This is a genomic window from Variovorax sp. IB41 (genome assembly GCF_016405905.1).
In the GTDB taxonomy this organism is placed as follows: Bacteria; Pseudomonadota; Gammaproteobacteria; order Burkholderiales; family Burkholderiaceae_C; genus Variovorax.
On the sequence record NZ_JAEFCB010000001.1, the window covers coordinates 339,053 to 392,134 of the forward strand.

60 protein-coding genes (2 of these 60 only partly in view) are annotated in these 53,082 nt (G+C 67.8%); 23 read left to right on the forward strand and 37 right to left on the reverse strand.

Annotated features, from left to right (window positions below):
- Positions 1 to 526, reverse strand: the 5' portion of a protein-coding gene (locus tag JC881_RS01500) for an acyl-CoA dehydrogenase (RefSeq protein WP_198783946.1). It extends 485 nt beyond the left edge of the window; the window shows 526 of its 1,011 coding nt (coding positions 1–526); it begins with the start codon at positions 524 to 526; its stop codon lies off the left edge, out of view.
- Between the two features lie 261 nt (positions 527 to 787).
- Between JC881_RS01500 and JC881_RS01505 the strand changes: the two genes are divergently transcribed.
- Genes JC881_RS01505 through JC881_RS01515 form a run of 3 tightly spaced genes read left to right on the forward strand, consistent with a single transcriptional unit; the run spans position 788 to position 2,006 of the window.
- Positions 788 to 1,015 carry a hypothetical protein gene (locus JC881_RS01505; protein WP_198783947.1) on the forward strand — a complete coding sequence of 76 codons (228 nt, stop codon included), beginning with the start codon at positions 788 to 790 and terminating at the stop codon, positions 1,013 to 1,015.
- Complete coding sequence (locus JC881_RS01510) at positions 1,012 to 1,341, forward strand: four-helix bundle copper-binding protein (RefSeq protein WP_198783948.1); 330 nt, start codon at positions 1,012 to 1,014, stop codon at positions 1,339 to 1,341. Before JC881_RS01505 ends, JC881_RS01510 begins: the two co-directional genes overlap by 4 nt.
- Positions 1,341 to 2,006: a UdgX family uracil-DNA binding protein gene (locus JC881_RS01515; RefSeq protein ID WP_198783949.1), complete on the forward strand. Its 666-nt coding sequence runs from the start codon at positions 1,341 to 1,343 to the stop codon at positions 2,004 to 2,006. The genes JC881_RS01510 and JC881_RS01515 overlap by 1 nt, the downstream gene beginning before the upstream one ends.
- Before the next feature lie 3 nt (positions 2,007 to 2,009).
- Here JC881_RS01515 and JC881_RS01520 read toward each other — a convergent pair whose 3' ends face one another.
- The gene (locus tag JC881_RS01520) at positions 2,010 to 2,630 is read right to left on the reverse strand and encodes an alpha-ketoglutarate-dependent dioxygenase AlkB (RefSeq protein ID WP_198783950.1); all 621 of its coding nucleotides are present in this window, start codon (positions 2,628 to 2,630) and stop codon (positions 2,010 to 2,012) included.
- Positions 2,617 to 4,917 (reverse strand): ATP-dependent DNA helicase, encoded by a 2,301-nt coding sequence (locus JC881_RS01525; protein WP_233101479.1) that lies wholly within the window; start codon positions 4,915 to 4,917, stop codon positions 2,617 to 2,619. Before JC881_RS01525 ends, JC881_RS01520 begins: the two co-directional genes overlap by 14 nt.
- A 180-nt stretch (positions 4,918 to 5,097) precedes the next feature.
- Here JC881_RS01525 and JC881_RS01530 point away from each other — a divergent pair, with 180 nt between their 5' ends.
- The 13 genes from JC881_RS01530 (at position 5,098) to JC881_RS01590 (ending at position 18,904) form a co-directional block, all read left to right on the forward strand.
- Positions 5,098 to 8,595 carry a response regulator gene (locus JC881_RS01530; RefSeq protein WP_198783952.1) on the forward strand — a complete coding sequence of 1,166 codons (3,498 nt, stop codon included), beginning with the start codon at positions 5,098 to 5,100 and terminating at the stop codon, positions 8,593 to 8,595.
- Between the two features lie 71 nt (positions 8,596 to 8,666).
- The gene (locus JC881_RS01535) at positions 8,667 to 9,449 is read left to right on the forward strand and encodes a CheR family methyltransferase (RefSeq protein ID WP_198784866.1); all 783 of its coding nucleotides are present in this window, start codon (positions 8,667 to 8,669) and stop codon (positions 9,447 to 9,449) included.
- Positions 9,446 to 10,051: a chemotaxis protein CheB gene (locus tag JC881_RS01540; RefSeq protein WP_198783953.1), complete on the forward strand. Its 606-nt coding sequence runs from the start codon at positions 9,446 to 9,448 to the stop codon at positions 10,049 to 10,051. The genes JC881_RS01535 and JC881_RS01540 overlap by 4 nt, the downstream gene beginning before the upstream one ends.
- Positions 10,041 to 11,276 (forward strand): hybrid sensor histidine kinase/response regulator, encoded by a 1,236-nt coding sequence (locus tag JC881_RS01545; protein ID WP_198783954.1) that lies wholly within the window; start codon positions 10,041 to 10,043, stop codon positions 11,274 to 11,276. The genes JC881_RS01540 and JC881_RS01545 overlap by 11 nt, the downstream gene beginning before the upstream one ends.
- Positions 11,277 to 11,349: 73 nt before the next feature.
- Positions 11,350 to 11,712 carry a response regulator gene (locus JC881_RS01550; protein ID WP_198783955.1) on the forward strand — a complete coding sequence of 121 codons (363 nt, stop codon included), beginning with the start codon at positions 11,350 to 11,352 and terminating at the stop codon, positions 11,710 to 11,712.
- Positions 11,713 to 11,771: 59 nt separating this feature from the next.
- On the forward strand, positions 11,772 to 12,257 hold the full coding sequence (locus JC881_RS01555; protein ID WP_198783956.1) for a hypothetical protein: 486 nt from the start codon (positions 11,772 to 11,774) through the stop codon (positions 12,255 to 12,257).
- Positions 12,258 to 12,364: 107 nt separating this feature from the next.
- Positions 12,365 to 13,096 (forward strand): FadR/GntR family transcriptional regulator, encoded by a 732-nt coding sequence (locus tag JC881_RS01560; RefSeq protein ID WP_198783957.1) that lies wholly within the window; start codon positions 12,365 to 12,367, stop codon positions 13,094 to 13,096.
- 88 nt (positions 13,097 to 13,184) lie between these two features.
- A complete protein-coding gene (locus JC881_RS01565) occupies positions 13,185 to 14,015 on the forward strand; it encodes a substrate-binding periplasmic protein (RefSeq protein WP_198783958.1) in 831 nt (276 codons plus the stop codon).
- 26 nt (positions 14,016 to 14,041) lie between these two features.
- A complete protein-coding gene (locus tag JC881_RS01570) occupies positions 14,042 to 14,707 on the forward strand; it encodes an amino acid ABC transporter permease (RefSeq protein WP_198783959.1) in 666 nt (221 codons plus the stop codon).
- Entirely contained in the window at positions 14,707 to 15,366 is a 660-nt protein-coding gene (locus JC881_RS01575; protein WP_198783960.1) for an amino acid ABC transporter permease, read from the forward strand. The genes JC881_RS01570 and JC881_RS01575 overlap by 1 nt, the downstream gene beginning before the upstream one ends.
- Positions 15,366 to 16,130, forward strand: a complete 765-nt coding sequence (locus JC881_RS01580; protein WP_198783961.1) for an amino acid ABC transporter ATP-binding protein — start codon at positions 15,366 to 15,368, stop codon at positions 16,128 to 16,130. Before JC881_RS01575 ends, JC881_RS01580 begins: the two co-directional genes overlap by 1 nt.
- 54 nt (positions 16,131 to 16,184) lie before the next feature.
- Positions 16,185 to 17,396, forward strand: a complete 1,212-nt coding sequence (gene manD / locus JC881_RS01585) for a D-mannonate dehydratase ManD (RefSeq protein WP_198783962.1) — start codon at positions 16,185 to 16,187, stop codon at positions 17,394 to 17,396.
- 2 nt (positions 17,397 to 17,398) lie between these two features.
- Entirely contained in the window at positions 17,399 to 18,904 is a 1,506-nt protein-coding gene (locus JC881_RS01590) for a mannitol dehydrogenase family protein (protein ID WP_198783963.1), read from the forward strand.
- Between the two features lie 28 nt (positions 18,905 to 18,932).
- Here JC881_RS01590 and JC881_RS01595 read toward each other — a convergent pair whose 3' ends face one another.
- The 6 genes from JC881_RS01595 to JC881_RS01620 form a co-directional block, all read right to left on the reverse strand.
- Positions 18,933 to 19,568 carry a CAP domain-containing protein gene (locus JC881_RS01595; RefSeq protein ID WP_198783964.1) on the reverse strand — a complete coding sequence of 212 codons (636 nt, stop codon included), beginning with the start codon at positions 19,566 to 19,568 and terminating at the stop codon, positions 18,933 to 18,935.
- 47 nt (positions 19,569 to 19,615) lie between these two features.
- On the reverse strand, positions 19,616 to 19,978 hold the full coding sequence (locus JC881_RS01600; protein WP_198783965.1) for a hypothetical protein: 363 nt from the start codon (positions 19,976 to 19,978) through the stop codon (positions 19,616 to 19,618).
- Positions 19,975 to 21,450 carry a DUF1501 domain-containing protein gene (locus tag JC881_RS01605; RefSeq protein ID WP_198783966.1) on the reverse strand — a complete coding sequence of 492 codons (1,476 nt, stop codon included), beginning with the start codon at positions 21,448 to 21,450 and terminating at the stop codon, positions 19,975 to 19,977. Before JC881_RS01605 ends, JC881_RS01600 begins: the two co-directional genes overlap by 4 nt.
- A 16-nt stretch (positions 21,451 to 21,466) precedes the next feature.
- Positions 21,467 to 23,293, reverse strand: coding sequence for a DUF1800 domain-containing protein (locus JC881_RS01610; protein ID WP_198783967.1), 1,827 nt, complete (start codon positions 23,291 to 23,293; stop codon positions 21,467 to 21,469).
- Between the two features lie 211 nt (positions 23,294 to 23,504).
- Entirely contained in the window at positions 23,505 to 23,858 is a 354-nt protein-coding gene (locus JC881_RS01615; RefSeq protein WP_198783968.1) for a hypothetical protein, read from the reverse strand.
- 81 nt (positions 23,859 to 23,939) lie between these two features.
- Positions 23,940 to 24,887 carry an adenylate/guanylate cyclase domain-containing protein gene (locus tag JC881_RS01620; RefSeq protein WP_093432461.1) on the reverse strand — a complete coding sequence of 316 codons (948 nt, stop codon included), beginning with the start codon at positions 24,885 to 24,887 and terminating at the stop codon, positions 23,940 to 23,942.
- A 358-nt stretch (positions 24,888 to 25,245) separates the two neighbouring features.
- Here JC881_RS01620 and JC881_RS01625 point away from each other — a divergent pair, with 358 nt between their 5' ends.
- Positions 25,246 to 25,488 (forward strand): hypothetical protein, encoded by a 243-nt coding sequence (locus JC881_RS01625; RefSeq protein ID WP_233101480.1) that lies wholly within the window; start codon positions 25,246 to 25,248, stop codon positions 25,486 to 25,488.
- 68 nt (positions 25,489 to 25,556) lie between these two features.
- Here the strand turns inward: JC881_RS01625 and JC881_RS01630 are convergent, their stop codons facing one another.
- The 8 genes from JC881_RS01630 to JC881_RS01665 form a co-directional block, all read right to left on the reverse strand.
- Positions 25,557 to 26,522 (reverse strand): LD-carboxypeptidase, encoded by a 966-nt coding sequence (locus JC881_RS01630; RefSeq protein ID WP_198783970.1) that lies wholly within the window; start codon positions 26,520 to 26,522, stop codon positions 25,557 to 25,559.
- Positions 26,519 to 27,640 (reverse strand): tRNA adenosine(34) deaminase TadA, encoded by a 1,122-nt coding sequence (tadA, locus tag JC881_RS01635; protein WP_198783971.1) that lies wholly within the window; start codon positions 27,638 to 27,640, stop codon positions 26,519 to 26,521. Before tadA ends, JC881_RS01630 begins: the two co-directional genes overlap by 4 nt.
- A complete protein-coding gene (locus tag JC881_RS01640; RefSeq protein ID WP_198783972.1) occupies positions 27,630 to 27,863 on the reverse strand; it encodes a hypothetical protein in 234 nt (77 codons plus the stop codon). Before JC881_RS01640 ends, tadA begins: the two co-directional genes overlap by 11 nt.
- A gap of 1 nt (position 27,864) precedes the next feature.
- The gene (locus JC881_RS01645; protein WP_198783973.1) at positions 27,865 to 28,509 is read right to left on the reverse strand and encodes an FMN-binding negative transcriptional regulator; all 645 of its coding nucleotides are present in this window, start codon (positions 28,507 to 28,509) and stop codon (positions 27,865 to 27,867) included.
- 44 nt (positions 28,510 to 28,553) lie between these two features.
- Positions 28,554 to 29,249: an ankyrin repeat domain-containing protein gene (locus JC881_RS01650; RefSeq protein ID WP_198783974.1), complete on the reverse strand. Its 696-nt coding sequence runs from the start codon at positions 29,247 to 29,249 to the stop codon at positions 28,554 to 28,556.
- A 4-nt stretch (positions 29,250 to 29,253) separates the two neighbouring features.
- On the reverse strand, positions 29,254 to 29,748 hold the full coding sequence (locus JC881_RS01655; RefSeq protein WP_198783975.1) for a GlcG/HbpS family heme-binding protein: 495 nt from the start codon (positions 29,746 to 29,748) through the stop codon (positions 29,254 to 29,256).
- A 262-nt stretch (positions 29,749 to 30,010) separates the two neighbouring features.
- Complete coding sequence (locus tag JC881_RS01660; protein WP_198783976.1) at positions 30,011 to 30,649, reverse strand: response regulator transcription factor; 639 nt, start codon at positions 30,647 to 30,649, stop codon at positions 30,011 to 30,013.
- Positions 30,646 to 32,124: a sensor histidine kinase gene (locus tag JC881_RS01665; RefSeq protein WP_198783977.1), complete on the reverse strand. Its 1,479-nt coding sequence runs from the start codon at positions 32,122 to 32,124 to the stop codon at positions 30,646 to 30,648. The genes JC881_RS01660 and JC881_RS01665 overlap by 4 nt, the downstream gene beginning before the upstream one ends.
- Positions 32,125 to 32,185: 61 nt before the next feature.
- On the opposite strand from JC881_RS01665, the gene JC881_RS01670 reads away from it, so the two are divergent.
- Positions 32,186 to 33,265, forward strand: a complete 1,080-nt coding sequence (locus tag JC881_RS01670) for a DUF72 domain-containing protein (protein ID WP_198783978.1) — start codon at positions 32,186 to 32,188, stop codon at positions 33,263 to 33,265.
- A 54-nt stretch (positions 33,266 to 33,319) separates the two neighbouring features.
- A complete protein-coding gene (locus JC881_RS01675; protein ID WP_198783979.1) occupies positions 33,320 to 33,844 on the forward strand; it encodes a DinB family protein in 525 nt (174 codons plus the stop codon).
- Between the two features lie 3 nt (positions 33,845 to 33,847).
- Here JC881_RS01675 and JC881_RS01680 read toward each other — a convergent pair whose 3' ends face one another.
- The 4 genes from JC881_RS01680 to JC881_RS01695 form a co-directional block, all read right to left on the reverse strand.
- Positions 33,848 to 34,342, reverse strand: a complete 495-nt coding sequence (locus JC881_RS01680) for a RidA family protein (protein WP_198783980.1) — start codon at positions 34,340 to 34,342, stop codon at positions 33,848 to 33,850.
- A gap of 104 nt (positions 34,343 to 34,446) precedes the next feature.
- Positions 34,447 to 35,145, reverse strand: a complete 699-nt coding sequence (locus JC881_RS01685; protein ID WP_198783981.1) for an RraA family protein — start codon at positions 35,143 to 35,145, stop codon at positions 34,447 to 34,449.
- Between the two features lie 14 nt (positions 35,146 to 35,159).
- Entirely contained in the window at positions 35,160 to 36,146 is a 987-nt protein-coding gene (locus JC881_RS01690) for a Bug family tripartite tricarboxylate transporter substrate binding protein (RefSeq protein WP_198783982.1), read from the reverse strand.
- Positions 36,143 to 37,372: a pyridoxal phosphate-dependent aminotransferase gene (locus JC881_RS01695; RefSeq protein WP_198783983.1), complete on the reverse strand. Its 1,230-nt coding sequence runs from the start codon at positions 37,370 to 37,372 to the stop codon at positions 36,143 to 36,145. The genes JC881_RS01690 and JC881_RS01695 overlap by 4 nt, the downstream gene beginning before the upstream one ends.
- 101 nt (positions 37,373 to 37,473) lie before the next feature.
- Between JC881_RS01695 and JC881_RS01700 the strand changes: the two genes are divergently transcribed.
- Positions 37,474 to 38,460: a LysR family transcriptional regulator gene (locus JC881_RS01700; protein ID WP_198783984.1), complete on the forward strand. Its 987-nt coding sequence runs from the start codon at positions 37,474 to 37,476 to the stop codon at positions 38,458 to 38,460.
- Between the two features lie 18 nt (positions 38,461 to 38,478).
- Here the strand turns inward: JC881_RS01700 and JC881_RS01705 are convergent, their stop codons facing one another.
- The 6 genes from JC881_RS01705 to JC881_RS01730 are packed head-to-tail and all read right to left on the reverse strand — an operon-like array spanning position 38,479 to position 42,917.
- Entirely contained in the window at positions 38,479 to 38,799 is a 321-nt protein-coding gene (locus JC881_RS01705) for a non-heme iron oxygenase ferredoxin subunit (protein WP_198783985.1), read from the reverse strand.
- A 20-nt stretch (positions 38,800 to 38,819) separates the two neighbouring features.
- Positions 38,820 to 39,779, reverse strand: coding sequence for a Bug family tripartite tricarboxylate transporter substrate binding protein (locus tag JC881_RS01710; protein ID WP_198783986.1), 960 nt, complete (start codon positions 39,777 to 39,779; stop codon positions 38,820 to 38,822).
- Positions 39,776 to 40,144 carry a chorismate mutase gene (locus JC881_RS01715; RefSeq protein WP_198783987.1) on the reverse strand — a complete coding sequence of 123 codons (369 nt, stop codon included), beginning with the start codon at positions 40,142 to 40,144 and terminating at the stop codon, positions 39,776 to 39,778. Before JC881_RS01715 ends, JC881_RS01710 begins: the two co-directional genes overlap by 4 nt.
- A gap of 3 nt (positions 40,145 to 40,147) precedes the next feature.
- A complete protein-coding gene (locus JC881_RS01720; protein ID WP_198783988.1) occupies positions 40,148 to 40,633 on the reverse strand; it encodes an aromatic-ring-hydroxylating dioxygenase subunit beta in 486 nt (161 codons plus the stop codon).
- The gene (locus JC881_RS01725; RefSeq protein WP_198783989.1) at positions 40,630 to 41,889 is read right to left on the reverse strand and encodes an aromatic ring-hydroxylating dioxygenase subunit alpha; all 1,260 of its coding nucleotides are present in this window, start codon (positions 41,887 to 41,889) and stop codon (positions 40,630 to 40,632) included. Before JC881_RS01725 ends, JC881_RS01720 begins: the two co-directional genes overlap by 4 nt.
- Positions 41,890 to 41,918: 29 nt before the next feature.
- Positions 41,919 to 42,917 (reverse strand): 2Fe-2S iron-sulfur cluster-binding protein, encoded by a 999-nt coding sequence (locus JC881_RS01730; RefSeq protein WP_198783990.1) that lies wholly within the window; start codon positions 42,915 to 42,917, stop codon positions 41,919 to 41,921.
- 138 nt (positions 42,918 to 43,055) lie between these two features.
- Between JC881_RS01730 and JC881_RS01735 the strand changes: the two genes are divergently transcribed.
- Entirely contained in the window at positions 43,056 to 43,970 is a 915-nt protein-coding gene (locus tag JC881_RS01735; RefSeq protein ID WP_198783991.1) for a LysR family transcriptional regulator, read from the forward strand.
- 246 nt (positions 43,971 to 44,216) lie between these two features.
- Here the strand turns inward: JC881_RS01735 and JC881_RS01740 are convergent, their stop codons facing one another.
- The 4 genes from JC881_RS01740 to JC881_RS01755 form a co-directional block, all read right to left on the reverse strand.
- Positions 44,217 to 44,717 carry a hypothetical protein gene (locus tag JC881_RS01740; RefSeq protein WP_198783992.1) on the reverse strand — a complete coding sequence of 167 codons (501 nt, stop codon included), beginning with the start codon at positions 44,715 to 44,717 and terminating at the stop codon, positions 44,217 to 44,219.
- 99 nt (positions 44,718 to 44,816) lie between these two features.
- Entirely contained in the window at positions 44,817 to 45,356 is a 540-nt protein-coding gene (locus JC881_RS01745) for an endonuclease V (protein ID WP_198783993.1), read from the reverse strand.
- Positions 45,353 to 45,958 carry a 2'-5' RNA ligase family protein gene (locus JC881_RS01750; protein ID WP_198783994.1) on the reverse strand — a complete coding sequence of 202 codons (606 nt, stop codon included), beginning with the start codon at positions 45,956 to 45,958 and terminating at the stop codon, positions 45,353 to 45,355. The genes JC881_RS01745 and JC881_RS01750 overlap by 4 nt, the downstream gene beginning before the upstream one ends.
- 77 nt (positions 45,959 to 46,035) lie before the next feature.
- Complete coding sequence (locus tag JC881_RS01755) at positions 46,036 to 46,320, reverse strand: hypothetical protein (RefSeq protein WP_198783995.1); 285 nt, start codon at positions 46,318 to 46,320, stop codon at positions 46,036 to 46,038.
- Between the two features lie 302 nt (positions 46,321 to 46,622).
- Here JC881_RS01755 and JC881_RS01760 point away from each other — a divergent pair, with 302 nt between their 5' ends.
- Together JC881_RS01760 and JC881_RS01765 are read left to right on the forward strand one after the other, a co-directional pair.
- Positions 46,623 to 47,231 (forward strand): TetR/AcrR family transcriptional regulator, encoded by a 609-nt coding sequence (locus JC881_RS01760; protein ID WP_198783996.1) that lies wholly within the window; start codon positions 46,623 to 46,625, stop codon positions 47,229 to 47,231.
- Between the two features lie 64 nt (positions 47,232 to 47,295).
- Positions 47,296 to 48,333 (forward strand): MBL fold metallo-hydrolase, encoded by a 1,038-nt coding sequence (locus JC881_RS01765; protein WP_198783997.1) that lies wholly within the window; start codon positions 47,296 to 47,298, stop codon positions 48,331 to 48,333.
- 51 nt (positions 48,334 to 48,384) lie between these two features.
- Here the strand turns inward: JC881_RS01765 and JC881_RS01770 are convergent, their stop codons facing one another.
- From JC881_RS01770 to guaB, 6 genes are all read right to left on the reverse strand, one after another.
- Positions 48,385 to 49,230: a nucleotidyl transferase AbiEii/AbiGii toxin family protein gene (locus JC881_RS01770; protein WP_198783998.1), complete on the reverse strand. Its 846-nt coding sequence runs from the start codon at positions 49,228 to 49,230 to the stop codon at positions 48,385 to 48,387.
- Positions 49,227 to 49,850 carry a type IV toxin-antitoxin system AbiEi family antitoxin domain-containing protein gene (locus tag JC881_RS01775; RefSeq protein ID WP_198783999.1) on the reverse strand — a complete coding sequence of 208 codons (624 nt, stop codon included), beginning with the start codon at positions 49,848 to 49,850 and terminating at the stop codon, positions 49,227 to 49,229. The genes JC881_RS01770 and JC881_RS01775 overlap by 4 nt, the downstream gene beginning before the upstream one ends.
- Before the next feature lie 127 nt (positions 49,851 to 49,977).
- On the reverse strand, positions 49,978 to 51,594 hold the full coding sequence (gene guaA, locus JC881_RS01780) for a glutamine-hydrolyzing GMP synthase (RefSeq protein ID WP_198784000.1): 1,617 nt from the start codon (positions 51,592 to 51,594) through the stop codon (positions 49,978 to 49,980).
- An 11-nt stretch (positions 51,595 to 51,605) separates the two neighbouring features.
- Positions 51,606 to 52,025, reverse strand: coding sequence for a type II toxin-antitoxin system VapC family toxin (locus JC881_RS01785; RefSeq protein ID WP_198784867.1), 420 nt, complete (start codon positions 52,023 to 52,025; stop codon positions 51,606 to 51,608).
- An 11-nt stretch (positions 52,026 to 52,036) separates the two neighbouring features.
- Positions 52,037 to 52,285 (reverse strand): type II toxin-antitoxin system Phd/YefM family antitoxin, encoded by a 249-nt coding sequence (locus JC881_RS01790; RefSeq protein ID WP_093432414.1) that lies wholly within the window; start codon positions 52,283 to 52,285, stop codon positions 52,037 to 52,039.
- A gap of 165 nt (positions 52,286 to 52,450) precedes the next feature.
- Positions 52,451 to 53,082: the final stretch of an IMP dehydrogenase gene (gene guaB / locus JC881_RS01795; RefSeq protein WP_198784001.1), read on the reverse strand. It continues 838 nt past the right edge of the window; only the last 632 of its 1,470 coding nucleotides appear in the window; its start codon lies beyond the right edge, outside the window; its stop codon occupies positions 52,451 to 52,453.

Below are 53,082 nucleotides of genomic sequence, written 5' to 3' on the forward strand. Positions count from 1 at the left end.
CGCGGTTGAACCGCACGTCGACGCTCGCGCTCGCGGCCATGCCGACGGCATGCCAGCCGTTCTCGGTCACCCAGACGGCGGGCTGGTCCATGGCGACGGCCGCGAGGCATGGCTCGCCGGACGCATTCCAGCAGCTGACGACGGCGTGCGAGACGGTTGCTGCGCCCGAGCACCAGGCCTTGGTGCCGGTCAGGCGGCAGTGGCCGTTCGCCTGCGCATCGAACGCGACGCGCGCATCGGGCGGCTCCGCGCACCACGTGCCCCAGGCTGCGCCCGCAGGCGTGTCCGGCGCGCCGCCGAGCTCGGCCAGGATGGCGAGCGCATCGGTGTGCCCTTCGAACAGCTTCACCAGCGAGAGATCGTGCGCCGCCACTTCGGCCAGCACCCGCCAGCGCGCCAGGGTCTGGCCGGCGCCGGGCCTGGGCAGCGCGTCGATGCGCGCATCGACCAGATGCTTCAGCGCCAGGTCGCCGCCGTGGCGAAGCTGCAACTGCAGGAGGGCATCGTCGGGGGCGGCTTGAAGCATGAGAGTGGGACCACGTGAATCGAAAGAAAAAGAAACTTCGAGCCAAGGTAGGCAAGCCATGCAACGCGAATCGTCGGTGGGCGGCTTTCGCCCGTGTAGGAGGAATTGAGGAACGCCGCTGTTGCCGCCTATTGCCTGCAGGCGGCGGCCCCGCGCGGCATGACCGACGGACGGGGTCGGCCTCCTCCCACATGACAAGGCCGGCCGCGGGAAGAGAAAGAGGTTTTTCACCCTCTGACCATCCACACGCAAGGAGCCCTGATGACGAAGCCCACCACCATCGATACCCGCGACGACGACGCGAACGAACGCGACGACGGCGACACCACGCAACCCCCGGCGCACAACAAGGCCGGCCACCAGCAGCCCACCTCCCGCAACGAGCCGCGCCGCACGCCCGAGAGCCGCCACGACCGCGAAAGCCATGTGGGCGGCGGCAACCAGATCCAGTCCCGCCGGGGAGGCGGGTCGGGAGGCGGTTCGCGATGACGCCGTCGGACTTCTCGCGCTGCATCGCGCTGTGCAACGCCTGCGCCGCGGCCTGTAACTACTGCGCCGCCGCATGCATCAAGGAGGCGTCGGACACCATGTCGCGCTGCATCGCGCTCGACCTGGATTGCGCGGCGATGTGCACCACCGCCGCCGGCGCCATGGCGCGCGGCAGCGAAAACGCGGGCCTCTTCTGCAGCCTGTGCGCCGACATCTGCCGGCTCTGCGCCGCCGAGTGCGGCACGCACGACATGGACCACTGCCAGCGCTGCGCCGAGGCCTGCAGGCAATGCGAAACGGAATGCCAGCGCATGGCGACCGTCTGATGACCTCGGCCACTATCGCCCTGCATGAACTGGCCCGGGCGACCGATGCCTGCCGCGAGTGCCCGCTCGGCGCGCACGCGACGCAGTCCGTGTTCGGCGAAGGGCCGGTGCACGCCCGGCTCATGGTGGTCGGCGAGCAGCCGGGCGACAAGGAGGACCTGGAGGGCCGGCCTTTCGTCGGCCCGGCCGGGCGGCTGTTCGATCGCGCGGTGGCCGAACTGGGCTGGTCGCGCGACAAGCTCTACGTGACCAACGCGGTGAAGCATTTCAAGTACGAGCTGCGCGGCAAGCGCCGCATCCACAAGACGCCCGCCCAGCGCGAGGCCGAGGCCTGCCACCACTGGCTGGAAAGCGAGATCGCGCTGGTGAAGCCAGAGGCGCTCGTCGCCCTGGGCGGTGTCGCGGCGCGCTCGCTGCTCGGGCGCCATGTGGCGGTGATGAGCGAGCGCGGCCGCTGGCACGAAGACGCCGAGGGCCGCCGCGTGCTCGTGACGCTGCACCCGTCGGCGCTGCTGCGGGGCGATCCTGCGCAGAAGGAAGCGGCGTGGAAGGCGTGGCTGCACGACCTGTCGCTGGCCTCGGAAGTGCTCGACAAAACGCCATCGCCCGCGCGAAAGAAACCCCGCGCCACGCACGCACCAAGGCGCACGGCGGCAACGGCCTGAGGATCAACGACGTCCGCGAGACGGCGTGCGCAGCGTGATCGAGTAGCGCAACGCTTCGGTCGGCGCAATCGCGTGCCGCCAGGCCCACCGCGCCGGACCGCGCAGCAAATAGATCGAACGCGGCTCGATCAGGAACTGCACGTTGCCCGCGTCCGAAGTCGACGCCCCGCCCGGTCGGTACGGCCGGAACTGCATCACCGCGTCGCCTTGCAGCGAGACGCCCACGATGTCCTCGAAATCCGGCACGTCGCGGTGCCAGCCGAGCGGCGTGCCGGGCTGGTATTCGGCGATCAGCATGTGGGTGAGTTCCTCGGGCGCGACGCCGAGCCATGCGGCCGCCTTCGCCCGCAGCGGATGCAGCGCCTCGGGCAGCGGCGCGCCGGGCTTCAGGCGATTCGTGTCGAAGTCGTAGCTCCCGCCGAAGCTGATGCCGCGTCGGCGCGCGGTGTATTCCTTGTAGCGCATCTCCTTGAGCGGCAGCGCCTTCACGATACGCAGCAACCCGGCCTCTTCGTTGCGCGACAGGAATTCGCGCTCGTAGTGCAGGCCCTCGACAACGGCCGCGGGCGCGCCGCCGAAGAGGTCGTCCTGCCCCGCGTGTTCGAGGCGTCTAGCGGCGCGCATCGCCGGCCCTCCCCACCTGCACGTGCCACCAGCGCGGCAGCAGCTCGCGGATTTCCGTGCGCGCGAAGCGGTCGTCCAGGAGGTGCAGCACGCCCCGGTCTTCCTCGGTGCGGATCACGCGACCGGCCGCCTGCACCACCTTCTGCAGCCCCGGATAGAGATAGGTGTACTCGTAGCCCTTGCCGAAGCGCGACTGCATGCGCTCGCGCGTGATCTCGTTGAGCGCGTTGTACTGCGGCAGCCCCAGGCTCGCGACGAAGGCGCCGACCAGGCGGCTGCCCGGCAGGTCGATGCCCTCGCCGAACGCGCCGCCGAGCACCGCGAAACCGATGCCCCGGCCGCCTTCCTCGAAGCGCGCGATGAAGCCGTGGCGGTCGGCCTCGAGCATGCCGCGCGTCTGCGTCCACACGGGCACGCCGGGGTGCCGCGCCGAGAAGGCGGCGCGGGCGCTCTCCAGGTATTCGAAGCTGCTGAAGAAGGCCAGGTAGTTGCCGGGCATGCGCTCGAACTGCGCGCCGATGATGCCCGCGACATTGCCCAGCGACCCGGCGCGGTCGCGAAAGCGCGTGGAGACGTCCATCGCCACTTCCACGCGCAGTTGCTGGCTGTGGAACGGCGAGGCCACATCGAGCAGCGCGGTGTCCGCCGGCAGGCCGAGCGCGTCGCGGTAGAAGGCGAACGGCGAGAGCGTGCCCGAGAAGCAGGTGACCGACACCGCATCCGCGAAGCGGCCTTCCAGGAACGCCGCGGGCACGAGGTTGCGGATGGCCAGGGTGCGGTCCTGTTGCGTGGCGCCCATGCCCAGGCCCAGCGTGCGCTCGAACACCGAGTGGTCGCCGAACACCTCGGCCAAACGCGCGAAGTGCAGCGCATCGAAGAAAAAGCGTTGCAGCGGACCCTGCGCGGCCTCGGGCTTGGCGGCGAAGTACTCGGCCATGGCGGTGTTGGCGGCCTGCAGCGCGCGCACGAAACGCTCGGGAATCTCGTCGGCGGTTTCGTAGTTGTCGGTCTGCGATTGCTGCACGGTGTCCCACTCGCGAAAGAGCCGCGCGAGCGGGCCCCGCACCGGAGCGGGCGCGATGCGGTGCGCCTCCTCGAGCGCCCCGCCTTCGAGCTGCGCGGTGTACATGCCGCGCGCCCGCTCCAGCAGGTTGTGGGCCTCGTCCACCAGCACCGCGACGCGCCAGCCCGCGTCCTTCATGGTGCCGAAGAGGAAGGCGCTGCCGTCGAAGTAGTAGTTGTAGTCGCCCACGATCACGTCGCTCCAGTGCGCCATTTCCTGCGCGAGGAAATAGGAGCACACCGTGTGCTGCAGCGCGACCTGCCGCAGCGCCTGCCGGTCGAGCCAGCGGACCTGTGCGGCCTCGATGCGGGCGGCGGGCAGGCGGTCGTAGAAGCCCTTGGCGAGCGGGCAGGAGTCGCCGTTGCAGGCGCGGTCGGGGTACTCGCAGACCTTCTCGCGCGCCGCGAGTTCGAGCACGCGCGGCTGCGCGCCGTCCGCTGCACAGCCCTTGCCCAGCACCCGCAGCGCATCGAGCGCCACCGGGCGGCCGGAGGTCTTGGCGGTGAGGAAGAAAACCTTGTCCAGCTTCCCTGCCGCACGCGCCTTGAGCAGCGGGAAGATGGTGGCCAGCGTCTTGCCGATGCCCGTCGGCGCCTGCGCCATCAGGCAGCGCCCGCCGGCCGCCGCGCGGTAGACGGCTTCGGCCAGTTCGCGCTGGCCGGTGCGGAAGGACGCGTGCGGGAATGCGAGCTGCGCCAGTGCTCGGTCGAGCGCGCCGTGGTGGTCGGCCTCCTGCTGCGCCCAGGCGGCGTAGCGATCGCACAGCGATTCGAAGTACTCCCGCAGCGCGTCCCAGGTGTGGCGCTCTTCGAGCACGGTTTCCTCGCCGGTGGCCAGGTCGAGGTAGACGAGCGCGACCGTCATCTGCGCATGCCCGTGCTGCTCGCACAGCATCCAGCCGTAGGTGCGGGCCTGCGCCCAGTGCAGCGCGCGGTGGTTGCCGCGGATGGCGTCGAAGTCGCCGCGGAAGGTCTTGATTTCTTCCACGCGCGGTTCGCCGGGCTCGTAGCCGTCGGCGCGGCCGCGAACGCGCAGCGCGCCGTGCCGGGATTCGAGCGACACCTCGCTCTGGTAGCCGCCGCCGCGCCGCCCCTGCACCAGCGCGTGGCCGGCCATGCCTTCGAGCGCGCTGGGCGCGGGCACGAAGCGCAGGTCCAGGTCGCCCGCCTTCGCGCCGAAAGCGCAAAGCGCCTTGACGGAAACGACGTATGCAGCGGGGGCCATGTCTGGCGAAGTGGAGGTGGAGGAAGCCGGGGCCATCTCTCGGATCACTGTATGAAACTACAGTATAACGAGTGAGAAGGTGTTGCCGTTGAGGTTCAATCCAACGTCTCGGGGTCTTCTCCGACAGGACGACCCTCCCTTTTCGGCAAAACTTGACAAGTTTTGCTTACAAATGTGCCGATGAAAACTCCCTCCGCCATCGATCCCCGCGACTTCGACCGCCTGCTCAGTCGCAACCTCAAGCTCCCGATGCTGGGGGGGCTGTTCGGCGCCGCGGTGTTCGTCGGGCTCATCCTGTTCCTGCTCTCGACCATCAGCTGGGTGGAGCACACCGACCGTGTGACCCGCTCGGCCAGCGAGCTGCAGCGCCGCGGCATCGACATGGAAACGGGCCTGCGCGGCTTCCTGCTCACCGGCGAAGAGAGCTTCCTGGAGCCCTACCAGAGCGCCCTGCCGCGCCTGAAGGCCGACACCGATGCGCTGCGCAAGCTGGTGTCGGACAACCAGCAGCAGGTGGAACGGGTCGACCGCATCGCCGGCCTGCAGGACGCCTGGAACGACTTCGCCCGCGAGATGATCGCGGCCCGCCGTGCCGGCGGCGACATGCAGGCCATCGTGCGGCTGGGCCGCGGCAAGCGGCTGACCGACGACATGCGCGCCGAATACACCGCGTTCATGGACACCGAGCAGGCCCTGCGCTTCCAGCGCAACAACGACGCCAACCGCACCAGCTGGTGGGTGGTGGGGCTGTTCCTGTTCTTCACGCTCACGCTGACCGGGCTCATCGCCTACTTCGGCCGCCGCCAGCTGGTGCGGCTGTCGGACAGCTACGACGTCGTGCTCAAGGAGCAGGAGGCGCATTCGCAGCGGCTGTCGGAAGAGGCGTGGCTGCGCGGTGCGCAGACCGAGCTGGTCGGCGAACTGGTCGGCGAACTGAGTGCGCCGGACATGGGCCGCAAAATCCTCGCGTTCTTCTCGCGGCACCTGGGCAGCAGCGTTGGCGCGATGTACGTGCGGGAGCGCCACGGGCCGCTGCGCCGGGCCGCGAGCTATGGGTTCTCGGCCGATGCCGAGGCCTCGCCGCAGGTCTTCTCGCCCACCGAGAGCTTGGTGGGCCAGGCCGCGGCCGAGCGCCGCCGCATGCTGGTCGACCCGATCGGCGCCAGCTACCTGAAGGTCAATTCGGGCCTGGGCGAGATGGCCCCCAACACCGTGCTGCTGATGCCGGTGATGAGCGACGGCATCGTCAACGGCGTGGTCGAGCTCGGCCTGCCCGGCGCGCCCGACGAACGCGCAAGCCAGCTGCTCGAGGTGGTGTGCGACGACATCGGCACCTCGCTCGCGGCGGCCCGCTACCGCGAACAGCTGCAGGACGTGCTGGCCGAGACGCAGCAGCTCAACGAAGAGCTGCAGGTGCAGCAGGAAGAGCTGCGCACCGCCAACGAAGAGCTCGAAGAGCAGTCGCGGGCGCTGCGCGCCTCGCAGGCCATGCTGGAGAACCAGCAGGCCGAGCTGGAGCAGACCAACAGCCAGCTGTCCGAGCGCACCGAGGCGCTGGACCAGCGCAACACCGCCCTTCGCCGCGTGCAGCGCGACCTGGAAGACCGCGCCGACGAGCTGCAGCGCGCAAGCCGCTACAAGTCGGAGTTCCTCGCGAACATGTCGCACGAGCTGCGCACGCCGCTCAACAGCGCGCTCATCCTGGCCAAGCTCCTGGGCGACAACCCGCAGGGCAACCTCACGCTGGAGCAGGTGAAGTTCGCCGAGTCGATCTATTCGTCGGGCAACGACCTCTTGGTGCTGATCAACGACATCCTGGACATCGCCAAGGTCGAGGCGGGCAAGCTCGAGGTGGTGCCCGAGGACGTGTCGCTCGAGCGGCTCGCGCAGAGCCTGGAGAGCACCTTCAGCCCGCTCGCGATGCAAAAGAGCCTGAGCTTCCGGCTCCAGGTGCAGCCGGGCGCGCCGGTCTCGCTGGTCACCGACCGCCAGCGGGTCGAGCAGATTTTGAAGAACCTGCTGTCCAACGCGCTCAAGTTCACCGACAAGGGCGAAGTGGCGCTGGTGGTGTCCGCCGCGGCCAACGGCGGCGCGGCCTTCGCGGTGTCCGATTCGGGCATCGGCATCGACCCGCAGCAGCACGAGCTGATCTTCGAGGCCTTCCGCCAGGCCGACGGCACGACCAGCCGGCGCTACGGCGGCACGGGGCTGGGGCTGTCGATCTCGCGCGACCTCACGCACCTTCTGGGCGGCACGCTCACCGTGCAGAGCGAGCCCGGCAAGGGCAGCACCTTCATCCTGCAGCTGCCGGCGCTGGCGCCGCAGGCTTCGGCACAGCAGATGGCCGCCCCGAGAGCCGTGCCGGCGTATGCGCCGGGCGGACGCAGCCCGGCCGCCGCGCCCCTCACCGTCGCACCGCAGGCGCCCACGCCACCGGCCGCGGTGCCGGCGCCGCAGTTCGCCGACGACCGCGCGATCCCGCGCGACCAGGTGCGCCGCGTGCTGGTGATCGAGGACGAGCCGCAGTTCGCGCACATCCTCTACGACCTGGCGCACGAGCTGGGCTACCGGTGCCTGGTGGCGCACGGCGCGGCCGACGGCTTCGAGCTGGCCACGCAGTTCGTGCCCGACGCGATCCTGCTGGACATGCGCCTGCCCGACAGCACCGGCCTGGACGTGCTGCAAAGGCTGAAGGACTCGCCGCACACGCGCCACATCCCGATCCACGTGGTCTCGGCCGCCGACAACGCGCAGGCCGCCGCGCTGCACATGGGCGCCATCGGCTTCGCGCTCAAGCCCGCCACGCGCGACGAACTCATGAAGGTGTTCGGCCGGCTCGAAGACAAGCTCACGCAGAAGGTCAAGGTCGTGCTGCTGGTGGAAGACGACGCGCTGCAGCGCGAAGCCGTGATCAAGCTGATCGGCGACGACGACATCGAGATCGTGGCCGTCGGCTCCGGCGAAGAGGCGCTGGAGCTGCTGCGCACGCGCGTGTTCGACTGCATGATCACCGACCTGCGGCTCCCCGACATGCAGGGCAGCGAGCTGCTCAAGGCGATGGCGGCCGAAGAGATCGTCTCGTTCCCGCCGGTCATCGTCTACACCGGGCGCAACCTCACGCGCGACGAGGAGACGGAGCTGCAGCGCTACTCGCGCTCGATCATCATCAAGGGCGCCCGCTCGCCCGAGCGCCTGCTGGACGAGGTGACGCTCTTCCTGCACAAGGTGGAGGCCTCGCTCTCCACCGAGCGCCAGGGCATGCTCAAGACCGCGCGCGGACGCGACCGCATCTTCGAGGGCCGCACCATCCTTTTGGTGGACGACGACGTGCGCAACATCTTTGCCCTGACGAGTGCGCTGGAGCAGCGCGGCGCGGCCGTGGAGATCGGCCGCAACGGCCGCGAGGCGCTCGAAAAGCTCGACCAGGTGCGCGAGATCGACCTGGTGCTGATGGACGTGATGATGCCGGAGATGGACGGCCTGGAAGCCACGCGCCGCATGCGCGCCGACCCGCGCTTCGAGAAGATGCCGGTGATCGCCATCACCGCCAAGGCCATGAAGGACGACCGCGACCAGTGCCTGGCCGCCGGCGCCAACGACTACCTGGCCAAGCCCGTGGACCTGGAGCGGTTGTTCTCGCTACTGCGCGTGTGGATGCCGAGAATGGAGCGGCTGTGACCGACAAACCGCCTTCGCCACCCTCGCCGCTTCAGCCGCTGAGCGACACCGAGATCGAGCTGCGCCTCCTCATGGAGGCCATCTACCTCAAGTACAGCTACGACTTTCGCAACTACACGACCGCCTCGCAGAAGCGCCGCGTGCTCTATGCGCTCGAGCAGCTCGGGCTGCCGAGCATCTCGGCGCTGCAGGAAAAAGTGCTGCGCGATGCGAGCCTCTTCGGCCGGCTGCTGCAATTCCTGACGATCCCGGTGAGCGAGATGTTCCGCGACCCGGCGTACTTTCTCGCGCTGCGCGAGCACGTGGTGCCGATCCTGCACACCTACCCGTCGGTCAAGGTGTGGGTGGCGGGCTGCAGCACCGGCGAGGAGGTGTTCTCGCTCGCGATCCTGCTGCGGGAGGAAGGGCTTCTGGAGCGCACGCAGATCTACGCGACCGACATCAACCCGGCCTCGCTCGAGAAGGCGCGCCAGGGCATCTTTCCGCTCGAGGCCATTCGCGGCTACACCACCAACTACCAGCGCGCGGGCGGGCGCAGTGCGTTTTCCGATTACTACACCGCCGCCTACGACGCCGCCCGCTTCGACCCCACGCTGTGCGCCGACGTGATCTTCGCGGACCACAGCCTGGCCACCGACAGCGTGTTCGCCGAGACGCAGCTGGTGTCGTGCCGCAACGTGCTCATCTACTTCAACCGGCTGCTGCAGGACCGCGCGCTCGGGCTCTTTCACGAGTCGCTGTCGCACCGCGGCTTTCTCGGGCTGGGGTCGAAAGAGAGCATCGATTTCTCCGCATACGCGGACCGCTTCGCGCCCCACGCGCGCGCCGAGCGCATCTACCGCAAGGCGACATGACGGCACCGACCCGTTCCCTCACCCGCAAGCGCGTGGACGCTGTCGTGATCGGCGCCTCGGCCGGCGGCATCGATGCGTTGCTGGTGCTGCTGGCGGACCTGCCCGCGAGCTGGCGCATCCCGATGACCGTGGTGCTGCACCTGCCCGAGAACCACGACAGCCACTTGGCCGAGATCTTCGCGCTGCGCCTGCCGATCGCCGTGCGCGAGGCGGCCGACAAGATGCCGCTCGTGGCCGGCAGCCTCTACTTCGCGCCGCCGGGCTATCACCTGTCGATCGAGCGCGAGCGCTGTTTCTCGCTCAGCTGCGAGGCGCCGGTGCTGTTTTCGCGGCCGTCCATCGACGTGCTGATGGCCTCGGCCGCCGACGCCTACGGCCCCGCGCTGGCCGGTTTTCTCCTGACCGGCGCCAACGACGACGGCGCCGAAGGCCTGTACCGCATCCACCTGGCCGGCGGCCTTACCGCCGTGCAGGAACCGAAAGAAGCCCTGATTTCCATCATGCCCAACGCCGCCATCGCGCGACACGCCCCCGACCACGTCCTGCCGCTGCGCGATCTTCGCGCCCTGCTCCTGCAACTGGAGGCCGCCCATGCCCATTGACGTCCAAAGCAAGCTGCTGATCGTCGATGACCTGCCGGAAAACCTGCTGGCGCTGGAGGCGCTGATCCGCGCGCCCGACCGCCTCGTGTACCGCGCGGGCTCGGCCGAGGCGGCGCTCTCGCTGCTGCTGGAGCATGAATTCGCGCTCGCCATCGTGGACGTGCAGATGCCCGGCATGAACGGCTTCGAGCTGGCCGAGATGATGCGCGGCACCGAGCGCACGCGGCACATCCCGATCATCTTCGTGAGCGCCGCGGGGCGCGAGCTGAACTACGCCTTCCAGGGCTACGAGAGCGGCGCGGTCGACTTCCTGCACAAGCCGCTGGACCCGCACGCGGTGGTCAGCAAGGTGAACGTGTTCGTCGACCTGTACCAGCACCGGAAAGCGCTGCGCCACGAGATGGAGCTGCTCGCCGCCGCGCACAGGAAGCAGGAAGAACTGGTGCAGCAGCTGCAGCACACGCAGCACGAGCTGGAGCGCGCGGTGCGCATGCGCGACGACTTCATGTCGATGGTCTCGCACGAGCTGCGCACGCCGCTCAACACGCTGTACCTGGAAGCGCAGCTGCGCCAGCTGCATCTCTCCAAGGGGAACCTGGCCAACTTCTCGCCCGAGCGGCTGCCCGCGATGATCGAGCGCGACCAGCGGCAGATCCGCAACATGGTTCGGCTGATCGACGACATGCTCGACGTGACGCGCATGCGGCGCGATGCGCTCTCGATCCAGACCAAGCCGGTGGACCTCGCGGTGCTCGCGCGCGCCGTGGTCGAGAACCTGCGCCAGCAAGCCGAGGCCGCGGGCTCGGCGATCACGCTCGAAGCGCCGGCCGAACTGCGCGGCGTGTGGGACGAATTCCGCATCGAACAGGTGCTCACCAACCTCCTGACCAACGCGCTGCGCTACGGCGGCGGCAAGCCCGTCGAGATGGTGGTCGAGCAGGCCGGCGGCACGGCGCGCGTGAGCGTGCGGGACAACGGCATCGGCATCGCGCCCGAAGACCAGGCCCGCATCTTCGAGCAGTTCGAGCGCACCGAGCACAGCCGCCAGCACGCGGCGGGACTGGGCCTGGGGCTCTACATCACGCGCAAGATCGTGGACCTGCACGCCGGGCAGATCGGCGTGCAGAGCGCGGCCGGCCAGGGCGCGCGCTTCACCGTCGAGCTGCCGCTGCAAGGCGAGCCCGCAGCGCCCGAAGCGCCAGAGACGCCCGCAGCGGCCGCGTAGGAACACCCCTACGAGGCCCGGGACACAATCCGTTGATACTGCTTCTTTCGCCTTACGAGAAAGAAAAATCGCTGTGAACGTGCTGATCGTGGATGACAACGAAGCCGCTGCCGACCTGCTGCAGGAACTCCTCACCCTGCAGGACCACACGGCCCGCTGCACCTACACCGCGCAGCAGGCGATGGACGCGGCGGCCGCCGAGCACTTCGATGCCGCGCTGATCGACCTCACGCTGCCCGACTTTCCGGGCACCGAGGTGGCGCGGCGGCTGCGCGCCAGCACCGCCGAAGGCACGCCGCGTCTGCTGGTCGCGATCTCGGGTTTCTCGGCGCAGGACGCGGCGGGCGAATCGGCCAAGGGGCTGTTCGACCACCACCTGCAAAAGCCGATCGACATCGCGCAGCTCGATCGCATCCTGGCGCAGCCCGCGCGCTAGGCGCCCCGGAGGCCATGCCGATGCGTCGCCTCTTTCCTGTTCTCCCGCTTCTCCTTTTCTTGCCGCTCGCATCGACGGCGGGATGGACCGATGGCGCGGGCAAGCCGATTCCCGATTCCGAGTCCATGCGAAGCGATGGCGAGTTTCTTGTCCAGCTGGTCATCACCCCGGACGAGGCCGAGCTTCGCAAGGCCTGGAATACCTCCAGCCCCGCGCCGGCGCTGCGCACGGTCGAGAGCGTCAAGCGCGCGGTCAGCTCCAGCGCGATGCTGATCCTGCGCGGCTGCGCGCCGAATGCCATCGGCCAGTGCGAAGTGGTCGTCGAGTTCTTCGTGGTCACGCCCAGCGGCAAGCGCGTGCCTGCCGGGGGCGGGCCGCTCTGGACCTCGGAGCCGCCGCGGGCCACGCTGGTGCTGGGTTCGGCGAGCATGAACTTCGGCTTCGGCGCGACGGATGAAGCGGGCCTGTACAGCGTGCAGGCGAAGGTGACCGACCGGATCGGCGGCCGCACGCTCGAGCTTTCCAGGCCGCTTCGGCTGGAGTAGCGCGCGGGCCGCGCGCGGGCCGGCGCTCTGGCCGGCGCGCCTTCAAAGCCTAGTGGTAAACCACGAAGGCTAAATTGGTGAACCACTTTTAGACTGGCTCACCAATCATGGCCACGCTCATCGAATCCCCCACCCCGCCGGCCGCCGACGCGGACACCGACCGCACCTACCAGCGGCTCGCGGCCCGCATCGCCGGGCTCATCACCGAGGGCGAATTCAAGCCGGGCGACCGCCTGCCCTCCGAGCGCGCGCTCGCCGACCGTTTTGGGGTGAGCCGCACGCTGGTGCGCGAGGCGATCATCGTGCTGGAGATCCAGGGCAATGTCGAGGTGCGCGGCGGCTCGGGCATCTACATCTGCGCGCCGTCGCCGGGCGCCGCGCCCGCCGCCTCCGCCTACACGCTGTCGCCGGGCCCCGGGCCTTTCGAGCTGCTGCGCGCGCGCAGCCTGATCGAATCCGAAATAGCCTCCGTCGCGGCCGAGAACCGCAAGGACAGCGACATCGACCGCATCTACGCCGCGCTCGCCGCGATGCGCGAGCACATGCAGGACAAGGCGGCCAACGAAGCGGCCGACCGGCTGTTTCACCTGCGCATTGCCGAATCGACCGGCAACAGCGTGCTGCTGCAGATGGTGACCGCGCTGTGGGACCACACCAAGGCGCCCATCTGGTCGCAGATGGAAGCGCACTTCCACACGCCCGAGCTGCGCCGCGCCTCGCAGGACGACCACCAGCGCGTGTTCAACGCGCTGCTCGAGCGCGACCCCGCGGCCGCCCGCGCCGCGATGCGCGGCCACATCGATCGCGTGATCGCCGAGTTCGCGCAGGCCTGGCGCTGAACGGCCGGCCCGGCGGGCGGGCGGGCGCCTCCCTTTTCCCCTCGCCCGATCCGGGCCGCACGTAGAACCCCAGAACTGGAGACTGAAGATGACAACGACGAAGACCCTGCTCGCCGCCCTCGTGGCCGCGGCGTTTGTCGGCCACGCGGTGGCGCAGACCGTGCCCCTGCCGGCGCCCGGCACGAGCGCGCGCATCGACGCCATCAAGAAGTCCGGCGTGCTGCGCGCGGGCGTGCTGTCCAACCCGCCGTGGCTGGTGGAGAACACCACCGGTTCGGGCGACGCATGGGCCGGCCCGGCCTGGCTGCTGGCCAACGAAATGGCCAAACAGTTGGGCGTGAAGCTGCAGGCGGTTCCCGTCTCGCACGAGACCAAGGTGCCGGTGCTCGCATCGAACCAGGCCGACATGACTATCTCGCCGCTGTCGGTAACGCCCGAGCGCCTGAAGGTGGTCGACTTCGTGACCTATTCGCGCACCGCGCTGTGCGTGTTCGGCCGCGCCGACAACCCCAAGGTGGCCAACGCCAAGTCGATCGACGACTTCAACAACCCGAACATCACGGTGGCCTACTTCACCGGCGGCGGCGAGGAGAACTGGGTCAAGAAGCGCTTCCCGAATGCCAAGCTGCGCGGCGTGTCCACCGCCGGCACCGCGGCGCCGGTGGAAGAAATCATGGCCAGGCGCGCCGACGTGACGCCGATCAACCGCGTGCCATGGCAGGCGCTCACCCGCAAGGTCAAGGGCCTGAAGGCGCTGCCCGATGGCAACAACTGCCAGGACTCCACCGAGATGGCCACGCCCATCGGCCTGGCCATCGACAAAAACCAGCCCGAGTACCTGAACTGGCTCAAGGCCGTGAACGACCAGATGAAGCCCAAGCTGGACGCGGACGAGGCCCGGATCATCAACACGATGTGAGCCTGGGCTCCCAGCCTGGCGATCTCATGGATCTCGATTTCTCTCCGCTGATCGACAGCTGGCAGTACCTGCTGGGCGGCCTGGGCGTCACGCTGCTGCTGTCGGTGCTCACCGCCGCCGGCGCGCTGGTGCTGGGCACCGCGCTGGGCCTGGGCCGCGTGTACGGCGCGGCCTGGCTGCGCATTCCCATCGTGTTCTACATCGACACCCAGCGCGCGATTCCGGTGCTGGTGATCCTGGTGTGGTTCTATTTCGCGGTGCCCATCCTCACGGGCATCAGCTTTCATCCGTTCTGGGCGGCGCTGATGGCGCTCACGCTGCACATCGCGGCCTACGTGGCCGAGATCGTGCGCGCGGGCATCGAGTCGATCCGGCCCGGCCAGGTGCGCGCGGCGCTCGCGCTGGGCATGTCGCGCGCGCAGATCGTGCGCAAGGTCGTGCTGCCGCAGGCGCTGGTGCGCATGCTGCCGGCCTTCGGCTCGATCCTCTCGATCACCATCAAGGACACGGCCATCGCCACCGTCATCGCCGTGCCCGAACTCATGAAGCGCGCCGAGACCATCGCGGGCCAGAGCTACCGGCCGATCGAGGTGTTCACGGTGGTGATGTGCATCTACTTCATCATCCTGTTCCCCGGAACACGGCTGATCGATGCGATCTACAAGCGCGTTGCGCACCTGGGGAGGTCGTGATGGGGCTGGACTGGAGCATCGTCTGGGACCACCGCTTCGACCTGCTGCACGGCGCGCTGCTCACGGTGCTGCTCACCGTGCTGACCATGGTGGTGGCCGTGCCGGCGGGCATCGTGCTCGCGCTGATGCGGCTGTCCAGATCAAGAGTGTTGTCGGGCGCGAGCCAGGCCTTCGTGGAGTTCTTTCGCAACCTGCCGTTGATCCTGGTCGTGTACTGGGCCTTCTACGTGATGCCGGTGCTGCTGCACATCGAGTTCTCGGCCTTCACCACGGGCCTGGTGGCGCTGTGCCTGAACGTGTCCGCCTACAACGCCGAGACCTTCCGCGCGGGCATCAACTCCATCCGCAAGGGCCAGACCGAGGCCGCCATCGCGGTCGGCATGAGCCGCTGGCAGGCCATGCGCAAGGTGGTGATCCCGCAGGCCTGGCGGCGCGTGCTGCCGGTGCTGGCGAGCACGTGGGTGTCGCTCTTCAAGGACACCTCGCTGGTGTCGGTGATCGCGGTGGGCGAGCTCGCGCACGTGGCGCTGCAGATCCGCTCGTCGAGTTTTCGCGTGCTGGAGATGCTCACGGCCATGGCCGCCATCTACTGGCTCATGGGCTATCCGCAGGCCAAGCTGGTGGACTGGGTACAGAAGAAATTCGAGGTCAAGGAATGATGAGCGAACGCAAATCGGCGGGCCAGGCGCCGGTCGTCGTGTACGACAACGTGCGCAAGCTGTACGGCGACTTCGTCGCGCTCGACGGCATCACGGTGCAGGTCAACAAGGGCGAGGTCATGTGCCTCATCGGCCCCTCGGGCTCGGGCAAGTCGACGCTGCTGCGCTGCACGAACGCGCTGGAAACCATCGACGGCGGCCGCGTGCTGATCGACGGCGTGCCGCTGCCCACCGACGAGCGCCAGGCGCGCAAGGTGCGCCAGCGCATGGGCATGGTGTTCCAGAACTTCGAGCTCTTTCCGCACAAGAACGCGCTGGACAACGTGGCCATCGGCCCGGTCACCGTGCTGGGCATGAGCGAGGCGAAGGCGCGCGAGCGCGCGATGAAGCTGCTCGAGAAGGTGGGCCTGGCCAACAAGGCGCTCAACTTTCCGAGCGGGCTTTCCGGCGGCCAGCAGCAGCGCGTGGCCATTGCGCGCGCGCTGGCCATGGAGCCCGAGGTGATGCTGTTCGACGAGCCCACCTCCGCGCTGGACCCCGAGACCATCGGCGAAGTGCTCAACGTGATGAAGAAGCTGGCCGACGAGGGCATGACCATGGTCGTGGTGACCCACGAGATGGCCTTCGCCCGCAGCGTGGCCGACTGGGTCGTGGTGTTCGACCACGGCAAGGTCGTCGAGCAGGGGCCGCCCCGGCAGATCTTCGAGGCGCCGCACGCCGAGCGCACGCGCGACTTTCTCGGCCATCTCGGCTGGCAAGGCTAGTCCTGGTCCTGGGCCGGGCCGAACTCCCACCCTCTTTCCTGAACCGCAACCCTCATGAAAATCACCAACGCCCGCATCATCGTCTGCAGCCCGGGCCGCAACTTCGTCACCCTCAAGATCGAGACCGACGAGGGCCTGACCGGCATCGGGGACGCCACGCTCAACGGGCGCGAGCTCTCGGTGGCGGCCTACCTCACCGAGCACGTCATTCCCTGCCTCATCGGCCGCGACGCGCACCAGATCGAGGACATCTGGCAGTACCTGTACAAGGGCGCCTACTGGCGCCGCGGCCCGGTGACGATGACCGCGATCGCCGCGGTCGACACGGCGCTGTGGGACCTGAAGGCCAAGGCCGCCAACATGCCGCTCTACCAGTTGCTCGGCGGCAAGAGCCGCACCGGCGTGATGGTGTACGGCCACGCCAACGGCCGCGACATCGAGGAGACCGTCGATGAAGTGCTGCGCTACAAGGAAGACGGCTACCTCGCGATCCGCGCGCAAAGCGGCGTGCCGGGCCTGGAGAAGGTCTACGGCGTGGGCGGCGGCACCATGTTCTACGAGCCGGCCGACGCCGACCTGCCGGGCGAGCACGACTGGTCCACGGCCAAGTACCTGGAGCACACGCCCAAACTCTTCGAGGCGGTGCGCAGCGCGGTCGGGCCCGACACTCACCTGCTGCACGACGTGCACCACCGGCTCACGCCCATCGAGGCGGCGCGGCTGGGCAAGGCGCTGGAGCCTTGTCGCATGTTCTGGATCGAGGACGCCACGCCGGCCGAGAACCAGGAGGCCTTCAAGCTGATCCGCCAGCACACCACCACGCCGCTGGCCGTGGGCGAAGTCTTCAACAGCATCTGGGACTGCAAGGACCTGATCCAGAACCAGCTGATCGACTTCATCCGCACCACCGTGGTCCACGCGGGCGGCATCACGCAGCTGCGCCGCATCGCGGACCTCGCCTCGCTCTACCAGGTGCGCACCGGTTGCCACGGCGCGACCGACCTGTCGCCGGTGTGCATGGGCGCGGCGCTGCACTTCGACCTGTGGGTGCCCAATTTCGGCGTGCAGGAGTACATGCGCCACACCGACGAGACCGATGCGGTGTTCCCGCACTCGTACACCTTCGCCAACGGCATGCTGCATCCGGGCGAAGCACCGGGCCACGGCGTGGACATCGACGAAGCGCTGGCCGCCAAGTACCCGTACCAGCGCGCCTACCTGCCGGTGAACCGGCTGCAGCACGACGGCACGCTCTGGAACTGGTGAGCATGGCGCGCCTGCATCCCGACACCCTGCCCCACCTTCCGCCGGACCTTCCGCCGGACCTTGCGCGGCCGCTGTACCCGCGCGCGTCGCTGCAGGCGGGCATCGTCCACCTGGGCGTGGGCGCGTTTCACCGCGCGCACATCGCGGTCGTCAACGAGGCGGCGCTGCATGCGAGCGGCGACCTGCGCTGGGGCACCGTCGGCGTGTCGCTGCGCGCCGGCGACACGCGCGATGCGCTGCGCCCGCAGGGCGGTCTCTACACGCTGGCGCTGCGCGATGCGGCCGAGGACGGCAGCCCGCGCGAGTCGCTGCAGGTCATCGGCAACCTGCTCGACGTGCTGGTCGCGCCGGAAGACCCGCAGGCCGTGCTCGAACGCATCGCCCATCCGGACACGCGCATCGTCAGCCTGACGATCACCGAGAAGGGATATCACCACGATCCGGCCACGGGCGCATTGCGGCTGGACGACGCCGACATCGCCCACGACCTTGCGCACCCCGAGGGGCCGCGCACGATGCCCGGCTTCGTTGCGCATGCGCTGAACCTGCGCCGCGGCCGCGGGCTCGCGCCGCTCACGCTGCTGTCCTGCGACAACCTGCCGGCCAACGGCGACACGACGCGGGGCATCGTGCTGGCATTCGCGCAGCAGGTGGACGCGGACCTCTGCGAATGGATCGAGGCGCACTGCACCTTTCCCAATTCGATGGTCGACCGCATCGTGCCGCGCACCACCGACGCGGACCGCGAACGCATCGCGGCGCGCCTTGGCGTGGAAGACGCGTGGCCGGTGATCGGCGAGCCCTTTCTCGAATGGGTGGTGGAAGACCGCTTCGCGAACGGCCGGCCCGACTGGACCGCGGGCGGCGCTCGCTTCGTCGAACACGCCGAGCCCTTCGAGCGCCTGAAGCTGCGCATGGTCAACGGCAGCCATTCGGCGCTCGCTTATCTGGGCGCGATGGCCGGGCTTCGCACGGTGGACCGCGCGATGGCCGAGCCGGCGCTGCGCAGCTACATCGACGCGCTGATGCGCGAAGAGATCGCGCCGACGCTGCCCGAGATGCAGGGCATCGACCTGGACGGCTATCGCGCGCGGCTGCTGCAGCGCTTTGCGAATCCGGCGTTGCAGCACCAGACGAAACAGATCGCGATGGACGGCTCGCAGAAACTGCCGCAGCGCCTGCTCGGCACGGTGCGCGACCGGCTGCGCGCCGGGCAACCCATCGACCGCCTCGCGCTGGCGGTGGCGGCATGGATCCATTACCTGCGCGGTGTCGATGAAACCGGCGCGCCGCACGAGATCCAGGACCCGCTGGCCGGCGCATTGGCGGCACGGCGCGCGCAGGCCGGCACAGCCCGCTCAGTGCACGACCGCGTCGCGTTTTTCACCGGCTTTGCGCCGGTCTTCGGCGAGTTGGGTGGGGAGCCGCGTTTTGTTGCGGCAGTGGCGCATCAGGTGCAACGGCTCGAAGAGCGCGGTGTGATAGCCACGCTGGAGGCGATGCCCTGACGCCTCGCCCCGCGCGCCCGGCTGCCGGTCAGGGCGTTCCGAGCACCATCGTCCAGTAGTACGGATACGCGTTGCCCGCGCCACCGCGCACGCACGCGAGCGCCACATGCTTGTAGTTCGCGCCCATCAGGTTGCGGCAGTGGCCTTCGCTGCCCTGCCACGAGTTCATGGCCGAGGCGACGCTGTTCTGCCCGGCCGCGATGTTCTCGCCGACGCCCGACCACTTGTAGCCCGCGTCGGTGGCACGGGTGCCCACGGTGCTGCCGTCCGAACCGGTGTGGTCGAAGAAGTTCTTGGCGACCATGTCGCGCGAATGGCGTGTCGCGGCCGCATCGAGTTGCGCGTTCCATGCCACAGGCGCGGCGGCCGGGAACGCGGTGGCGCCACAGGTCTGCGGCTGGCTGCGGAACTGGTTGACGCGGGTGATCGTGTCCTGCACGAAGTCCGGCAGGCCGCAGCTCTCCAGTGCGGTGGGGCCGGGCGCCGGCGCCGGATCAACGGCCGGTGCCGGCGCGGGAGCCGGCGCGGCCACGGGTGGAATGCCCAGGCCGACCGGCACTGCGCCGCCACCACCGCCACCCCCTCCCCCACCGCAGGATGCAAGCAGCACGATCGCGAGGGCGCTGAGGGTGCCGATGGCGGTGCAATGGAGTTTCGAACGCATGGTTTCCGGCGATCCTTGTGAAAGAAAAAAAGACAGAGACAACGGCCTCAGGCCCGGCGCATGGCCTTGAAACGATAGCGCCGGAACCCGTTCTTCTGCATGAAGCTGATGGGCTCCCAGCCGCGCGCGAGCGCCCGGTCGGTGATCTGCGCCATCTGCACGCCCAGGTAGTCCTGCAGATTGTCGGACACCGAGAGCTCGAACTCCCTGAGGCCGCGGTCCAGCGCGTCGATGGCCGCGATGGCGCCCTCGACGCTGGAGAAGGGGTGCATCGGCGTCAGGTCCGCACCGTGAACGCGCAGCGACGTCTTCCTGGCGCCCTCGGACGGAAAGGACACGCGCGTGCCGCCGTCCTGCCCGTTCAAGCCCTTCATCCCGTTCATTCCCTTCATGCCGCCCGCGTCGTTCATGCCATGAACCCCACGTTGCGCGGATAGACGATGCCGCTGGGCGCCGTCATGCCGAAGTTCTTGAGGTTCGGCAGGATGCCGTCGAGCTGGTCGTCGGGCACGCCGAACCAGCGCGCGAGCGTGCCCGCGTACTGGTCCACCGAGGTGGTGGGCAAAAGGCGCCCCTGCCCCACGTGCCACTGGTCGATGTCGGAGGCGGTGTTGGTGATGCTCACCGGCGGCGCCGTGCCGTACAGCGCCTTGCCCTTGACCGCGCCGCCGACCACCAGGTGGTGGCTGCCCCAGCCGTGGTCGGAGCCATTGCTGTTGCTCGAGAGCGTGCGGCCGAAGTCGGAGGCGGTGAACGCCGTGACCTTGTCGGCCACGCCGAGCACGCCCATCTGGTTGTGGAACGCGACCAGCGCATCGGACAGGTTCTTCATGAGCCCGGGCTGGCGCGCGATCAGGTCGTCGTGCAGGTCGAAGCCGCCCATCGAGACGAAGAACACCTGGCGCTTGACGCCCAGCGCAACGCGCCCGCGAATAAGGCGCGCGACCATCTTGAGCTGGTCGGCCAGGTTGTTCTGCTGCGGGAAGGTGCCGTTCGGGAAATCCGACTGGATCGCGTCGGTGATCTTTCCCTCGGCCGAGACCGCGCGTCGGATGACCTTGGTGTATTCGTTCTCCAGCGTGTGGCCGCTCTCGCGCTGCACGATCTGCTGCATCGCGGCCTTCACCGTGGCCGAGCCGAAGAGGTTGCCGCCGGTACCGCTCACCGCGCCGATGCGCACCGCGCCGCCCGTGCCCACCTGGTACTGCAACGCCTGGTCGCCCGAGAGGAACACCGCATTGCCCGCGACCGACATGCAGGTGAAGAGCGAGCCCCCGTTCGGTCCGAGCGCCAGGTCGCCCAGGTTGCCGCCCCAGCCGACGGTGGAGCCTTCGGGCGAAGACGATTGCCACACCGACTGCTGGTCGTTGTGCGAGAAGAGCTTGGGCGGAATCGGGAAGTCGCGGCGGTTGCTGCTGTTGTACTGCGCGCGCGTCAGCGGCTTGATGAGCGGGCCGACATTCAGCTGCACCGCCACCTTGCCCTGGTTGTTGAAGAGGTCGGCCAGCCCCGTCATCGACGGATGCAGCGCGTACGCACGGCCGCCGGGCAGCGCCTGCGTCGGCTTGAGTTCGGTCGCGGCGAGCGCGGCGCGCGCGATGGCGATGCCGCCGCCCGCCTCGCCGTCGCCGCCGCGGATCAGGCTGTACTGGCCGTAGCTGTCGGCGTCGTAGGTGACGACGGTGTTCGCGTAGTCGTTGCCGCCGAAGAGAAACACGCACACCAGCGCGCGGTAGTCGTCGCCGGGCGCGGCCTGCGCGGCGGCCTCGCCCATGGCGGCGAGGTTGAGCGCGAACGGCAGCGCCGTGCCGGCCATCGCGAGCTGGCCCGTGCGGCGGAGGAAGGCGCGGCGCGTGTGCCGCGCGGGGTCGATCAGGTACATGGAAAAACGCTCCGCTTTATTTCTGGACGAGGTATTCGGGCGACCCCATCACCAGGAGGATCGCGGCGCAGATGCGATTGAGCTTCGCGCCGTCGTTGCTCGCCGTCGTGACATTGGGCGTGGCGAGCGCGGTGGTGATGAGGGCGACGGTCGAGGGCAGCAGCTGGTTGCCGGTCAACAGCAGGTTGAGCCGCCGCACGAGCGCCGCGGGGTCGAACACCAGCGCCCGCTCGGCCGCGTAGCTGGCCATCACGTCCTTGCCGTTGAAGCCGTTCGGCAGCACGCCCTGCATGAAGTTCAGATACCCGCCCACGCTGCTTTCGTTGACCAGCTGGAACTCGGGCGCGACCAGCTTGTTGGCGGCGATGGCGGTGGACGGCGGCACGTAGCCGGGCCGGAAGAAGTTGAAGACCGAGGGCGAGCGCAGCGGGCTCTGGCCGAGGCCGAAGCTCGCGTCCGAGAGGATGCCGATCTTCCAGGCGTCGGTGGCCGAGGCGATGCCGCAGGTGCGGCCCCATTGCACGAAGCGCAGCATGGGCTCGCGCAGGCGCCCGAAGTTCGGGTCCGCAAGGCCAGCCGGGCTGCGCGCGTCGTCGTCCAGCAGGATGGCCGCGAACACGCTCTTCATGTCGCCGCGCACGCCCGCGCCGTTGTTGGCGAAGACATCGGCTACGCGCTTGACGTAGCCCGGGCTGGGGTTGCTGGTCACCAGCCGCTGGATCAGCTGCTTGCCGATGAAGGGGCCGACGTTGGGGTGGTTGAAGAGCGCGTCGAGCGCGATCTTCAGCGCCGCCGGGCCGGGCGTGCCGCCGGGCACGGTGGTGCCGAGGAACTTGGCCTCCATCGTCGAATGGTTGGCGGCCACGTAGGCCATGGGGCGCGTGGTCCAGTCCTTGGTGTCGATGGGGCCGCCGCCGTTGGGCGGGGTGAAGCCGGTGCGCTCGGCGCCGCGGATGTCCAGCACGTAGCCGGTGAAGACGCGGGCGAGGTTCGTCACGTCGTCCTGCGTGTAGCTGTCCAGCGGCTGGCCGTCGGGGCCGGTCTTCACGGTGCCGTCGGCATTGAGCTGCGACAGGCCGATGGTCATGAGCTGCATGACTTCGCGCGCGTAGTTCTCGTCGGGCTGCCGGCCGCGGCCGTCTTCCTTCCGGTTGTCGCGGGTGTTCAGGTAGAAGCCCATCGCGGGGTTGAGCGTCACGTCTTCCAGCAGCGTGCGGAAGTTGCCGGTGACGCCGGCCACCAGCGTGTCGAAGTACTGGGCCATCATGGCGTGGGGCCAGTTCGAGCCGATCTCGTTGGCCGAGACCACGAAGATCTCGCTGAGCGCGAGCGCCATGCGCTTGCGCACCGGGTCGGCCGACGCCATCAGCTGGCGCCAGATGGCCGCGTCGATCGCAGCACTGTCCCAAGGCTTGCTGTCGAGCCACTCCCAGGCCGACTGCGCGCGCGGTGCGCCGAACTGCTCGCTGAGCCAGGGCAGGTAACCCTTGTTACGCACGTCGGCGATCTCCGCCTCCGAGGCCGAGAACTGGGCCTGCAGCAGGAAGCGCGCGGCCTCGTCGTCGGTCTTGGCCTGCGGGTAGCGGTAAGGGCCCTCGTCCGTTCCGGTGCCGGAGCCTGGCGGAGGAAAGCCGCCGGCGAATCCACCACCGCCACCGCCGCTTCCGCCGCCACCCCCACCGCAGGCCGCGAGCGCGGCTGCGATGGAGAACGTTGCCAGGGCCTTCAAGGGCACGGGCGCGGACGAGGTTTCGCCCGCGGCCGTGTCTGTTTTTGCCGGCGCATCGACGTACGCCAATTCGTCGGCCACGCTCGCGCAACCGGCTTCGATCCGTTCCACCATGATTCCTCGCTCCTGCGGCGTCCCGACGCCGGTAGCGCTCATCAAGGCAAGTGCCGTGCCCTGTGGATTTCGGTGGTGAGAACCTTTGACGACGGGGTCGTCAACCCAATATTTGTGACTTTATGTGACTTTTTCGTCACTTCAGAAACAAAATTGACAACTTCCAAGACCTATTTGGGCAAGTCTTAAGTTAACGCGGCTTGCAAGTTCTTTAGTCCCGCTCGTCGTCCCATTCGTCGCCATTCGGCGGGCGATAAGGATAGCCGGGACCGTAATAGATGCGTCCGGGCGGCGGGCTGTAGATGGGTGCTGGGCGGTAATAAACCGGCGGCGGTGGCCGGTAATAGACCGGGGGTGCGGGCTGGTAATAGATCGGTGCCGGGTAATAAACCGGCGGCGGCGCGTAATACGGCGCCGGATAACCACCGCCCACATAACCGGGCGTGCCGATCTGCACCGACCAATGGCCGCGCGCATTGGCGGCGCCCGCGGCGAGCAATGCGCCGGCAGCGATCGCGCCGAGGGTTGCACATTTGAAAACAGAAGGATGTCGTTTGAAATTCACAGCGGCTCCAGGGCCAGGGGCGAACGGCGCCCGGCTCGACAAGCAACGCCCGACGCAAGCCGCCGGTGCACTCAGGCGCCCTCAGGGACCCACTTCGCGGCGCGAGAGCATCACCTCGCCGCCGGTCGTGTTGAAGGCGATGGTCGGCGCGCTGAAGTCGCTCAGCGGCGCGCCCAGGCCGATTTCGCCGCGGCCGTGCAGCACGCACTCTTCGCGGCGCAAGGCGATCTCGGTGCTCGGCCCGCCGTTGCCGTGAAAACGCACCCAGGTGCCGTAGGTGCTGATGTCGATCAGCACGCAACTGCCCTGCCGCATCTCGATGCGCGCATGCAGCCGCGAGACGCGCGGGTCGTTGACCACGAACTGCGCGTCGTCCACGCGCCCCAGGTGGATCGGCAGTTCTTCGCTGCTGAACATGGAGCGCACATCGAGCCATGAGAGCTCGATCTGGCCGAACGAGGAGTCCGGCATCCGCAGCGGCGCGAGCGCGGCCGGCACAGTGAGAAAGGAGGTCACATCCTCCTGCCAGTCGATGCGGTGCACCACCGACATCTCGCTGCGTCCCCGGATGTTGATGAGCCCGAGGTCGCGGTGCTGCACCGCGCCTTCGCGCAGCTGCGAGATCACCGCGTCAGTGACCCAGATCTGCCCCGGCCCGGCCAGGTCGCTCAGCCGCGACGCGAGGTTGACGGCATCGCCGAAGCAATCGCCTTCGAGTTCCACCACCTCGCCGCTGGCCACGCCGATCTGCAGCGCCATGCGCAGCGGCGCGGGCCAGACCTGCAGGCGTTTCTGGTGGTAGCGCTGCAGTTCGATCACCGCGTGCGTGGCGGCCGCGCCGCTCGTGAAGATGGCGAACACGCCGTCGCCCAGCGACTTCACCACGCGGCCACCGTGCGCCTGGCAGACGCCGCCGATCCATTGGGTCAGGCGCGTCACCGTCTCGGTGGCTCGCGCATTTCCCATGGCTTCGAAGACCCGGGTGCTCCCCGTCAGGTCCGCGAAAACGACTGTGGCATTGACACCCATACTGTTCTGTATCTCGGTAGCGATCGCTGGTGGATTATGGTCAGGAAGCCTCGCGGACTCCTGCCGGTGTTTTATTTGACATATGCCCCATCACCGGCGCGTTGGAAGATGTAGTACTTTCGATATCAAATTTCAATACACGCTTTAAGTGATACGTAAAGTTTGTTGTTTGCAAACAAGAAACAATGTTTCACACCTTGTGTATTGGTTAACTGAAGCTTAAGGTAGCGGCCGTCCTGGCTTCCGGCAATACGCTATTCGTCACATGGTGCTCCTCCGCCGCATTTTTCGTCTGCTGAACGTGCCCGGTTTCGGATCCCGCCAGGCTGAAAGCCAATTGGGGCGAATTCGCACGGCCATGCTGTCGGTGCTCCAGGCCCATGGCGGCCATTCGATCCAGCGCGTGAGCCAGCGCGTGCGGTTCGCCACCGATGTCGAAGCCCTCTGGTACCTGCGCCAGGACGTGATGACCGCGCTGAGCGCCATCGACGGCGAATCCGCCGCGCGGCGCCAGATGAAGGGCATCAACAGCATGTTCAAGGGCGGCCTGCCCGGCTCGATGGGCCCGCGCGCCCATCAGCGTTTCACCAACAACGGCTGAAGGCGGCGCGGCCTCGGACGGCCTGCTCGCCCCTCTTTCCCACCGCTCATCGCTTATCGGCACCGCACTCAGTGCGCGTGGTCATGGTGATGGTCATGGTCGTGCGAAGGGGCATGCCGATGTCCCCACACGAGGAACACGTCGCGCCCTTCGGCCGCCATCGCCACCTTCGCGCCCACCGGCAGCAGCACCTTCGTCGGCACGTGGCCGAACGGCAGGCCCGTGAGCACCGGCACCTTCTTCAATGACGCGCGCAGCCGGTCGACCACCGTGTCCAGGCCAAAGCCGCGGTCGTACCCCGGCACCTTGCGGATGCCCGTGAACTGGCCGAACACGATCGCCTTTTGCCTGGCGAGCACGCCGGCCATCTTCAGTTGGTCGAGCATGCGTTCGATGCGGTAAGGGTGCTCGTTGGTGTCCTCGATGAAGAGGATGCCCTTGTCGACCGATGGAAAGTACGGCGTGCCCAGCAGGCTCGTCAGCACGCAGAGGTTGCCGCCCCAGAGCACCGCGTCTTCCACGGGCTTGAACTTCAGCTCGGCATCGCGCGCCGGCATGCGCCAGCCGGTGCCTTCGCCCTGCCCGCTCAACAGGTCGTCGAAGCAGGCTTCCATGATGTCGTCGGCGCCGGCCTCGGCGCCGAAGTCCTCGCCGACCGCGGGGCCCGACCAGGTGACGCCGCCGTTCTTGGCGAGCAGCGCGTTCTGCAGCGCGGTGAAGTCGCTGCAGCCGACGAACTCGGTGCCATGCTGGATCGCCTTGGCCACGGCCTTGTACGGAATCTGGTCGAGGATGCGCGTGAGCCCGTAGCCGCCGCGCGCGATGAGCGCGATGTGGGCGCCGCTCGCGGCGGCCCGGGAAATCGCGGCGAGCCGCGTGGCGTCGTCGCCCGCGAAACGTTGGTGAACGGAGAGCGCATCGGGGTCGATCTCGACCTCGTGGCCCAGGGCCTGGAGCCTCTTCACGCCGCGCCGGAAGGCGGCCTTGTCGCGGATCGCGCTGGAGGGAGAGTAGATGTAGATGTGTTTGGTCACGAGGTCGAGTATCCCATTGCGTTGCGCGCGAGCCGGGCAATCGCCAGCGCCTCTGCGCCGCCCGGGCCCGAGAACGAAGCGATCGGTCCGAGCGCTCGCAGCGCGGCTTCGTAGCCGCGGTCCGGATACGGCGCGCGCCATGCGTCCTTGATGCGCTCGCCGCCATCGGGCGCGACGATCGCGGCCACGAAACGATCGGCCGCCGCGTCTTGCAACAGCGATGCGATACCCGCAGCGGCGTTGCTGTGCACCAGCACCACCGACTGCGGCCGTGGCTGCACCTGGTCCAGCCATTCGATCAGCACGTCGCGGTGCCATTCGGGCTTGTGCGCGGCTTCGCGCTTGGGCTTGTCGCTCTTGCCGAAGCCGATGAGGTCGGGCACCAGCGTGCGCAGCCCCTGCGCGCCGACGAGACGACGGAAGAAGTAGCCCCATTCGCCGGGGCCGTGCAGGCAGAGGCAACAGGCCAATTGGCTGTCTTCTCCCGGCGCGCCCTCTTCGTCCACGTAGTGCATGCGCCAGCCTTGAAGGCTCGGCAGATCGTGCACGTAGTGCGGCGCAAAGGCGTAGTCACCGAGCGCCGCGAATCGATCGACCGGCGTGCGCAACGCATCGTCGCGCAGTGGCTCGGCCTGCTCGCGCGCCACACTGCGCCGCTGCTGGAAAAAGCCTTGCAGCACCTCAGCGCATTGCTCCGCGAGCACCCCGCCCTGCACCTGCGTGCGGTGGTTCAGCCGCGGCTCGGCAAAGAGATCGAGCACCGAGCCCGCCGCCCCGGTCTTCGGATCGGCCGCGCCGAACACCACCCGCGCGAGCCGCGAATGCAGCATCGCGCCCGCGCACATCGCACACGGCTCGAGCGTGACGAACAGCTCGCAGCCATCGAGCCGGTAGTTGCCCAGCGCGGCGGCACCGGCGCGCAGCGCGTTGATCTCCGCATGGGCGCTCGGGTCGTGCTGCGCCACGGGCGTGTTGCGGCCGGTCGCGATGACCTGGCCGTCCTTCACCAGCACCGCGCCGACCGGCACCTCGCCGGCCTCGGCCGCAAGACGCGCCTCGGCCAGCGCGAGCGCCATCCAGTGCGCGTCGTCCGGCTGCGAGGGCAACTCAGTTTTCATCCGGCATCTTGCGCGCCTGCGCCGCGGCGTCGAGCGCGTCCTTGACCTGTTGCTGGACCTGCTGGCTCTGCGTGCGGACATCGGCGGGTGCGTCACCCGGCGCGGGAGTCGCTGCGCCGGGCACTGAAGGCAAAGGCGCCGCCGCCGTCGTCAACTGCTTCTTCGCGATGAGCCCGACGATCACGAGCGCCAGCACGAGGCCGAGCAATCCGAATACGCGCATCTCAGTTGCCTTCCGCCACCGGCGCTTCGGCGTTCATGCCGAGCCGGTCCATCCACACCGCCAGCGCCTGCTCGTCCGGCGTGCCGGCGCCGTACATCGCGCGCATGGCCGCATGCGATTCCTTGCGGTGCTGGTTGATCTTGACCTTGCACTGCAGCGCCGTCACCCGCAGCTCGAAGCCGACGATGCCGTTCAGCATCTTGAGCTGGAACTCCTCGCCCAGGTCGCGCCACTGCTGCGCATAGGCGGGCTCGTGCTCGCCGATGAGCTTCTTGAGCAGCACGTCCTTCTCGGTGGGCTCCTCGATCAAGCGGGCCTCGACCGTGCAATGCACCGCGAGGTAGTTCCACGTCGGCACGCGCGCGAGGTCCGGATAGACCTGGGGCGACAGGTACGAGTGCGGTCCGAGAAAGGTCGCGACCGCCTGCGGCCGCGCCTGCAGGTAGCGCCAGTGCGGGTTCGGCTTGGCGCAATGCCCCCACAACACCAGTTGGTCGCCGGCCCCTTGCTCCGCCACCAGCGGCAGGTGCGTAACGTACGGCAGGCCGTCGTTGTCGTTCGAGATCAGGCTGGCGAACGGGTGCGAGCGCATCAACTCCAGCGCGATGGCCGGGTCCTTGGCATTGAACTGCGGGGGCATGTACATGGGGTGTTTTCCTCGTGGCGAACCCCGATTGTCCCCGAGCCGGCCTATCTTGCGCGCGGCGCTTCCAGGAGCCTGGCCATTGCGCCGTAGCCGCGCGCCTTGGCCAGCTGCAGCGGCGTGTTGCCCTGGCGGTCGGTGAGCTTCACGCTCGCGCCCGCATCGAGCAGCGCTGCCAGCGTGCGCTGGTGGCGCGGGCCGCCATCGCCGAGCACGATCGATTCGATCACCGCCGTCCAGTGCAGGTTGTTCACGTGGTCCAGCGGCGCGCCGGCCGCGATCAGGCGGCGCACCACTTCGTCGTGGCCCAGGTGCGCGGCGGCGATGAGCGCGGTGCCGTCGTAGCGGCTCGTGGTCTGCCCGGCCTTGGCGCCGAGCGAGAGCAGCAATGTGAGCGTGGTCACGTCGTCGGCGACCGAAGCGATGGTCACTGCGTCGTAGCGGTCGTCTTCGAGCAGGTCGAGGTTCGCGCCCGCCCTGGCGAGCAGCTTGATGGCCTCGCGCTGCCGCGCGTAGGTGGCCACGTGCAGCGGCGTGCGGCCCTTCACATCGCGCGCATCGAGGCTCGCGCCCGAGGCGACCAGCGCCTTGAGTTTCGGCAGATCGCCATGCCATGCCGCCTTGTGCAGCCCTTCATAGGCCAGCACCTCGGCCGCGAGCGGCGGCACCTGGGCCGACACGCCGGCCGCAGCGCCCAGGCCGAGCGCGCCAGCCAGCAGGAGGGTCCGGATACCGCGCTTCATCGCATCAGCCCAAGAGGCCCTTGACCTTCTCGATCGCCGCGTTCGCGCACTGGTCGTCCAGGTGGCCGCCCGGCGCGCCGCCCACGCCCACGGCGCCGATCACTTCGTTGCCCGACTTCACCGGCACGCCGCCGCCCAGCAGCAAAAAGCCCGGCAGGTACACCAGGTTCGCGGCGCCCGCGTTCTTCTGCGCGCCTTCCATCATGGCCTGCGTCGCGCTCTTGGCCGATGCCGAGGTCCAGGCCTTGCGCTCGCTCGAGGCCAGCGTGTGCGGGCCGGCGTTGTCGGCGCGCTGCACGGCGCGCACGGTGCCGGCGCGGTCGACCACGGTGGCGGCCACGTTGTAGCCGTTGGCGGCACAGGCGGCCACGGCTTCGGCCGCGATCTGGTTGGCCAGCGCGAGCGAGATGTTCTTCTCGGTGCGCACGGCGGGCGCCGGCGTCTGGGCTTGGGCGGCCGATGCGGCGAGCAGGACGGCGAGGCAAAGAATGGAACGCATTGTTGATTTCTCCAGTGGATGCAGGGTGACTGCGCCGGCCCATTTTTGTGTTGGCCGACGGCTGCGCCACTGTAGAAAAAGCCGTGCGCCGCGGCCATTCGTACGGCTACGCCCGCCGCTCCGTAGAACTACGGAGCGCGCCCCTCAGACGAAATTTCGTTCGATCCGCCAAAACCGTTCGGGCTGAGCTTGTCGAAGCCTCGCGCGGCGCTTCGACAAGCTCAGCGTGAACGGATCTATTCCCTTTCGAACGCGATCGGTATCAGCCTTCCACGCTCACCAGCACCGCATACCGCCGGATGAGCTGCGCGAGCGAATCACAATCGAGCTTGGCGAACAGGTTGGCCCGGTGCGTCTCCACCGTGCGCGGCGACAGCGCCAGCGTGCGCGCGATCTCCTTGTTGGTGAGCCCCTGCACGATGAACGCCAGCACCTCGCGCTCGCGCTCCGACAGCTGCGCGACGCGCTCGCGCGCGGCGTTGTCGGCCTGCGAGCGCTCGCGCGTGCGCACATGCTGGCGCACCGCCTGCTGCAGCGCCTCGAGCAACTGCTCGTCGTCCACCGGCTTCTCGAGAAACTCCGCCGCACCGGCCTTGAAGGCACGGCGGCACATCTCGACCGTGCCGTGGCCGGTCAGCATGATCACGGGCTGGTCCACGCCCTGCGCCATCAGACGGTCGAGCACCGTGAGCCCGCTGATGCCGGGCATGCGCACGTCCAGCACGATGGCGCCGACGCTCGCACGGTCGAAGCCGTCGATGAAGGCCTGCGGATCGGCCCAGCCCTGCACGCGCAGGCCGACGGTGCCGATGAGAAGCGAGAGGCTGTCGCGCACCGCCTGGTCATCGTCGATCAGGTGGATTAACGGCGACTGCGGTTGATGCGTGGCGGATGTGTTCATGTGGACTGCACTACCAGCGGCAACAGCAAAGTGAAGCGCGCGCCGCGCGGCGCCGCATGGGCCGCCGTCAGGCTGCCGCCCATGCCGCTCGCCAGCGTCTCGCTCAGGCTCAGCCCCAACCCGAGGCCGCCCTCGCGCGTGCTGAAGAACGGCTCGAAGAGCCGCGGCATCGCCTCGGGCGAAATGCCGCGGCCGTTGTCGGTCACGGTCAGCACGCCCTCCTGGCCATTCCGCCCGACCGACACGACGAGCCGGCGCTCCGCGGCCGGCACGAGGTCCAGCGCCTGCAGCGCGTTCATCAGCAGGTTGTGCACGATCTGCTCCAGCGCCACCGCCTCGGCCTGCACGCGCACCGGCGCCTGCGCGCCCGCATCGAACTGCGCCGCGACGCCGCGCTGCGCGAACTCGGGCGCGAGCAGGTGCATCGCGCTGCGCACCACCTCCTGCAGCACCAGCGGCTTCACCTCGCCGCCGGCCTCGGGCCGCTCGATCACACGGCGCAACCGGCCGACCACGCCGGCCGCGCGGCGGGCCTGCTCCACGGCCTGCCCCATCGCATCGCGCGCGGTGGCGAGGTCGGGCGGATCGTCGTCGAGCAACCGGCGCGCGGCCTGCGTGTTGGCCAGCACGGCCGTGAGCGGCTGGTTGAGTTCATGCGCCAAGCCTGCCGACAACTCGCCCAATGCATTGAGCCGCGCGACCTGCCCGAGCCGCAGCAGCTCTTCGGCGCGCCGGCGCGCGATGCGCTGGCGCTGCGCCATCCACAAGCCCGCCGACAGCAGAGCCATCGCCACGGCCCATCCGGCGATGCTGCGCCACGGCAGCTCGCCCCAGCCGACCTGGCGCTCGGCCACCAGATCGAACGGCTGGCTCGGTGAGGCCAGTGCCTTGGTGAGACCGAAGCGCCAGCCGCCTTCGCCCAGCCGACCGGGCTGCAACACGAGTTGCTGCCCATCGCGCTGCAGGCTCACGCGCACCGGGCTCGTCTGCGGATTCATCGGCCAGTCGCGCCACGGCACGGAGCCGGCCAGGTCGATTTCGAGCGCGTAGCTGAAGGGCGTGGCGCCCATCACGAGCTGGTAGCGGCCGCGTGCGAGATCGAGCGATGCGAGGTCGGCGCGCTGCTGGCTGCGGGAGCGCGCCTCGGCGGCGGCCAGTGCGTCCGACTGCTTGCCATCGGGCCACGGCTCCTCGCGCGCGCGACGCTGCACCTTCAGGATCGACGCGTACACCGAGGGCAAACGCTGCTCCGGCTGCCCCGCATCGGCGCCGGGCTCCAGCAGCGCGAGCGTGGCGAGCACCGCGTCGTACTGCACCACCTGCTGGCTCATGAGCCGGTGCGCGATGCGCGCGTCGGTCTCGAAGTCCTGGTGCAGCTGCGCGAGCTCCACGCGCGCCAGCCACACCGCGCCCACGGCCGTGAGGGCCAGCCATGCCAGCCACCAACCACCCTGCGCGCGCAACCACTGTTTCATGGCGCGGATTGTGCCCGCCGCTGCGGGGCGGATCGAAGTGGGCCCAGAATGCGGCCCCAGCATGAGCGAAGTCCAGGACACCCTCTTTCCCGATCTCCCGCGCCCGCAGGAGGCGCCTGTGGCACCGCCGCCCCTCGAGGTTGAACAGCCCGCGAAGAAGAAATCGCGCGGCGCCACCGTGGCCCCGATGCCCGCCGACCCGGCGCTCGTCGAGCTGGCCTCCAAGCTCTCGCCGAACCTGCGCCTGGGCACCTCGTCATGGAGCTACCCCGGCTGGGCCAACCTTGTGTGGGACGGCGAGTACGCCGAGACCGTGCTCTCCAAGAACGGCCTCGCGGCGCTCGCGCGGCACCCGCTGTTCCGCACCGTGAGCCTAGACCGCAATTTCTACCGCGCCCTCACCGCAAGCCAGTACGCGCGCTACGCGGCCATGGTGCCCGCCGACTTCCGCTTCGTGGTCAAGGCCCCGAGTCTCGTGACCGATGCCACCGTGCGCGACGAAAGCGGCCGCGGCACGCAGGTGAACCCCGTGTTCCTCAACAGCGAGATCGCGATCCAGGAGTTCGTACAACCCGCGCTCGACGGCCTGGGCGACCGCATCGGCGCGCTGGTGTTCCAGCTGAGCCCGATCCCTTCGCAGCTGCTGGCCGACCAGCCCGCGCTGCTCACGCGCATCGGCGACATGCTCGAAGCCCTGCCCGACCTGAAGCAGACCGCGCCCGACGCTGTCATCGCCGTCGAGGTGCGCGACCCGCAACTGCTGTGCCCCGCCTTCGCCGACATGCTGCGCAGCGTGGGCGCGACCTTCTGCATGGGCCTGCACGCGAAGATGCCGCCGATCGAAGACCAGCTGCCGATGCTGCGTGCGCTCTGGCCCGGCCCGCTGGTGTGCCGCTGGAACCTGCACCGCCGCCACGGCCGCTTCGGTTATGAGGATGCGGAAAAACTCTACGGCCCGTTCGACAAGATCGTGGACCCCGATCCCGAGACGCGCGCGGCGCTTGCCAAGGTGATCGCCGGCACCACGCGCGCCGGCCAGAACGCCTTCGTCACCGTGAGCAACAACGCCGAGGGCTGCGCCCCGCTCACGATCGCTTCGCTCGCGCGGGACATCGTCGACCTGCAATCGCGGCCGGGGTAGACAGGAAATCCTATTCACGTAGCATGACCGCGACGCCCCACAGGAACACCGGTCATGAGCTCCCTGTCACTGCTTCGCACCCTCTTCGGCTACCGCGCCTGGGCCAACGACGAGCTGCTCGAAAAGCTGGAAGGCTTCGATCCGGAACGCCACCAGGATGCGCGCCACGACGCCATCCGGCTGATGAACCACTGCCACGTGGTGGACCAGATCTTCGCGGCGCACCTCACCGGCAGGCCGCACGGTTTCGCAGCCGACAACACGCCCGACACGCCCACGCTGCAAGCGCTTCGCGGCTCGGTTGCCGCACTCGACCGCTGGTACCTCGGCTACGTGGAAACCGTGACACCGGAACAGCTTGCCGAATCCGTGCCCTTCTCCTTCACCGATGGCGACAAGGGCTTCATGACGCGCGAAGAAATGCTGGCCCACGTCGTCACCCATGGCGGCTACCACCGCGGCGAGATCGGGCGGCTCATGCGGCAGCATGCCGTCGGCCTGCCGTGGGACACCTTTGCGGTGTACCTGCACAGCACCGATCCTGCTCGCCGGATGCAGGGTCAGCTGCAGGCCGCGTAAGGCTCAGGCCTTCTCGCCCTTGGCCGCGACCGTCATCTCCAGCTCGACGCTCGCGTTCTTCGGCAGCTGATACACACCGACCGCCGTGCGCACATGCACGCCGGCATCGCCGAAGACGCGGTGCAGCAGATCGGACGCCGCATCGGCCACTTCGCTCTGCTGCGTGAAATCGGCTGTGCACTGGATGAAGACGCCCACGCGCAGCACCTTCTCTACGCCATCGAGCGAGGCGAGTTCGCGGCGCAGCAGCGTGAGGCAGCGCAGCGCGCAGATCTGCGCGGCCTCGCGCGCCTTCTCCAGCGACACCGCATCGCCCACGCGGCCGGTCACGACCACCGTGGTGCCCACGCGCGGCACCTGCCCGCTGGTATAGAGCGTGCGGCCGTCGCGCACGATGGGCACGTAGTGCCCGCCCGCAAGCATCTCGCCCGCGAAGCTGTGGCCGAGCTCGGCGGCAATCTGGTCGGCAATCTGGTCTCGGCTTTGCGCTGTCGTCATATGTGTTCCATGAAACGGAGGGCCATTGTCGCCAACCGCGTGCGGGGAAAACAGATACAGATCGCGTGGACCGGAGGCGGAACAGATGGCCGGCCCGCCCGGCGCTACAGCGTCTCGCCGGCCTTGAGCACACCCGCGTTGCGCAGCGCGGCGTCCAGCCACTTGGCGGCCGTGTTCCCGTTCTTGATGGCCTCGATGCGCGCGGCTTCGTCGTCGACTTTCTGCACCGCGGCCTGAAGCAGCGCCTCCACTTTCTCCCGCTCGACGATCACCACGCCATCGGCATCGCCCACGACGAGATCGCCGGGGCGAACGGTCACGCCGCCCACCGAGACCGGATGACCGATCCGCCCCGACGCCAGCTTCGTCGGACCGTTGGGATTGGTGCCGACCGAGAAGACCGGAAAGTCCATCTCGTCGATCTCGGCGCTGTCGCGCACCGCGCCGTCGATCACCACGCCGGCGATGCCGACCTGCCGGCAGGCGTTCATCATGATCGTGCCCATGAGCGCAGCGCTCCGGTCCCCCTTGCCATCGATCACCAGCACGTCGCCGGGCCTGGCCAGCGCGATGGCCGCGTGGATCATCAGGTTGTCGCCCGGCCGCACCTCGACCGTGAGCGCGCTGCCGGCCAGCTTCATCCGGTGCCGCAGCGCCGTTATGCGGCCGTGCAGCGCACCGCGGCGGCCCGCGACGTCGGCAAGGATGGCCGGCTGGAAGGCCGAGGCCTGCCGGACCAGGTCAGAGGAGACGCGCTCGAAGTCGCGAACGATGTCGCGAGCGATGTCGGGTTGGGGGTTCATCGTCTGTCTCTTTCTCATTCGGCTTTCACGTCGGCGTCCTTCACCACGCGGCCCCACTTGCGCTTGTCCGCGGCCAGGAAGGCGCGGAACTGCTCGGGGGTGCTTCCCACCGGCTCCAGGCCGTCGGCGGCCAGCCGCCTGGCGATCTCGGGCATCGCGAGCACCTTGGCGACTTCGCGCTGGATGCGCTCGACCACCGCCGGCGGCGTGTTCTTCGCCGCGCAGATGCCGGCCCAGGTCACTGGCTCGAAGTCGGGCACGCCGGCCTCCGTCACGGTCGGGATGTCGGGAAAGGCGGCCAGCCGGCGCGGGCTGGCCACCGCCAGCGCGCGCAGCTTGCCGGCGCGTGCGTACTGCATCGAGCTCACGGGCTGGTCGAAGATCATCGAGACCTGGCCCGCGATGAGGTCCGTCATCGCCTGGCCGGTGCCCTTGTAGGCCACGTGAACGATGTCGATGCCGGCACGGCTCCTTAGCATTTCGCCCGCGAGGTGCCCACCGGTGCCCGTGCCCGAAGAGGCGAAGTTGATCTCGCCCGGCTTCTGCTTCGCGTAGGCGACGAGCTCCTTCACGCTCTTGACCGGCAGCGTCGTGTTCACCAGCAGCATGTAGGGCGCATTGACGACCTGGGTGACCGGTGCGATGTCCTTCTCGGAATCGAAGGGCATGCTTTTCAGGATGTGCGGCTGGATCGACAAGGTGCCTGTGGTGCACATCAGCAGCGTGTGCCCGTCCGCGGGCGCAGCGAGCATGGCCGACGCCGCGATGTTGCCGCCGGCGCCGGGGCGGTTCTCGATCAGGACCGGCTGCCCGAGCCCTTCGGCCAGCTTCGGCGCGATCAGGCGCGCGACCACGTCGTTGGAGCCGCCGGGTGAGAAGCCCACGAGGATCTTCACGGGCTTCGATGGAAAGGCATCGGGGCCTTGCGCCCGGGCGTCGCCCAGCCAGACGGTGCCCGCGGCAAGGGCCGGCAGCAGTTTCAGAAGGGATCGGAGTTTCATTGCGGTTCCTGGTGGATGACGGGGCCCGAGAGTTCGTCGCGCCCACGCGCAACGCGGCGGCAACCCTCCAGCAGTTGCTCGGTGCTTGCGGCAAACGAGAGGCGGAAATGCGTGGGCACGCCGTAGGCGCTGCCCTGCAGTGCCGCGAGGTTCTGCGCATCGAGCAGGTGCATCACCCAGTCGTCGCAGGTCTGGATCGCAACGCCCTGCGGCGTGCGAAGACCGAACAGCGCGCTGCACGAAGCGAAGACGTAGAACGCCCCATCGGGCACCGCGCACTCGATGCCGTCGATGGCATTGAGCGCCGCCACCACCGTGTCGCGCCGCTGCGCGTATTCGCGCCGGTTCGCCGCAATGCTCTCTTGCGGGCCCGTGAGCGCCGCGACGGCCGCCGCCTGCGCGATCGAGTTGGGCCCCGAGGTGCTCTGTGACTGCAGCTTGACCATCGCCTTGATGAGCGCCGACGGTCCCGCGCCGTAGCCGATGCGCCAACCGGTCATCGCGTAGGCCTTGGACACGCCGTTCACCGTCAGCGTGCGGTCCTTGAGATCGGGGGCCACCTGGGCCATGGTGGCGAATTCGGCGTCGCCATAGATGAGGTGCTCGTAGATGTCGTCGGTGAGGATCCAGACATGCGGATGCCGGCGCAGCACCTCGGCCAGTGCCGCCAACTCCGCCCGCGTGTAGGTCGCGCCGCTCGGGTTGTTCGGCGAGTTCAGCATCAGCCAACGCGTCCTGCCGGTGATGGCGCGGTCGAGGTCCGCCGGCTGCAGCTTGAAGCCCATGGCCGCCGGGCAATCGACGCAGACCGGAACGCCGCCGGCCAGCAGCGCGATGTCCGGGTAGGACACCCAGTACGGCGCCGGCACGATCACCTCGTCGCCGGCCGCGACCGTGCACATGAGCGCGTTGAAGATCACCTGCTTGGCACCGGTGCCGACGATGATTTCATTGGATGCATAGGCCAGCCCGTTCTCGCCGAGGAACTTGCCGGCGATGGCCTCCTTCAGCGCCGGCGTGCCGCCCACGTCGGTGTAGCGGGTCTGGCCGGCCGCCATGGCACGGATGGCCGCTTCCTTGATGTGTGCGGGCGTCTCGAAGTCGGGCTCGCCGGCCGTGAGGCTGAGGATGTCCCGGCCGGTCGCGCGCAGTTCGCGCGCCCTCTGGCCCGCCATGGAGCTGGGGGACGGTTTGATTCGGTTCAGGCGTGGTGCGATGTGAAGCATGCACGCAGTATCGAAGTCCGTTTGCCGCGGGACAAACGAGAAATCCGCTGGACGGGCCATTCCTTTTTTTCGTGCGTGGTCAGGGGCGTACATTCCGCCGGATGAACTTCACCTTCAAGCAGCTGGAGGCCTTTCTCTTCAGCGTCAGGCTCCAGAGCTTCAGTGCCGCGGCCGTGAAGCTGCACACCACGCAATCGGCAATTTCCAAGCGCCTGGCGGAACTGGAAGAGTCGCTGGGCGGACCTCTTCTGCACCGCACCTCGCACGGCCTGGAGCTGACCCAGGTCGGCCGCGAATTGCTGCCGCTCGCGGAAGAGGCCCAGCGCCTCTGGCAGCGCATCGCGCACGACATCAGCGTCGACAAGACGCTGCGCGGCACCTTCCGCGTCGGCGTGACCGAGCTCATCGCGATGACCTGGCTCACGCGCCTGATCCAGCTGCTGCAGAAGCTCCACCCCCAGGTGACGATCGAGCCCGTGGTGGACGCGGGGCTCACGCTCTTCGAGCGCCTGGAAGCCAGCAAGCTCGACCTGGCCATCATGCCCGGCACCTTCTGGGGCCAGGCCTTCGAATCGGTCAAGGTCACGCAGGTCGAGCAGGTCTGGATCGCGAGCCCGCGCCTGCAGATTCCCGCCCGCGCGCTCAAGCCGCACGAGTTTGCCGACTACCCGGTGATCGAGCAGCCCGCGGGCGCCTCGAAGAACCGGTTCTACGAAGCCTGGCGCGCGGAGCACGGCTTTCGCTTCGGCAAGGTCATGCTGACGAACAGCACCACGGTCCTGCGCGAACTGACGATCAGCGGCTTCGGCCTGAGCCAGCAGGCGCTCGACTATGTGCGGCCCGACATCCGAAGCGGGCTGCTGCGCGTCGTGAAGAGCGATCCCATGCCGCCGCCGCTGGTCTACAGCGCCGTCTACCGGCGCGACAACGCGAGCCCCGCGCTGGCGCGCATCGTCGAGCTGGCCGTCAAGACCTGCGACTTCACCTTGCGGGCCAGCCAGCACGACGTGGCGCCGGCACGCTCGCCCCAACGATCGCGCGTGCCGCGGCGGGTCACGAAGAAGGCCGTCAGAAAGACACGCAGATAGGGCTGCCGTGCGGGGTGCCTAGGCCTCGAACGCCAGGAACACCCGCCCGCCCTCGATCTTCACCGGATAGCTGCGCAGGTCTTCGGTGAGCGGCGCGCACATCGCCTTGCCCGTGCGCACATCGAAGCGCCCCTGGTGCAGCGGGCACTCGATCTCGTGCCCTTCGAGAAACCCGTCGCACAGCCGCGCATGGCCGTGCGTGCAGATGTTGTCGGTCGCGTGGATGCCGTCCCCGGTGCCGTAGAGCGCGATGTCGCGGCCCTGCACCTCGATGCCCACCACGTCGTCGGCGGGAACGTCGTCGACCGCCGCGGCGTCGATCCATGTCATCGTGCTCATGTGTTTTTTTCCTTCGCTTGTCAGTTGTCGGGCTTGAGGCCGGCGCGCTGGATCACAGGCTTCCAGCGCACCAGCTCCTCGCCCATGAACTTGGCCAGTGCTTCGGGCGTGCTGCCCACGGGATCGAAGTACGCGGTCTGCAGGCGCTTGACCGTCTCGGGGTCCTTCAGCACCACGGCGATCTCGCGGCTCATGCGCTGCACCACGTCATTGGGCGTGCCCTTGGGCGCCATGTACGCGAACCACGGCACGGCCTGGATGTCGGGCAGGCCCGATTCGCGCAGCGTGGGCAGCTCGGGCAAGAGGGCCGAGCGTTCGGCCGACGTCACGGCCAGCGCCTTCAACCGGCCGGCCTTGGCCTGCGGCATCACGGTGACGGGCGGCAGGCACGCGTACTGCACATCGCCCTGGATGATCGCGGTCACCGCCTGCCCCGACGACGCATACGGAATGTGCACCGCGAACGAATTGGTCCTGAGCTTGATGAGCTCCACGCCCAGGTGCGAGATCGAGCCGTTGCCCGTCGAGGCGAAGTTGAACTTGCCCGGGTTCTGCTTCATCGCCGCGAGCCAGCCCTTGACCGAATCGACGTTCATCGCATTGGAGACCGCGCACACGTTGGGCGTGGTCGCCGCGAGCGACACCGGCACGAGGTCCTTGAACGGGTCGTACGGCAGGTTCTTGTAGAGCACCGTGTTGTAGACCAGCGGCGCATTCACCGAGAGCAAAAAGGTGTAGCCATCGGGCTGCGACTTGCTCGCCTGGTCGGTGCCGGTGTTGCCGCCCGCGCCGGGCTTGTTGTCGACGATGAGCGGCTGGCCGATGCGCGCCGCGAGCTTGTCGTTGACGATGCGCGCGAGGATGTCGGGCGACGAGCCGGCCGCGAACGGCACGACGATGCGCACCGGGCGCTGCGGCCAGTCCTGCGCGTGGGCAGCGGCGACCACGGCCACGATGGTGAAAACAACGGCGCGCTTCATGGCTTCGCCTCCACATCGACCATGCCCTGATGGTCCCGTTGTTCGCGTGCGATGAAGCCCGCAATCAGCGCGCGGTACGACGCCTCGACCACCTCGGGATACGCACCCTCCTTCTCGGCCAGCGCCCGCACCTTGTCGATCACCTCCTGCTGGCGCTGCGGCGCCGACACCTGGAAGGCATCGCGCTTGAAGCGCGCCGCGTCCTTCACATAGCGGCCGCGCTCGGCCAGCAGCGCGACGATCTGGCGGTCGAGGCGGTCGATGTTCTCGCGCACCTCGGCGAGGTTGTTGCACAGCGGCCGGTAGGCCGGATCGGTGAAGCGGCGCAGCGGCGCGCCGTGTGTCTCGGGTTCTTTTTCTTGCATGGCTCAGAGGGGGTAGATGATGGAGTTCGGGATCATTTCGCTGTCGAACACGCACAGGCGCGAGGCGAACTTCAGGCCTTCGGGCGTGGGCACGACCTTGTCGATGTAGCGGCCGACGTTGAACACGGTCGAGGGGCCGTCGAGCTTCGTGCGAAACACCGCATAGTTGGCTTCGCTGTGGATCGCGCCGTCGTCATCGACCTTGTGCACCACCGGCAGGCCGACCACATGCCGCTGGTAATACGGGTCATGGAACAGCGTCTCCTGGATGCCGTACACGCGGTCTTCGAGCATGCCCCGGCTCTCGAACGAGAGCGTCGCCAGCGGCAGGTTGCGCTCGTGGTTCTCGCGCGGCTGCAGGCGATAGCTGCATTGCTCGATGAAGAACGCGGGCCACAAATCCCATTGGCCCGAATCGACCGCATGCGCATAGGCCGCATAGAGGCCGGCCAGTTCGAGGTAGGCGTCGGCGTCGAGCTTCTTCGTCATGCCGCCTCCATCACTTCGCGCCAGTAGCGGTACATGCCGCGGATCAGCGTCTCGGTCACCATGTGGTCGGTGTTCTCGACCTCGCGCCCGCCCAACTCCGCCAGCGTGCGGTGATAGGGCTTCTGCTCGAAGCCCTGCTGCGAGAACTCGATCACCTCGCCGTCGTCGGCCGAGACGAAGCCGGCCGGGCCGAACAGGTTGGCCTGGCGCAGGCGGCGCTGCGTCATCTCCCCGGTGTCGTCCTCGAAGCCGAAATGCGTCCACACGAAATCGAAGGCGTCGTGCCCGACCGGCTGGATGTGCCGCGTGGACACGCTGTTGACCTGCTGCTGAAGAATCAGGCTCGGGAACAGCGTCATCATCACCGCCGTCGGCCCGCCCCACCAGGGCTCGGGCACGATATCGAGAAAGCGCGGATCCTTCAGCTGCATGCTCTCCTTGAAGCTGGACACCTGTGTCACCTGCGCGGCCTTGCCCGCGTTGCCGCGCGTGGAAATCATCGCGGCATGGCGGCTGCGCGCGTCCATCTTCAACTCCGACTTGTTGTCGGCGCGCCAGAGCCCGAAGGTCACGAACCAGGTGTGCAGGAGACCTGGGTGGTACGGGTCCTTGATGTTCTCCTGCATGAGCTTCCAGTTGCCCGGAATGCGCTGGCGGCTGTAGCCGAGGATGGTGAGCTTGCGCCCGTCGAAGAGGCGATCGAAGTAGTGAAGGATGTCGGGCCCGAGGAATTCCTCGAACGACTCGACCTCATGGTCGAACGACGCGAACACCACGCCGCCGCGCGAGGCCACCTTGAGCTTGTTCAGGCCGTGGTCCTCGGTCTTGAAGTCCGCGGGCATGCCGCCGTGGACCTTGCCGTCCTGCTTCACGCCGCGGCGGAACGGCACGCCCTGCAGGTCGCCCTTGAGCGTGTAGTTCCACTGGTGGTAGGGGCAGACGAATTCCTTCCTGTTGCCATGGCGCTCGCGGCAGAACTGCATGCCGCGGTGCGCGCAGACGTTCTCGAAGACGTGAATCGCGCCTTCCTCGTCGCGCGACATCACGACCGAGCGCTCGCCAATCGCCGTGCGCTTGAAGTCGCCCGGGTTCGGAATCTCGGCCTCCAGGCCGACGTAGCACCAGTGCTTCTCGTAGAAGAAGCGCTGCAGCTCTTTCTTGTGCAGCGCCTCGTCGGTGTAGGCCATGAAAGGGATGCGGCTGGTCTTGTCGCTCTCCCAATGCAGCTCGATGGGGAACACAGGTGGCGTGGTCATCGCGGGTCTCCTTTTTTCTTCAGCGTTCTTCAGGTGCCTTGCAGGTAGAAGGCATCAGCATGGGTCTGTTCGGGCGCAAGGCCGCGCGCGCGCACAAGTTGCGCCGCGGCTTCGACCATCGGCGGCGAGCCGCAGAGATAAGCGCGCCAGCCGTCGAGGCTGCCGGGCCAGTCGGCGCGGATGGCATCGGTGATGAGGCCCAGGCGCTGCCCCTCGCGCGCGGTGCCGGTGACGACCACCACATGCACCTTCAGGCCCGGGTGCCGGGCCTGCAACTCGCGCAGTTCGTCGAGCCCGTACACGTCCGCATCGGAGCGCACGCCCAGGTACAGATGGATCGGCTGCATCAGCCCGCCCGCAATCGCCCCGCGCACGATCGAAAGAATCGGCGCGAGCCCGGTGCCGCCCGCGGCGCAGAGCATCGGCCCGCGGTGCTTCATTCGCAGGTAGGCCGTGCCGAGCGGCCCGCTCACGCGCACCGCATCGCCGATGCGCAGCTGCTCGAAGATGTGCGCCGTCACGCGCCCGCCCGGCACGCGGCGCACATGGAATTCGAGCTCTGCGTCGCGGCTGAGGCCGGCCATCGAATAGGGCCGCGCGAGATCGGGCGCGAACTGCAGTTGCGCGTACTGTCCCGGCGAAAACGCCAGTGGCTTGTTCGGCTTGAGCCGCAGGCGCCGGATGTCGTGCGTGAGCACGTCGATGCCCGTGACGGTCGCCTTCAGGATGCGCGCCGGATGCACCACCACCTCGTCGGGCTCGGGAATCTCGATGGCGCAGCTTTCGGTGAGCGTGCTCTGGCAGGCCAGCACGTAGCGCTCGCCCTGCCCGTCGGGGCCGTCCGGGCGGATGGCGTCCTGCCCGCCGTCCAGCACCTGGCCCGACACCACCTTGCAGCGACAGGTGCCGCAGCGCCCGGACATGCAGCTGTACGACACCGGCACATGGTGCTCGCGCAGCACTTCCAGCAGGTTCGCGCCGGGGCGGACCTGGAGGGTGCGGGCAAGGGGGTGGATGTGCAGGTCCATCGTGGGGCTCTCGGTTTTTGTCCGGCGCCGGCATCGTGGGCCGGCTTGTCTCTGGGAGCGGATGATGCGCGGCCGTCGCAGATTGACCAATAGAATCTCGTGAATCGACCCCATCACGGATATGAATAAAGGTCTGACATGCACCTGAAGGACATCGACCTCAACCTGCTGCTGGTGTTCGACCGCATGCTGGCCGAGAAGCGCGTCTCGGCCGTGGCCGAATCGCTCGGGCTCTCGCAGCCCGCCATCAGCAACGCGCTGGCCCGGTTGCGCAAGCTCCTGGGCGACGAGCTGTTCCTGCGCACCGCGCGCGGCATGGAGCCCACGCCCTTCGCGCTGCAGCTGGCCGAGCCGGTCGCCTACGCGATGGGTGCGCTGCACACCGCGCTCAACCAGCAGGTGGTGTTCGAGCCGGCCACGAGCACCCGCAGCTTCACGCTCGCGATGACCGACATCGGCGAGATCTACTTCACCCCCCGCCTGATGGAGGCGCTCTCGGTCGCCGCGCCGGGCGTGACGATCAGCACGCTGCGCAACAACACAGCGACCAACCTGCGCGACGAGCTGGAGGCCGGGCATGTGGACATCGCCATCGGCTTGCTGCCGCAGCTGAAGGCGGGCGTGTTCCAGCGCCGGCTTTTTCTGCAGCGCTACGTGTGCCTCTTCTCAAGCACGCATCCGCTCGCGCGCAAGCGCAGCGTGTCGCTCAAGGACTTCAGCGCCGCCGACCACGTGCTGGTGCAGGCCGCCGGCACGGGCCACGGCAAGGCCGACGACGTGATGGCCGCGCAAGGCATCCACCGGCGCATTCGCCTGAAGGTGCCGCACTTCGTGGCCATCGGCCACATCCTGCGCTCGAGCGGCATGATCGCGACCGTGCCCGAGCGGCTCGCAGAGAGCATCGCCGAGCCCTTCGGCCTCGTGTGGCGCCCGCATCCGGTGGCGCTGCCGCAGATCGCGATCAACCTGTTCTGGCACGCGAAGGTGCACCGCGATCCGGGGAATCAGTGGCTGCGAGGGGTGCTGTTCGACAGCTTTGCGGACAAGGACTGACGACGGTCGTTCGGGCCTGTCAGGCGGCAGTAGCGCGCGCGGTCCGTAGCGGCTTACCGAAAAAGGCCTTGCTCACGCCCTCCTCGGGTCTCACGCGCGTCATCGCGGAGGCGCCGCCAACGCCTTTGCGCCAGAGGTTGTGGTTGGAGGATGAGTTGGGAGGTCGCGTGCAGCCTGCCAATTCAGTCAAATTCATCGGATTAAATTCCCGGCAATTCCCCGCCCATCCATCCAAACAAATATCTTTCACTCGTTGGAGAAAACAACCAATTTGCCGGAAGAAATCCTTCCATCCCAGCCACACGGGAATCCATCAAGAAAATAGACGTCCCGTATTTTTTTCCAGATCTCCGGGAAATGATCGTTTGCATAGCAATGCAGCAAAATTCGCATGTCCCTGTGCATGAGTTCCACGAGCAGGCACGCGCCTTCATCGGTCCATTTTGAATCGGTGCCGTGGAAATTTTTCTCGCTCAGATCGAAGTAATTGTTTTTTTGCAGGTTGTAGTCGATCCATCGCTCCCATTCGAAATCGTCCGGAAAAACAGAAGGTGAATCGCTGACGGTTTGCCATTCGTCGAATTTGTCGAACGAATCGTCCGCTGCATATTCGATTCCCAGAGATGCATCGGCAATTACCAGGCTTTCGTTTCTATCACCCGAATATGCGCGATCAAAATAATCCCGGCGCTGGAGAAAATCAATCAATGGCTGGGCTTTGATCAGCAATTCATTCCAGTTTTCCATGGTCATGTCCTCTTATGTAATCCTTGATGGAATTTATCCGGGGCACCGAGGAATTTTCAGGAAAAGCGATGAGGTTGCCGGCGTCATTCACATCGAAATTCAGAGCTTGAGAACGATTCCGGTGCGGTCGGGCATTGCCGAGCGGCGCGCGAGCTGGTCGACCGCGCGTAACAAGGCCGGCACGCGGTGCTCGCCGTGCATGCGCTTCACTTCGGCCGCCGCGGTGGCGAGGTCGATGCCGATGGCCGTCACGAAGAGCGGCGATGCGCTCTGGCCGCGCAGCACCTCGAGCACATCGCTCGCGCTGCGGTAGGCGGTCTTGGCGACGCCGACCACGGGCACCTGGCGATCGAGCGCGTCGTGCAGATGCGCGCCGAGACCCGGGTGGCCCGGCTCCAGCGAGACGTAACCATCGACGATGACGATGTCCGCCAGCGGCCCCTCGCGCAGCACACCGAGCAGGCAGGGCAGCTCGCGGCGATAGAACGCGCCGGGCTCGTACGCGGCCACCTCGCGAAAGCCCGCGATGGCCTGCGTCTCTTCGTGGGCCGCCGTCCATCCGCGAAACCAGAGGCCCGCGGCCACCGCGGTTTCGGCGCGGTAGTCGACGTCCAGGCACACGATCAACGGCTCGCTCATGCAGGCCACTGCCCGAGCACCTCGTGCACGCCCTCGCCGACGTGGCTGTCGATGAGCGCGAAGGAGCCCGCGGTCCAGCGCACCGGATCGATCGCGTGCTTCTCGATCTTGCGGCGCGTGTAGGCGAGCGTCATGTGGGGCGTGAAGCTGCGCTCGGGCTTGAGGCCCGCGTCGGCCAGCGCTTCGCCCAGGTGCTGCCGGAAGTCGGCGAGCGCATCGGTGCCCTCGTCGCCGCACAGCACGAAGGCCTTGCTGTTCGCGTAGGTCATGGCGTGGTCGAAGACGACGTCGAACGCCGGTGGCGCGACGGCGGCAGCAGCCTCGAGCGCGGCCTGCACCTTCTTGCGCGGCACCGTGTCGTAGCCGCCGAGATCGTGCAGCGTGACATGCAGGCGCTGCGCCTCGGTCAGCGTGCCCTTGAGCGCATGGCGGTCATCGAACTGCGCACCGAGCGCCGCGAGCGATGCGGCGTCTTCGGCGTTCGGAAAGATCGCGAAGAAGAGCGTGTGCGGCAGCGGCTCCTTGCGGCGCGCCTTGGTTCGGGGTCGCGGCAGAGGCCGCGGCGGGGGATCGATTCCGGGGAGAAGAAGCTGTTCTGACATGCGTCGATCATCGCGCATGGTTCTCCCTCTTCACGAGGCTGTCGGCGAGCTCCCCGCCGCGCATCGCGCGCGAACTTCTAGGCTTCGAGGCGCGTGGCCGCAGCGCCCAGGTTCACCGAAATGTTGTCCTGGTTCACGGTGATGTTGACCAGCGCGACGTTGCCGTACACCTCCACCTTGATGGACAGATGCGTGGGGATGGTGGTCTTGAAGACGGTCAGGTCCCATATCCCTTCGGGCACGTTCTGCGCCGTGCCCAGCGGCGCGGTGCCGTTGTGACCCCACCGGACCGTGCCGATGGTCACGGCGGTCGTGTTTTCCTTGTCGGCTCCGCCGACGATGTTGACGGTTACGCTGGTCATGTCGTTCTCCATGGGTGTGGGGTCGTGGTGTGAATCCTTGAATCGACCTGCGGGTCGTCGAGGAGAAAGCACTGTAGGGACGCACCTGCCGGAAAACAATTACGGGCCATTACAGCGCCCAGTCGTTCGCCTCCGGCGGCTCCGGTTACGACGGCATCAACACGACCAACTTGACAAAGTAGATCAAACTTGTAAAGTACGGTTCTTCGCCCTCAAAGACCGGCATCCAGTGTTCGCGCCGGTCCCCATCGAAACAGCATCATGAATATCCGCCCTCCTCATTCCGCCGGAGCCCTCCGCTGATGGCCGCCGCCGCACCAGCCGCCGCCCCAGAGCGCCGCGTGGCCATCATGGAATCGGCGATCGGCGTCTTCCTGCGCTACGGCTTCCGGAAGACGTCGATGGACGATCTCGCGCGCGCCGCGGGCATCTCCCGCCAAGGCCTCTACCTGCACTTTTCGTCGAAGGACGAGCTCTTCAAGGAGGCCGTCACCTGGTTCGCGCAGCAGGGCCTCGCGGCCATGCGCGCCGCGCTGGCGCGCAAGGACCTGCCGATCGAGGAGCGGCTGGTCGGCGCCTTCGCGGCGCTGCATGCGCAGAACGACGGCTCGCAGATGTCGCTGGAACACATGAACGAGATCGTCGCGACCGCGCGCGAACTCGTCGGCCCGGTGCTGGAGGAGTTCGACCAGGCCGTTCCGAAGGAACTGGCACGGGCCATCCGGTCGAGCGAGCCCGCCGTTCCGTGGCGCGCCGCGGGCCTCACGGCCAAGTCGCTCGCGCAGCACCTGTATGCGGCCTCGCACGGCTTGAAGCACTACGCCCGCACGCCGGCCGAGTACCAGGCCGGCATCCGCACCGCGGTGCGCCTGGTGTGCGGCAGCCCGTCGGCGGCCGCGCCTCGCGCGTGAGCTTCTTCGGATGAAGCGCACGCCTCGCACCTTCTTTCACATCTTCACGATCGGAGTCATCGCCATGTCCACCTTCTCCCTGTGTGCCTGCAGCCCGCGTCTCGCGGCCAATCCCCAGTCGCCGCAACAGCGCGACGGCCTCTACCGCAACGTCGTGCCGCGCGTGCCGCTGGGGTTCCTGAAGACTGTCGCGATCGGCTGGCAGTTCCTCACCGGCAAGAGCGACGCGACCGTGCCGAACGTGCCGATTCCGGTGCAGCCGCTGACGGCCGCGGCGCTGCTCGATGCGCCGGACGGCAGTCTTTACCGGCTGGGCCATTCGACCTTGCTGCTCAAGTTGCGCGGCGAGTTCTGGCTCACGGACCCGGTCTTCTCGGAGCGCGCATCACCGGTGCAATGGGCCGGCCCGAAGCGCTTTCACGCGCCGCCGATCGACATCGACGACCTGCCGCCGATCAAGGGTGTGATCCTCTCGCACGACCACTTCGATCACCTGGACCGCCATGCCATCGCGCGGCTCGCACCGAAGGTCGAGGTGTTCATCACGCCGCTGGGCGTGGGCGAGCGGCTGATCGCGTGGGGCGTCGACGCGGCGCGCGTGCGGCAGCTCGACTGGTGGGGTGAGACGACCGTCGGCGGCGTGCGCCTGGCCGCAGTGCCTGCGCAGCATTTCTCGGGGCGCAGCCTGCTCGACGAAGACCGCACGCTGTGGGCGTCGTGGGTGATCGAAGCGGATGGGCTGCGGCTTTTCTTCAGCGGCGACACCGGCTACCACGCGGACTTCAAGACCATCGGCGATCGCTACGGTCCCTTCGACATGACGATGATCGAGACCGGCGCGTACGACAAGCAATGGGCCGACGTCCACATGCAGCCCGAAGAGACGCTGCAGGCCCACCTCGACCTGCGCGGCCGCTGGCTGCTGCCGGTGCACAACGGGACGTTCGACCTCGCGCTGCATCCTTGGGACGAGCCCTTCGAACGGATTCAGGCGCTGGCGAAGGCGCGCGATGTGAAGCTTGCGACGCCGGTGATGGGCGAGCGCGTGGCGCTCGAGGCGCCGCAGGCGGGTGGTGCCTGGTGGGTGCGCGGCAAGGACTGAGCCTGCTCCCACTCGATCGCCGCGAGCGGCTTGCTCGGGCACACGATGCCTCTACAAGGTATCCGTTCGATGCAGTCGATCGCCCAGGAAGTGGACGATCTCTTGGAGCGGCAACGGCGCCAACTGGTTTTTCTTCAGGAAAGCGGTCCACTGTTTTTGCTTGCCTGCGTCTTCCGCGAAGGAGCTTCCCAATCCGATGGGCAAAGACGTTGGCAAGGGCGTTTTCCTTCTGGCAAAAGTGGCCCCGATCGCCCGTCGCAATTCCGCGCCGTCGAGTTCGTCTTCTCGAAGAAGGATCCACAGGTCAAAGTAATCCTTCATCCGGCTGTTGGTCATGCCGAGCACGCACAGTGCATGGAATTTCTCGGCCACCACCGTGTACTTCGGATAGGCACGCAACGTCGGCGCCGGCAGGTCACTCAGCAGGACCGGGTAGCTCACCGACACTGGCGCCGGTGTCACGACATCGCCGAAGCCCACGTCGATCTGAAGCGAAATGCGCGCACCGTCGAACGCTGCTCGCAGATCCACCCTGACGCCGCTATAGCCCGCCTCCTTGCGGATCTCCGTGCCCTTGATGGTGGAGAGTTCGAACGCCATGCCGTCCTCCACCTGGATTTCCGCGATATCGCGAAAGGCCGCGACCACGGAATCGACGTCGTCGGGTCCGAATCCAAGAAGGTCCATGTCCCGCGTCGCGCGATGCGGCACTTCGTACCAGAGCGAGAAGAGCAAGGCGCCCTTCAGCAGAAAGCTGTTCGCGTGCCGCGAGAGCGACAGGCGATAGAGAAGCCGCTCCAGACCGTAGTGCGTCAGGGTCAGGTTGAAGTCTTGCCGGGTGGCATCGGCCTTCTGCTTCAGTCGCGCGCGAATCGACGCCGCCACGTTGCGGCTCATGCCGTGAGACTTTCCATGTAGGGGCGCATGATGTTCGCGACACGGTCGATGGTTGCGTAGTGCCAGAGCTTGTCCATGGACAGCTTGTTCTGGCGCCAACCGTCCTGCAGCGCCTCGAGGGCTACGTCAAGGCCGATCTTGTTGCGAAACTTGAAGCAATCGGCCACCGTTTTTTCGGCATCGAACACAGGCACTTCGACACCGTCGATCTGCACCTGCCGAATGCCCTCGGCCAAGGCCGCGCCAGACATCCGCACGATGCGCAATGCGGGTTGATCAAGGCGCGGGCTGGGCATGTTCGGCGGAATGGCCAGCCACACTTCAAACGGCGCTTGGGTTCCGATCTCGTGCACCCGCAGTGCAGAAAGCAGGCAGACGACGCCTCGGCCGACCCGCAATGACACTTCCGCAAGCGACCTGTGCTCGCTCGACGAGCGCCCCGGCAGGCAGTAAATGCCTCGGGCCACTCGCTCCAGCCGGCCTGCGGCAACCAGTCGACTCAGTATCACCGTCGGCAGTTGTTGATCGGCGACATCGCGGGCGCGCAGCAGGGGGCGTGACTTGGCAAGGGCAAGAACAGCCTGCTCCTGGGTCGTGATTTGAGTGGGTGGCGCCTTCATGGTGATGTTGCAATATAAATGAAAAGGTGAAAAACCTCATCACTATTGCAACAGACTCTGTACGCGCTGATCGATACGCGTCGAAGCCGCATCCTATCGCCTCATCTCGCAGAGGCTAAGCTCCGGATCACTCCCACTCGATCGTCGCTGGCGGCTTGCTCGACACGTCGTAGGTCACGCGGTTGATGCCGCGCACTTCATTGATGATGCGGCCCGACACCTTCTTGAGCAGCGCGTACGGCAGCTCCGCCCAGTCGGCGGTCATGAAATCGCTGGTCTGCACGGCGCGCAGCGCGACGACGTAGTCGTAGGTGCGGCCGTCGCCCATCACGCCCACGCTCTTGACGGGCAGGAACACGGTGAAAGCCTGGCTGGTGAGGTCGTACCAGGTCTTGCCGCTCTCGTCCTTGAAGTTGCGCAGTTCCTCGATGAAGATCGCGTCGGCGCGGCGCAGCAGGTCGGCATATTCCTTCTTCACTTCACCCAGGATGCGCACGCCCAGGCCCGGGCCGGGGAACGGATGGCGGTAGACCATCTCGGGCGGCAGGCCGAGCGCGACGCCGAGTTCGCGCACTTCGTCCTTGAACAAGTCGCGCAGCGGCTCCAGCAGCTTGAGGCCCAGTTGCTCGGGCAGGCCGCCGACGTTGTGGTGGCTCTTGATGGTGACGGCCTTCTTGCTCTTGGCACCGCCCGACTCGATGACGTCGGGGTAGATCGTGCCTTGCGCGAGGAACGTGGCGCCCTTGTGGCCGCCGTCGCCGGCCTTCAACTTTGCGGCTTCCTGCTTGAACACGGTGACGAATTCGCCGCCGATGATCTTGCGCTTGGCTTCGGGCTCGCTCACACCCGCGAGCTTGCCGAGGAACAGGTCGCTGGCATCGACGCGAATCACCTTCGCATGCAGCTTGCCCTCGAACATCTCCATGACCATGTCGCCTTCGTTCAGGCGCAAGAGGCCGTGGTCGACGAACACGCAGGTCAGCTGGTCGCCGATGGCGCGGTGGATGAGCGCGGCGGCCACGCTCGAATCGACGCCGCCCGAGAGGCCGAGGATGACCTCTTCATCGCCCACCTGCTCGCGGATCTTCTGGACGGCTTCGGCGATGTGGTCGCGCATGACCCAGTCGGGCTTGGCCTCGCAGATGCCGAGCACGAAGCGCTCGATGATCGCCTTGCCCTGCACGGTGTGCGTGACTTCGGGGTGGAACTGCAGGCCGTAGTAACGGCGCGCCTCGTCGGCCATGCCGGCGATGGGGCAGCTGTCGGTGCTGGCCATGAGCTTGAAGCCCGGGGGCAGCTCGGTGACCTTGTCGCCGTGGCTCATCCACACGTTGAGCATGCCGTGGCCTTCAGGCGTGGTGAAGTCCGAGATGTCCTTCAGGAGCGCGGTGTGGCCATGCGCGCGCACGGCCGCGAAGCCGAACTCGCGCTTGTGGCCGCCTTCGACCTTGCCGCCCAGTTGGTGCGCCATGGTCTGCATGCCGTAGCAGATGCCCAGCACGGGCACGCCCAGGTCGAACACGGCCTGCGGGGCCTTGTCGGTGGTTTCTTCGTACACGCTCGCGTGGCTGCCGGAAAGGATCACGCCCTTCAGGTGGCCGTCGGCCGCGTACTCGCGCACCCATTCGTCGGTGACGTCGCAGGGGTGCACTTCGCTCAGCACATGGGCCTCGCGCACGCGGCGTGCGATGAGCTGCGTGACTTGCGAGCCGAAGTCGAGGATGAGGATCTTGTCGTGTTGCATGGCGAGAGGACTCAGAGCGTTGAAATGTCGAACAGCTTCACGCCCGCCTTGGGCGCTGCCTGGATGAGGTGCTCGTCGAAGGTGGCGAGCGGGAGATTGAGCGACTTGGCGAGCCACAGGTAGCCCGCGTCGTAGGTCGAGATGCCGGCGTCGATGGCGACCGCGAGCACGGCCTTGTGCTGGGCGGGTGCGAGCTCGTGCAGCTCGACGCGGTGGCGGATGGCGTCGAGCACGCTCCAGAGCCCCTCGACCGCGGCGGTCGGGATGCGGCCGCTGCGCACGCCGTTCGCGAGGATGTTGGCGCACTCCCATTGCCAGGCGTTGGGCGCCTGCGGCTCGACCTCATCGCGGCGGATGGCTGCGTAGAGCTTGCGGGTGTGTTCGCTGGCCTGGTCGGGCAGGAGCCAGGCGGCGGTGACGGAGGCGTCCATGACGAAGGCTGTCACGATCGGCGCCCTTCGTCGAGCAATGCGCGAAGGGAAAGACCGGGCTGGATGGTGGCGTGCAGCGCGTCGATCTGGCCGAGTTCGCGTGCGATCTGCTCGTCGGTGATGACCGGCTTGCGCCGCACCGGCAGCATGCGCACGACTTCCTTGCCGTGGCGGGTGATGCGAACCTCCTCGCCCTTTTCGACCAGGTCGATCAGGGCGGAGAAGTTGTTCTTGGCTTCAGCGATGCCGATGGATTGCATTTGGGCCAGAAAAATTGAATCTGGCCCAAATTCTAAACCGAGTCTGGCCTGACTTTCAAGGTCTGGCCAGATTGGGCTTCAGGCCGGCGCCGGGCCGCCCCAAGGCGGCCTGTGCCCCCTCGGGGGGCAGCGCCCCACACGCAGTGGGGGCGCGTGGGGGCCACATTACTCAGCCCGATAGTTGGGCGCTTCCTTGGTGATCTGCACATCGTGCACGTGGCTCTCGCGGATGCCGGCCGTGGTGATCTCGACGAACTCGGCCTTGTTCTTCATGTCCTCGATGGTCGCGCAGCCGCAGTAGCCCATGCTGGCGCGCACGCCGCCGGCCATCTGGTAGACGATGGAAACGATCGAGCCCTTGTAGGGCACGCGGCCTTCGATGCCCTCAGGCACGAGCTTGTCGGTGTTGGGATTGCCGGTGGTCGATTCCTGGAAGTACCGGTCGGCGCTGCCCTGCTGCATCGCGCCGATGGAGCCCATGCCGCGGTAGCTCTTGTAGCTGCGGCCCTGGTACAGCACGATCTCGCCGGGGGCCTCTTCGGTGCCGGCGAACATGCTGCCCATCATCACGGTGCTGGCGCCTGCGGCGATGGCCTTGGCGATGTCGCCCGAGTAGCGCACGCCGCCGTCGGAGATCAGCGGAATGCCCGTGCCCTGCAGCGCGGTGGCGACGCTGTCGACCGCCATGATCTGGGGCACGCCCACGCCGGCCACGATGCGGGTGGTGCAGATGGAGCCCGGGCCGATGCCGACCTTGACCGCGTCGGCGCCGACATCGGCCAGCGCGCGCGCGGCGT

Excerpts from the sequence above, each read along its gene's own strand:
- JC881_RS01715 (WP_198783987.1), bottom strand. The coding sequence starts at position 40,144 with ATGCAAGAAAAAGAACCCGAGACACACGGCGCGCCGCTGCGCCGCTTC.
- JC881_RS01730 (WP_198783990.1), bottom strand. The coding sequence starts at position 42,917 with ATGGACCTGCACATCCACCCCCTTGCCCGCACCCTCCAGGTCCGCCCC.
- tadA (WP_198783971.1), bottom strand. The coding sequence starts at position 27,640 with ATGAAAACTGAGTTGCCCTCGCAGCCGGACGACGCGCACTGGATGGCG.
- JC881_RS01510 (WP_198783948.1), top strand. The coding sequence starts at position 1,012 with ATGACGCCGTCGGACTTCTCGCGCTGCATCGCGCTGTGCAACGCCTGC.
- JC881_RS01680 (WP_198783980.1), bottom strand. The coding sequence starts at position 34,342 with ATGACGACAGCGCAAAGCCGAGACCAGATTGCCGACCAGATTGCCGCC.
- JC881_RS01625 (WP_233101480.1), top strand. The coding sequence starts at position 25,246 with ATGCTGTCGGTGCTCCAGGCCCATGGCGGCCATTCGATCCAGCGCGTG.
- JC881_RS01535 (WP_198784866.1), top strand. The coding sequence starts at position 8,667 with ATGGAGGCCATCTACCTCAAGTACAGCTACGACTTTCGCAACTACACG.
- JC881_RS01750 (WP_198783994.1), bottom strand. The coding sequence starts at position 45,958 with ATGTCAGAACAGCTTCTTCTCCCCGGAATCGATCCCCCGCCGCGGCCT.
- JC881_RS01660 (WP_198783976.1), bottom strand. The coding sequence starts at position 30,649 with ATGAACACATCCGCCACGCATCAACCGCAGTCGCCGTTAATCCACCTG.
- JC881_RS01710 (WP_198783986.1), bottom strand. The coding sequence starts at position 39,779 with ATGAAGCGCGCCGTTGTTTTCACCATCGTGGCCGTGGTCGCCGCTGCC.
- JC881_RS01790 (WP_093432414.1), bottom strand. The coding sequence starts at position 52,285 with ATGCAATCCATCGGCATCGCTGAAGCCAAGAACAACTTCTCCGCCCTG.
- guaA (WP_198784000.1), bottom strand. The coding sequence starts at position 51,594 with ATGCAACACGACAAGATCCTCATCCTCGACTTCGGCTCGCAAGTCACG.
- JC881_RS01560 (WP_198783957.1), top strand. The coding sequence starts at position 12,365 with ATGGCCACGCTCATCGAATCCCCCACCCCGCCGGCCGCCGACGCGGAC.
- JC881_RS01565 (WP_198783958.1), top strand. The coding sequence starts at position 13,185 with ATGACAACGACGAAGACCCTGCTCGCCGCCCTCGTGGCCGCGGCGTTT.
- JC881_RS01575 (WP_198783960.1), top strand. The coding sequence starts at position 14,707 with ATGGGGCTGGACTGGAGCATCGTCTGGGACCACCGCTTCGACCTGCTG.
- JC881_RS01745 (WP_198783993.1), bottom strand. The coding sequence starts at position 45,356 with ATGAGCGAGCCGTTGATCGTGTGCCTGGACGTCGACTACCGCGCCGAA.
- JC881_RS01785 (WP_198784867.1), bottom strand. The coding sequence starts at position 52,025 with ATGGACGCCTCCGTCACCGCCGCCTGGCTCCTGCCCGACCAGGCCAGC.
- JC881_RS01675 (WP_198783979.1), top strand. The coding sequence starts at position 33,320 with ATGAGCTCCCTGTCACTGCTTCGCACCCTCTTCGGCTACCGCGCCTGG.
- JC881_RS01695 (WP_198783983.1), bottom strand. The coding sequence starts at position 37,372 with ATGCTTCACATCGCACCACGCCTGAACCGAATCAAACCGTCCCCCAGC.
- JC881_RS01640 (WP_198783972.1), bottom strand. The coding sequence starts at position 27,863 with ATGCGCGTATTCGGATTGCTCGGCCTCGTGCTGGCGCTCGTGATCGTC.
- manD (WP_198783962.1), top strand. The coding sequence starts at position 16,185 with ATGAAAATCACCAACGCCCGCATCATCGTCTGCAGCCCGGGCCGCAAC.
- JC881_RS01760 (WP_198783996.1), top strand. The coding sequence starts at position 46,623 with ATGGCCGCCGCCGCACCAGCCGCCGCCCCAGAGCGCCGCGTGGCCATC.
- JC881_RS01655 (WP_198783975.1), bottom strand. The coding sequence starts at position 29,748 with ATGCGTTCCATTCTTTGCCTCGCCGTCCTGCTCGCCGCATCGGCCGCC.
- JC881_RS01700 (WP_198783984.1), top strand. The coding sequence starts at position 37,474 with ATGAACTTCACCTTCAAGCAGCTGGAGGCCTTTCTCTTCAGCGTCAGG.
- JC881_RS01705 (WP_198783985.1), bottom strand. The coding sequence starts at position 38,799 with ATGAGCACGATGACATGGATCGACGCCGCGGCGGTCGACGACGTTCCC.
- JC881_RS01540 (WP_198783953.1), top strand. The coding sequence starts at position 9,446 with ATGACGGCACCGACCCGTTCCCTCACCCGCAAGCGCGTGGACGCTGTC.
- JC881_RS01650 (WP_198783974.1), bottom strand. The coding sequence starts at position 29,249 with ATGAAGCGCGGTATCCGGACCCTCCTGCTGGCTGGCGCGCTCGGCCTG.
- JC881_RS01570 (WP_198783959.1), top strand. The coding sequence starts at position 14,042 with ATGGATCTCGATTTCTCTCCGCTGATCGACAGCTGGCAGTACCTGCTG.
- JC881_RS01580 (WP_198783961.1), top strand. The coding sequence starts at position 15,366 with ATGAGCGAACGCAAATCGGCGGGCCAGGCGCCGGTCGTCGTGTACGAC.
- JC881_RS01685 (WP_198783981.1), bottom strand. The coding sequence starts at position 35,145 with ATGAACCCCCAACCCGACATCGCTCGCGACATCGTTCGCGACTTCGAG.
- JC881_RS01735 (WP_198783991.1), top strand. The coding sequence starts at position 43,056 with ATGCACCTGAAGGACATCGACCTCAACCTGCTGCTGGTGTTCGACCGC.
- JC881_RS01610 (WP_198783967.1), bottom strand. The coding sequence starts at position 23,293 with ATGGTGGAACGGATCGAAGCCGGTTGCGCGAGCGTGGCCGACGAATTG.
- JC881_RS01670 (WP_198783978.1), top strand. The coding sequence starts at position 32,186 with ATGAGCGAAGTCCAGGACACCCTCTTTCCCGATCTCCCGCGCCCGCAG.
- JC881_RS01530 (WP_198783952.1), top strand. The coding sequence starts at position 5,098 with ATGAAAACTCCCTCCGCCATCGATCCCCGCGACTTCGACCGCCTGCTC.
- JC881_RS01605 (WP_198783966.1), bottom strand. The coding sequence starts at position 21,450 with ATGTACCTGATCGACCCCGCGCGGCACACGCGCCGCGCCTTCCTCCGC.
- JC881_RS01515 (WP_198783949.1), top strand. The coding sequence starts at position 1,341 with ATGACCTCGGCCACTATCGCCCTGCATGAACTGGCCCGGGCGACCGAT.
- JC881_RS01620 (WP_093432461.1), bottom strand. The coding sequence starts at position 24,887 with ATGGGTGTCAATGCCACAGTCGTTTTCGCGGACCTGACGGGGAGCACC.
- JC881_RS01665 (WP_198783977.1), bottom strand. The coding sequence starts at position 32,124 with ATGAAACAGTGGTTGCGCGCGCAGGGTGGTTGGTGGCTGGCATGGCTG.
- JC881_RS01765 (WP_198783997.1), top strand. The coding sequence starts at position 47,296 with ATGTCCACCTTCTCCCTGTGTGCCTGCAGCCCGCGTCTCGCGGCCAAT.
- JC881_RS01505 (WP_198783947.1), top strand. The coding sequence starts at position 788 with ATGACGAAGCCCACCACCATCGATACCCGCGACGACGACGCGAACGAA.
- JC881_RS01595 (WP_198783964.1), bottom strand. The coding sequence starts at position 19,568 with ATGCGTTCGAAACTCCATTGCACCGCCATCGGCACCCTCAGCGCCCTC.
- JC881_RS01545 (WP_198783954.1), top strand. The coding sequence starts at position 10,041 with ATGCCCATTGACGTCCAAAGCAAGCTGCTGATCGTCGATGACCTGCCG.
- JC881_RS01600 (WP_198783965.1), bottom strand. The coding sequence starts at position 19,978 with ATGAACGACGCGGGCGGCATGAAGGGAATGAACGGGATGAAGGGCTTG.
- JC881_RS01645 (WP_198783973.1), bottom strand. The coding sequence starts at position 28,509 with ATGTACATGCCCCCGCAGTTCAATGCCAAGGACCCGGCCATCGCGCTG.
- JC881_RS01755 (WP_198783995.1), bottom strand. The coding sequence starts at position 46,320 with ATGACCAGCGTAACCGTCAACATCGTCGGCGGAGCCGACAAGGAAAAC.
- JC881_RS01520 (WP_198783950.1), bottom strand. The coding sequence starts at position 2,630 with ATGCGCGCCGCTAGACGCCTCGAACACGCGGGGCAGGACGACCTCTTC.
- JC881_RS01770 (WP_198783998.1), bottom strand. The coding sequence starts at position 49,230 with ATGAGCCGCAACGTGGCGGCGTCGATTCGCGCGCGACTGAAGCAGAAG.
- JC881_RS01775 (WP_198783999.1), bottom strand. The coding sequence starts at position 49,850 with ATGAAGGCGCCACCCACTCAAATCACGACCCAGGAGCAGGCTGTTCTT.
- JC881_RS01725 (WP_198783989.1), bottom strand. The coding sequence starts at position 41,889 with ATGACCACGCCACCTGTGTTCCCCATCGAGCTGCATTGGGAGAGCGAC.
- JC881_RS01690 (WP_198783982.1), bottom strand. The coding sequence starts at position 36,146 with ATGAAACTCCGATCCCTTCTGAAACTGCTGCCGGCCCTTGCCGCGGGC.
- JC881_RS01740 (WP_198783992.1), bottom strand. The coding sequence starts at position 44,717 with ATGGAAAACTGGAATGAATTGCTGATCAAAGCCCAGCCATTGATTGAT.
- JC881_RS01525 (WP_233101479.1), bottom strand. The coding sequence starts at position 4,917 with ATGGCCCCCGCTGCATACGTCGTTTCCGTCAAGGCGCTTTGCGCTTTC.
- JC881_RS01590 (WP_198783963.1), top strand. The coding sequence starts at position 17,399 with ATGGCGCGCCTGCATCCCGACACCCTGCCCCACCTTCCGCCGGACCTT.
- JC881_RS01720 (WP_198783988.1), bottom strand. The coding sequence starts at position 40,633 with ATGACGAAGAAGCTCGACGCCGACGCCTACCTCGAACTGGCCGGCCTC.